This is a genomic window from Rhizobium sp. P1_E6 (assembly GCF_056405875.1).
On record NZ_JBFUBG010000029.1, the window covers coordinates 1 to 54,147 of the forward strand.

61 protein-coding genes and 1 pseudogene (1 of these 62 only partly in view) are annotated in these 54,147 nt (G+C 61.6%); 33 read left to right on the forward strand and 29 right to left on the reverse strand.

From position 1 onward, the window contains the following. The first annotated feature begins 12 nt into the window (after positions 1-12). A complete protein-coding gene (locus tag AC1D35_RS16270) occupies positions 13-174 on the forward strand; it encodes a transposase (protein ID WP_477939117.1) in 162 nt (53 codons plus the stop codon). A 92-nt stretch (positions 175-266) separates the two neighbouring features. On the opposite strand, the gene AC1D35_RS16275 is transcribed toward AC1D35_RS16270, so the two are convergent. Both AC1D35_RS16275 and AC1D35_RS16280 read right to left on the reverse strand, forming a co-directional pair. Continuing rightward, positions 267-1,013 carry a class I SAM-dependent methyltransferase gene (locus AC1D35_RS16275; RefSeq protein WP_113310024.1) on the reverse strand — a complete coding sequence of 249 codons (747 nt, stop codon included), beginning with the start codon at positions 1,011-1,013 and terminating at the stop codon, positions 267-269. Next, entirely contained in the window at positions 1,010-1,549 is a 540-nt protein-coding gene (locus AC1D35_RS16280) for a GNAT family N-acetyltransferase (protein WP_113301655.1), read from the reverse strand. The genes AC1D35_RS16275 and AC1D35_RS16280 overlap by 4 nt, the downstream gene beginning before the upstream one ends. Positions 1,550-1,625: 76 nt before the next feature. Here AC1D35_RS16280 and AC1D35_RS16285 point away from each other — a divergent pair, with 76 nt between their 5' ends. Beyond that, positions 1,626-2,690 (forward strand): FAD-dependent oxidoreductase, encoded by a 1,065-nt coding sequence (locus AC1D35_RS16285; RefSeq protein WP_162748545.1) that lies wholly within the window; start codon positions 1,626-1,628, stop codon positions 2,688-2,690. A 37-nt stretch (positions 2,691-2,727) separates the two neighbouring features. Here the strand turns inward: AC1D35_RS16285 and msrB are convergent, their stop codons facing one another. Next, complete coding sequence (gene msrB / locus AC1D35_RS16290) at positions 2,728-3,141, reverse strand: peptide-methionine (R)-S-oxide reductase MsrB (protein ID WP_113310026.1); 414 nt, start codon at positions 3,139-3,141, stop codon at positions 2,728-2,730. Positions 3,142-3,357: 216 nt separating this feature from the next. Here msrB and AC1D35_RS16295 point away from each other — a divergent pair, with 216 nt between their 5' ends. From AC1D35_RS16295 to AC1D35_RS16340, 10 genes are all read left to right on the forward strand, one after another. After that, positions 3,358-3,561, forward strand: coding sequence for a hypothetical protein (locus tag AC1D35_RS16295; protein WP_113301590.1), 204 nt, complete (start codon positions 3,358-3,360; stop codon positions 3,559-3,561). A gap of 133 nt (positions 3,562-3,694) precedes the next feature. Next, entirely contained in the window at positions 3,695-6,055 is a 2,361-nt protein-coding gene (locus AC1D35_RS16300; RefSeq protein WP_113310027.1) for a putative monovalent cation/H+ antiporter subunit A, read from the forward strand. A 256-nt stretch (positions 6,056-6,311) separates the two neighbouring features. Next, complete coding sequence (locus tag AC1D35_RS16305) at positions 6,312-6,731, forward strand: Na+/H+ antiporter subunit B (RefSeq protein ID WP_113310028.1); 420 nt, start codon at positions 6,312-6,314, stop codon at positions 6,729-6,731. Further along, entirely contained in the window at positions 6,731-7,108 is a 378-nt protein-coding gene (locus tag AC1D35_RS16310) for a Na+/H+ antiporter subunit C (RefSeq protein ID WP_113301593.1), read from the forward strand. The genes AC1D35_RS16305 and AC1D35_RS16310 overlap by 1 nt, the downstream gene beginning before the upstream one ends. Positions 7,109-7,286: 178 nt before the next feature. Then, positions 7,287-8,834 (forward strand): Na+/H+ antiporter subunit D, encoded by a 1,548-nt coding sequence (locus AC1D35_RS16315; protein WP_113310029.1) that lies wholly within the window; start codon positions 7,287-7,289, stop codon positions 8,832-8,834. Further along, entirely contained in the window at positions 8,831-9,310 is a 480-nt protein-coding gene (locus AC1D35_RS16320) for a Na+/H+ antiporter subunit E (protein WP_113310030.1), read from the forward strand. Before AC1D35_RS16315 ends, AC1D35_RS16320 begins: the two co-directional genes overlap by 4 nt. Then, on the forward strand, positions 9,307-9,627 hold the full coding sequence (locus tag AC1D35_RS16325) for a cation:proton antiporter (RefSeq protein WP_113310031.1): 321 nt from the start codon (positions 9,307-9,309) through the stop codon (positions 9,625-9,627). The genes AC1D35_RS16320 and AC1D35_RS16325 overlap by 4 nt, the downstream gene beginning before the upstream one ends. Beyond that, positions 9,627-9,959, forward strand: coding sequence for a monovalent cation/H(+) antiporter subunit G (gene mnhG / locus AC1D35_RS16330; protein WP_113310076.1), 333 nt, complete (start codon positions 9,627-9,629; stop codon positions 9,957-9,959). Before AC1D35_RS16325 ends, mnhG begins: the two co-directional genes overlap by 1 nt. Before the next feature lie 438 nt (positions 9,960-10,397). Then, positions 10,398-10,829, forward strand: coding sequence for a Ros/MucR family transcriptional regulator (locus AC1D35_RS16335; RefSeq protein WP_007821525.1), 432 nt, complete (start codon positions 10,398-10,400; stop codon positions 10,827-10,829). Positions 10,830-11,126: 297 nt separating this feature from the next. Further along, positions 11,127-11,552 carry a YciI family protein gene (locus AC1D35_RS16340; protein ID WP_113310032.1) on the forward strand — a complete coding sequence of 142 codons (426 nt, stop codon included), beginning with the start codon at positions 11,127-11,129 and terminating at the stop codon, positions 11,550-11,552. 96 nt (positions 11,553-11,648) lie between these two features. Here AC1D35_RS16340 and AC1D35_RS16345 read toward each other — a convergent pair whose 3' ends face one another. Together AC1D35_RS16345 and AC1D35_RS16350 are read right to left on the reverse strand one after the other, a co-directional pair. Then, on the reverse strand, positions 11,649-12,071 hold the full coding sequence (locus AC1D35_RS16345; RefSeq protein WP_113310033.1) for a SufE family protein: 423 nt from the start codon (positions 12,069-12,071) through the stop codon (positions 11,649-11,651). 211 nt (positions 12,072-12,282) lie between these two features. Then, positions 12,283-12,822, reverse strand: coding sequence for a DUF5330 domain-containing protein (locus tag AC1D35_RS16350; protein WP_477939118.1), 540 nt, complete (start codon positions 12,820-12,822; stop codon positions 12,283-12,285). A 422-nt stretch (positions 12,823-13,244) separates the two neighbouring features. On the opposite strand from AC1D35_RS16350, the gene AC1D35_RS16355 reads away from it, so the two are divergent. Together AC1D35_RS16355 and AC1D35_RS16360 are read left to right on the forward strand one after the other, a co-directional pair. Next, complete coding sequence (locus AC1D35_RS16355; protein ID WP_477939089.1) at positions 13,245-14,810, forward strand: sensor histidine kinase; 1,566 nt, start codon at positions 13,245-13,247, stop codon at positions 14,808-14,810. After that, positions 14,782-15,732 carry a peptidoglycan-binding domain-containing protein gene (locus tag AC1D35_RS16360; RefSeq protein WP_477939091.1) on the forward strand — a complete coding sequence of 317 codons (951 nt, stop codon included), beginning with the start codon at positions 14,782-14,784 and terminating at the stop codon, positions 15,730-15,732. Before AC1D35_RS16355 ends, AC1D35_RS16360 begins: the two co-directional genes overlap by 29 nt. A gap of 173 nt (positions 15,733-15,905) precedes the next feature. Here the strand turns inward: AC1D35_RS16360 and AC1D35_RS16365 are convergent, their stop codons facing one another. Next, positions 15,906-16,973: an AraC family transcriptional regulator gene (locus AC1D35_RS16365; protein ID WP_113310035.1), complete on the reverse strand. Its 1,068-nt coding sequence runs from the start codon at positions 16,971-16,973 to the stop codon at positions 15,906-15,908. Positions 16,974-17,027: 54 nt separating this feature from the next. Between AC1D35_RS16365 and AC1D35_RS16370 the strand changes: the two genes are divergently transcribed. The 4 genes from AC1D35_RS16370 (at position 17,028) to AC1D35_RS16385 (ending at position 21,633) form a co-directional block, all read left to right on the forward strand. Then, the gene (locus AC1D35_RS16370; RefSeq protein ID WP_113310036.1) at positions 17,028-18,002 is read left to right on the forward strand and encodes an oxidoreductase; all 975 of its coding nucleotides are present in this window, start codon (positions 17,028-17,030) and stop codon (positions 18,000-18,002) included. A 94-nt stretch (positions 18,003-18,096) separates the two neighbouring features. Beyond that, a complete protein-coding gene (locus AC1D35_RS16375) occupies positions 18,097-19,545 on the forward strand; it encodes a methyl-accepting chemotaxis protein (protein ID WP_113310037.1) in 1,449 nt (482 codons plus the stop codon). Between the two features lie 37 nt (positions 19,546-19,582). After that, positions 19,583-19,921, forward strand: a complete 339-nt coding sequence (locus tag AC1D35_RS16380; protein WP_113301604.1) for a DUF1491 family protein — start codon at positions 19,583-19,585, stop codon at positions 19,919-19,921. 125 nt (positions 19,922-20,046) lie between these two features. Next, a complete protein-coding gene (locus AC1D35_RS16385) occupies positions 20,047-21,633 on the forward strand; it encodes an ABC-F family ATP-binding cassette domain-containing protein (RefSeq protein ID WP_477939094.1) in 1,587 nt (528 codons plus the stop codon). 62 nt (positions 21,634-21,695) lie between these two features. Here AC1D35_RS16385 and AC1D35_RS16390 read toward each other — a convergent pair whose 3' ends face one another. Next, the gene (locus AC1D35_RS16390; RefSeq protein WP_113310039.1) at positions 21,696-22,667 is read right to left on the reverse strand and encodes an oxidoreductase; all 972 of its coding nucleotides are present in this window, start codon (positions 22,665-22,667) and stop codon (positions 21,696-21,698) included. A gap of 119 nt (positions 22,668-22,786) precedes the next feature. Between AC1D35_RS16390 and AC1D35_RS16395 the strand changes: the two genes are divergently transcribed. Continuing rightward, positions 22,787-23,755 carry an AraC family transcriptional regulator gene (locus AC1D35_RS16395; RefSeq protein WP_113310040.1) on the forward strand — a complete coding sequence of 323 codons (969 nt, stop codon included), beginning with the start codon at positions 22,787-22,789 and terminating at the stop codon, positions 23,753-23,755. Positions 23,756-23,803: 48 nt separating this feature from the next. Here AC1D35_RS16395 and AC1D35_RS16400 read toward each other — a convergent pair whose 3' ends face one another. Both AC1D35_RS16400 and AC1D35_RS16405 read right to left on the reverse strand, forming a co-directional pair. Next, positions 23,804-24,859, reverse strand: a complete 1,056-nt coding sequence (locus AC1D35_RS16400; RefSeq protein ID WP_113301608.1) for a DUF2336 domain-containing protein — start codon at positions 24,857-24,859, stop codon at positions 23,804-23,806. 258 nt (positions 24,860-25,117) lie between these two features. Next, positions 25,118-25,324 carry a hypothetical protein gene (locus tag AC1D35_RS16405; RefSeq protein ID WP_113301609.1) on the reverse strand — a complete coding sequence of 69 codons (207 nt, stop codon included), beginning with the start codon at positions 25,322-25,324 and terminating at the stop codon, positions 25,118-25,120. A 541-nt stretch (positions 25,325-25,865) separates the two neighbouring features. On the opposite strand from AC1D35_RS16405, the gene AC1D35_RS16410 reads away from it, so the two are divergent. Further along, positions 25,866-26,036 (forward strand): hypothetical protein, encoded by a 171-nt coding sequence (locus AC1D35_RS16410; RefSeq protein ID WP_477833279.1) that lies wholly within the window; start codon positions 25,866-25,868, stop codon positions 26,034-26,036. 115 nt (positions 26,037-26,151) lie between these two features. On the opposite strand, the gene AC1D35_RS16415 is transcribed toward AC1D35_RS16410, so the two are convergent. The 3 genes from AC1D35_RS16415 to AC1D35_RS16425 form a co-directional block, all read right to left on the reverse strand. Further along, positions 26,152-26,700: a DUF1254 domain-containing protein gene (locus AC1D35_RS16415; RefSeq protein WP_113301610.1), complete on the reverse strand. Its 549-nt coding sequence runs from the start codon at positions 26,698-26,700 to the stop codon at positions 26,152-26,154. Continuing rightward, positions 26,693-27,280, reverse strand: coding sequence for a DUF1214 domain-containing protein (locus AC1D35_RS16420; RefSeq protein ID WP_113301611.1), 588 nt, complete (start codon positions 27,278-27,280; stop codon positions 26,693-26,695). The genes AC1D35_RS16415 and AC1D35_RS16420 overlap by 8 nt, the downstream gene beginning before the upstream one ends. 130 nt (positions 27,281-27,410) lie before the next feature. Further along, positions 27,411-29,594 carry a PBP1A family penicillin-binding protein gene (locus AC1D35_RS16425; protein ID WP_113310041.1) on the reverse strand — a complete coding sequence of 728 codons (2,184 nt, stop codon included), beginning with the start codon at positions 29,592-29,594 and terminating at the stop codon, positions 27,411-27,413. A gap of 185 nt (positions 29,595-29,779) precedes the next feature. Here AC1D35_RS16425 and AC1D35_RS16430 point away from each other — a divergent pair, with 185 nt between their 5' ends. Continuing rightward, positions 29,780-30,274, forward strand: coding sequence for a YcgN family cysteine cluster protein (locus tag AC1D35_RS16430; protein WP_113301613.1), 495 nt, complete (start codon positions 29,780-29,782; stop codon positions 30,272-30,274). 3 nt (positions 30,275-30,277) lie between these two features. On the opposite strand, the gene AC1D35_RS16435 is transcribed toward AC1D35_RS16430, so the two are convergent. The 3 genes from AC1D35_RS16435 to AC1D35_RS16445 form a co-directional block, all read right to left on the reverse strand. Next, complete coding sequence (locus tag AC1D35_RS16435; RefSeq protein ID WP_113310042.1) at positions 30,278-31,786, reverse strand: mechanosensitive ion channel family protein; 1,509 nt, start codon at positions 31,784-31,786, stop codon at positions 30,278-30,280. 129 nt (positions 31,787-31,915) lie between these two features. After that, positions 31,916-33,073 (reverse strand): class C beta-lactamase, encoded by a 1,158-nt coding sequence (ampC, locus tag AC1D35_RS16440; RefSeq protein ID WP_113310043.1) that lies wholly within the window; start codon positions 33,071-33,073, stop codon positions 31,916-31,918. Between the two features lie 96 nt (positions 33,074-33,169). Then, positions 33,170-33,739, reverse strand: a complete 570-nt coding sequence (locus tag AC1D35_RS16445) for a TetR family transcriptional regulator (protein ID WP_113310044.1) — start codon at positions 33,737-33,739, stop codon at positions 33,170-33,172. A gap of 103 nt (positions 33,740-33,842) precedes the next feature. On the opposite strand from AC1D35_RS16445, the gene AC1D35_RS16450 reads away from it, so the two are divergent. Beyond that, positions 33,843-34,757: an SDR family oxidoreductase gene (locus tag AC1D35_RS16450; RefSeq protein WP_113310045.1), complete on the forward strand. Its 915-nt coding sequence runs from the start codon at positions 33,843-33,845 to the stop codon at positions 34,755-34,757. A 70-nt stretch (positions 34,758-34,827) separates the two neighbouring features. After that, positions 34,828-35,637: an endonuclease/exonuclease/phosphatase family protein gene (locus AC1D35_RS16455; protein ID WP_477855262.1), complete on the forward strand. Its 810-nt coding sequence runs from the start codon at positions 34,828-34,830 to the stop codon at positions 35,635-35,637. Here AC1D35_RS16455 and otnC read toward each other — a convergent pair. The 3 genes from otnC to denD are packed head-to-tail and all read right to left on the reverse strand — an operon-like array spanning position 35,634 to position 38,512. Next, entirely contained in the window at positions 35,634-36,269 is a 636-nt protein-coding gene (otnC, locus tag AC1D35_RS16460; protein WP_113310046.1) for a 3-oxo-tetronate 4-phosphate decarboxylase, read from the reverse strand. The genes AC1D35_RS16455 and otnC overlap by 4 nt on opposite strands. Beyond that, the gene (gene otnK, locus AC1D35_RS16465; RefSeq protein ID WP_113301619.1) at positions 36,262-37,524 is read right to left on the reverse strand and encodes a 3-oxo-tetronate kinase; all 1,263 of its coding nucleotides are present in this window, start codon (positions 37,522-37,524) and stop codon (positions 36,262-36,264) included. The genes otnC and otnK overlap by 8 nt, the downstream gene beginning before the upstream one ends. A gap of 1 nt (position 37,525) precedes the next feature. Continuing rightward, positions 37,526-38,512: a D-erythronate dehydrogenase gene (gene denD / locus AC1D35_RS16470; RefSeq protein WP_477939100.1), complete on the reverse strand. Its 987-nt coding sequence runs from the start codon at positions 38,510-38,512 to the stop codon at positions 37,526-37,528. A 290-nt stretch (positions 38,513-38,802) separates the two neighbouring features. On the opposite strand from denD, the gene AC1D35_RS16475 reads away from it, so the two are divergent. Next, entirely contained in the window at positions 38,803-39,768 is a 966-nt protein-coding gene (locus AC1D35_RS16475; protein WP_477939102.1) for an acetylxylan esterase, read from the forward strand. Continuing rightward, positions 39,765-40,493: an esterase family protein gene (locus tag AC1D35_RS16480; protein WP_113310049.1), complete on the forward strand. Its 729-nt coding sequence runs from the start codon at positions 39,765-39,767 to the stop codon at positions 40,491-40,493. The genes AC1D35_RS16475 and AC1D35_RS16480 overlap by 4 nt, the downstream gene beginning before the upstream one ends. A gap of 46 nt (positions 40,494-40,539) precedes the next feature. Here the strand turns inward: AC1D35_RS16480 and AC1D35_RS16485 are convergent, their stop codons facing one another. Beyond that, positions 40,540-41,445: a S1C family serine protease gene (locus tag AC1D35_RS16485; protein ID WP_113310050.1), complete on the reverse strand. Its 906-nt coding sequence runs from the start codon at positions 41,443-41,445 to the stop codon at positions 40,540-40,542. A 130-nt stretch (positions 41,446-41,575) separates the two neighbouring features. Continuing rightward, the gene (locus AC1D35_RS16490; RefSeq protein WP_113310080.1) at positions 41,576-42,502 is read right to left on the reverse strand and encodes an AraC family transcriptional regulator; all 927 of its coding nucleotides are present in this window, start codon (positions 42,500-42,502) and stop codon (positions 41,576-41,578) included. A gap of 98 nt (positions 42,503-42,600) precedes the next feature. On the opposite strand from AC1D35_RS16490, the gene AC1D35_RS16495 reads away from it, so the two are divergent. Then, complete coding sequence (locus tag AC1D35_RS16495) at positions 42,601-43,554, forward strand: SDR family NAD(P)-dependent oxidoreductase (protein WP_113310051.1); 954 nt, start codon at positions 42,601-42,603, stop codon at positions 43,552-43,554. On the opposite strand, the gene AC1D35_RS16500 is transcribed toward AC1D35_RS16495, so the two are convergent. Next, positions 43,551-45,173 carry an ABC-F family ATP-binding cassette domain-containing protein gene (locus AC1D35_RS16500; protein WP_113310052.1) on the reverse strand — a complete coding sequence of 541 codons (1,623 nt, stop codon included), beginning with the start codon at positions 45,171-45,173 and terminating at the stop codon, positions 43,551-43,553. The genes AC1D35_RS16495 and AC1D35_RS16500 overlap by 4 nt on opposite strands. Before the next feature lie 165 nt (positions 45,174-45,338). On the opposite strand from AC1D35_RS16500, the gene AC1D35_RS16505 reads away from it, so the two are divergent. The 4 genes from AC1D35_RS16505 to AC1D35_RS16520 all read left to right on the forward strand — a co-directional run bounded on the left by AC1D35_RS16505 (position 45,339) and on the right by AC1D35_RS16520 (position 46,998). Continuing rightward, positions 45,339-45,779, forward strand: coding sequence for a DUF1801 domain-containing protein (locus AC1D35_RS16505; RefSeq protein WP_113310053.1), 441 nt, complete (start codon positions 45,339-45,341; stop codon positions 45,777-45,779). An 11-nt stretch (positions 45,780-45,790) separates the two neighbouring features. Beyond that, positions 45,791-46,225, forward strand: a complete 435-nt coding sequence (locus AC1D35_RS16510) for a DUF1801 domain-containing protein (RefSeq protein WP_113310054.1) — start codon at positions 45,791-45,793, stop codon at positions 46,223-46,225. 218 nt (positions 46,226-46,443) lie between these two features. After that, positions 46,444-46,620, forward strand: a complete 177-nt coding sequence (locus AC1D35_RS16515; protein ID WP_477833268.1) for a hypothetical protein — start codon at positions 46,444-46,446, stop codon at positions 46,618-46,620. A 6-nt stretch (positions 46,621-46,626) separates the two neighbouring features. Then, positions 46,627-46,998 carry a VOC family protein gene (locus tag AC1D35_RS16520; protein ID WP_113310056.1) on the forward strand — a complete coding sequence of 124 codons (372 nt, stop codon included), beginning with the start codon at positions 46,627-46,629 and terminating at the stop codon, positions 46,996-46,998. A 9-nt stretch (positions 46,999-47,007) separates the two neighbouring features. Here AC1D35_RS16520 and AC1D35_RS16525 read toward each other — a convergent pair whose 3' ends face one another. The 3 genes and pseudogenes from AC1D35_RS16525 to AC1D35_RS16535 form a co-directional block, all read right to left on the reverse strand. Continuing rightward, complete coding sequence (locus AC1D35_RS16525; RefSeq protein ID WP_477855258.1) at positions 47,008-47,172, reverse strand: hypothetical protein; 165 nt, start codon at positions 47,170-47,172, stop codon at positions 47,008-47,010. A 53-nt stretch (positions 47,173-47,225) separates the two neighbouring features. Continuing rightward, positions 47,226-48,065 (reverse strand): alpha/beta hydrolase, encoded by an 840-nt coding sequence (locus AC1D35_RS16530; RefSeq protein ID WP_113310081.1) that lies wholly within the window; start codon positions 48,063-48,065, stop codon positions 47,226-47,228. A gap of 102 nt (positions 48,066-48,167) precedes the next feature. After that, positions 48,168-48,293, reverse strand: a pseudogene (locus AC1D35_RS16535) (alpha/beta hydrolase); the annotation flags it as partial. Between the two features lie 158 nt (positions 48,294-48,451). Here AC1D35_RS16535 and AC1D35_RS16540 point away from each other — a divergent pair. Further along, complete coding sequence (locus AC1D35_RS16540; RefSeq protein ID WP_113310057.1) at positions 48,452-49,072, forward strand: ABATE domain-containing protein; 621 nt, start codon at positions 48,452-48,454, stop codon at positions 49,070-49,072. Here AC1D35_RS16540 and AC1D35_RS16545 read toward each other — a convergent pair. From AC1D35_RS16545 to AC1D35_RS16565, 5 genes are all read right to left on the reverse strand, one after another. Beyond that, positions 49,059-49,520: an SRPBCC domain-containing protein gene (locus AC1D35_RS16545; protein WP_113310058.1), complete on the reverse strand. Its 462-nt coding sequence runs from the start codon at positions 49,518-49,520 to the stop codon at positions 49,059-49,061. The genes AC1D35_RS16540 and AC1D35_RS16545 overlap by 14 nt on opposite strands. Beyond that, positions 49,520-49,864: a metalloregulator ArsR/SmtB family transcription factor gene (locus tag AC1D35_RS16550; RefSeq protein WP_113310059.1), complete on the reverse strand. Its 345-nt coding sequence runs from the start codon at positions 49,862-49,864 to the stop codon at positions 49,520-49,522. Before AC1D35_RS16550 ends, AC1D35_RS16545 begins: the two co-directional genes overlap by 1 nt. A gap of 8 nt (positions 49,865-49,872) precedes the next feature. After that, positions 49,873-50,562: a glutathione S-transferase family protein gene (locus AC1D35_RS16555; protein WP_113310060.1), complete on the reverse strand. Its 690-nt coding sequence runs from the start codon at positions 50,560-50,562 to the stop codon at positions 49,873-49,875. Between the two features lie 91 nt (positions 50,563-50,653). Then, the gene (locus AC1D35_RS16560) at positions 50,654-51,379 is read right to left on the reverse strand and encodes a class I SAM-dependent methyltransferase (protein WP_113310061.1); all 726 of its coding nucleotides are present in this window, start codon (positions 51,377-51,379) and stop codon (positions 50,654-50,656) included. A gap of 45 nt (positions 51,380-51,424) precedes the next feature. Then, positions 51,425-52,288: a DMT family transporter gene (locus AC1D35_RS16565; RefSeq protein WP_113301636.1), complete on the reverse strand. Its 864-nt coding sequence runs from the start codon at positions 52,286-52,288 to the stop codon at positions 51,425-51,427. A gap of 85 nt (positions 52,289-52,373) precedes the next feature. On the opposite strand from AC1D35_RS16565, the gene AC1D35_RS16570 reads away from it, so the two are divergent. Together AC1D35_RS16570 and AC1D35_RS16575 are read left to right on the forward strand one after the other, a co-directional pair. Then, on the forward strand, positions 52,374-53,804 hold the full coding sequence (locus tag AC1D35_RS16570) for an aminotransferase-like domain-containing protein (RefSeq protein WP_113310062.1): 1,431 nt from the start codon (positions 52,374-52,376) through the stop codon (positions 53,802-53,804). Positions 53,805-53,912: 108 nt separating this feature from the next. Beyond that, on the forward strand, positions 53,913-54,147 hold the start of the coding sequence (locus tag AC1D35_RS16575; protein WP_113310063.1) for an aminotransferase-like domain-containing protein. It continues 1,169 nt past the right edge of the window; the window shows 235 of its 1,404 coding nt (coding positions 1-235); its start codon is at positions 53,913-53,915; its stop codon lies beyond the right edge, outside the window.

The following is a 54,147-nucleotide window of genomic DNA, read 5'->3' on the forward strand; positions in this document are numbered from 1 at the left end:
ACCCGAAAGCAGATCAAACCGTTCGACCCCGTCGCCTACCGCCGGAGAAATATCATCGAACGTGCTTTCTGTCGCCTCAAGGACTGGAGGCGTGTCGCAACTCGATATGACAAGCTCATGCTCAACTTCGCGGCAACTTGCTACATCGCCGCCATCGTCATTTGGTGGGCCTGATTGAGTCTGGAGCCTAGAGCAATTGCAGCAAAAAATGCACTACGGTTTGCGTCCGGAATTGCGTGAAAACAAAGAGATAGAGCCTTTCGTGCTCAGGCGAGACGACCGACCGGAATGATCTCGCGCGCCTGCGCATGAAAGGGGCTCCCCTCCCAGTCGCCGTACCAGGCGTCGACGGTCAGCCCGGCATCGCGCATCAAGCCGGAGAGCTTGTCGCGCGACGTATAGAGGATTTTCGAGCGTCCGGAGAAGTGCTCGCCGGTCGAGAGCACGCGATAACCGTTCTCATAGGAAAGAATGCCGGTCGCCTCATCGTAATGCGACCTGTCGGAGGCCTCGATCGCACCGAGGTCTGCATGTTCGAGCTGGCGCACGCTGCCATGGCGTACATCGCGCTTCCCGCGGAAACCGGGATTACGCGTATCGAACACGAACCGGCCGGCCGGGCCGAGATGTGCGGCGATCGTCGCAAGGGCGGCGCGCTGGTCCTCTTCCGTCAGGAAGACCTGGAAGGCGTGCCCCGTCAGCACGATGAGATCATACCTCTTTCCGAGGCGAACGGTGCGAGCGTCACCCTCGACCCATTCCACCTTATCGCCACCCGCCCGCGACTTGCCGATATCGAGCATCGCTACAGCAGGATCGACGCCGGTGACGATACGCGTCGCGGCAAGGGCGGCCGTCAGTTCGCCGGTGCCGCAGCCGAGGTCAAGCGCAGACTGCGCGCCTTCCGCCAGCTTCATGCAGAAATCGAAATCCGGCCCCCAGCGATTGGCGGTATCGTAGAACTGTGCGAGCGCGGGGTCTCGATAGAGGGGATCATCGGAAATCTTGCTCATTCGCCTGAATTCTTCTCGCTGATGTAGAGATAGCGTTCCACTGTTTCGCCGGCCGCGTTCTGCTTGCTGAAGATCTCCCGTCGCTGATGCACCCGCCCGGCGACCTTCTGCGAGGGGAGATTTGCCAGGCTGACGATACTGACGAGGCGCAACAATCCCATGACTGAGAAGGCATGGTTGCGGCAGGCAGTCGCGGCCTCCGTGGCATAGCCCTTGCCCCAGTAATCCGGCCAGAGATGATAGCCTAGCTCCGGCTCCATTCCGCGCGATGTCTCCTGCAACGTGATCCCGCAGTCGCCGAGCAGATCGCCGCTCTTGCGATCGATCATCGCCCAGAGGCCAAAACCATTCTTCTCGTAGCTTTCAAAGGCGAGCCTGTTCAAGAAATCGCGCGTTGCCGCGGCATCTTTCACTGAAGGATAGTACCGCATGCACAGCGGGTCGCCGAAGATGCGTTCAAGCGCCGGCAGGTCCGCAACGGTGATTTCGCGCAACATCAGCCGATCGCTGCGCAGGATTTCCCGGATGATGGCCATTGTTTCATCCCTCTGTCATGGAGCGCGCCTAAGCCGCGCCCACTTCTTCAGTTCGCTTTATACGAGAGGTCCCGCCATGGCATCCGCAAAGATAAGCGTCATCGTCGTCGGCGCCGGCATTGTCGGCGCATCACTCGCCTTCCATTTCGCCCGCCGCGGGGCCGCCGTCCATGTGGTGGAAGAGGGCGCGCAGGCGGGCAGCGGCGTGACGGCGCGCGCCTTCGGCTGGGTGAATATCATCAATATCGCTCCGGGAGCGGTCAATTACCGCCTGGTGCAGGAGGCGCTCGCCGACTATGCCCGCCTGCAGGCCGATCTGCCGGATGCTTTTGTCGCCGCACGTCCCGGCTCGCTGTTCTGGCTTGGAGGTGCTGCCGAGACTGAGGCCTTCGCCGCAGCCCATCGCGCTGAAGGGACCGATGTCGAACTGGTAAATGCCGCGACCATCACCGCATGGGAGCCCAATCTACGCCAGCCTCCAGCCTGCGCCATGTTCTCGCCTCGCGATCTCGCGCTCGATCCTGCAAGGCTGGCGCGGGACCTGATCGATACCTCCGGTGCGACTGCCACGTTCGGCCGCAAGGTCGAAAACCTCATCCTTTCGGGTGACAGAGTGAGCGGTGTACGCTTCGCCGATGGCGGCATGGTCGAAGCCGATCTTGTGATCCTGGCAGGTGGAACCGCCGTTGACAAACTGGCAGAAAGCGTCGGCTTCCGCAGCGCCGTCGAAGCCTCGCCCTCGATCATCCTGCGCTATAGTTGCACCGCGCCCGTCGTAAACCGTATCCTCCGCGGCCCCGGCCTGGAAATCCGCCAGTCGGGGGATAACATACTGCATGTCGCCAAGGGCTATATCGACGATACGGCAGAGAATGCGCCGAAGAGGATTGGCGAACGGATACTCAAAGTGATGCACGAGCGCCTGCACCTGCCGGATGGCGTGGCGCTCGTCGAGGCTGCCGCAGGCTATAGGCCCTTCTTTTCCGACGGAATGCCGCGGCTTGGTTTCCTGCCCGGCATTGAGGGCGCCTATGTCGCCGTCGGCCATCCGGGCGTCATCCTGGCGCCGCTACTCGGGCGGCTCGCCGCAGAGCATGTGCTGGACGGGCAGCGTTCGCCGCTCGTACCGCTGCCGGCCTGATATGAAAAAAGCGGACCCGATGGGGTCCGTTTTTCCCTTATTTGCCGGGTTCGAAAACCATCGAATGCCCGTTGATGCAGTAGCGCAGGCCGGTCGGCGGCGGCCCGTCCGGGAAGACGTGGCCGAGATGGGCCTCGCAGGTGCCGCAGCGGATTTCCGTGCGCACCATGCCATAGGTGCTGTCGCGATGCTCGGTCACCGAGTCAGGGGAAACCGGCTCGAAATAGCTCGGCCAGCCGCATCCGGCATCGAACTTGGTGTCCGAGCGGAAGAGCGGCGCATTGCAGCTGACGCAGCGGTAGAGGCCGGTCTCGAAGGAATCCCAGTAGGGACCGGTAAAGGCGCGTTCGGTGCCGTGCTCGCGGGTGATACGGTACTGCTCGGGGGTCAGCAGTTCCTTCCATTCGGCATCGGTCTTGTGAACTTTCGGTGTAGCGGTCGTTTCGGCCATGGAGTGCTCCTTTCGCCGATGGGGGCAATCTCTTTCGTGCGCAAATGTGGTGCGCTGAGCGCGATTGATCAAGTCTGGGATCGGGCCTCGGGATCAAACCTTGCCGTCTCACCGCCCAATTCGCCATCTACTCAATTTGGGGCAAGACGACGAATCACCCGTGCTTTATCTTTAATGTGCCATTAAGCTTAATACTGCGTGTTTCGGGGACAAACGGTGTTTCACACTCTGATTATTGTTCTATACGGCGCAGTCGCCGCGATCGCCTTGGGCATGAGCCTGCTGGAAGGCTGGGTCAATCATGATCGCTGGACGGTGCACCGCATTGCCGGGCTGATCGCCTGCCTTTTCTGGCCGCTGCCGCTTGTTTTCTTCGTCCTGCACGGTTCCGTTTCCCGTCTCGCCACGCGTTTTTCCTGAACGTCAAACCTGCGAACACAGCCGCCTGCATCCATTGCGGGTTGCCGAAATCGCTTGAGGCTATCAGCCGATTCACCTAAGCCTTGGAAAAAGCCGGTTTTGCCGGCCTTCATCCGTGCTGCAGGGAGGGGACATGGCCGATGTCACGGCTCTGACATTTTTGGCCCTGTGTCTGCCGCTGATCGGTGCTCTCGCCGCTCCCGTCATCATCCGCCTCTTGGGCGCAGGCGGCGCCTGGGCGCTCGCTGTCGCCCCTTTGCTCGCCTTCCTGCATTTCCTGCGTCTCGTGCCGCAGATCGCGCGCGGCGAAATCGTAACCGGCGGTTATGACTGGGTGCCGGGCCTGGGCGTCCGCTTTTCCTGGTTCCTCGACGGATTGTCGCTCACCTTTGCTCTGTTGATTACCGGCATCGGCACGCTGATCGTGCTCTATGCCGGCGGATATCTCAAAGGCCATCCGGATCAGGGCCGGTTCTTCTCCTTCATCTTTCTCTTCATGGGCGCGATGCTGGGCGTCGTGATCTCCGACAGCTTCCTGATGTTCTTCATTTTCTGGGAGCTCACCTCGATCACCTCCTTCCTGCTGATTGGTTTCGATCATGAACGGGAAGCGGCACGACGCGCAGCACTCCAGGCGCTGGTCGTGACAGGCGGGGGAGGGCTGCTGCTGCTCGCCGGCTTGCTCATCCTCTGGGACATGACCGGCGTCGCGCAGCTATCCGACCTGCTGCAGTTCGGCGACGTCGTCAGGGGCAGCCCGCTCTACTTGGCGGCGCTGCTGCTGGTGCTCGGCGGCGCTTTCACCAAGTCGGCACAGTTTCCCTTCCATTTCTGGCTGCCGAACGCCATGGAAGCGCCGACTCCCGTTTCCGCCTATCTGCATTCCGCCACGATGGTGAAGGCCGGCGTCTATCTGCTGATGCGGCTGAACCCGGTCATGGGCGCGACGCCAGCATGGGAGGTCTTGCTGCCCGTCTTCGGTGGCCTGACGCTCGTTGTGGGCTCCGTGCTCGCCATACGCCAGACGGATCTGAAGCTGAAGCTTGCCTATACGACCGTTTCGTCCCTTGGCCTGCTGGTGATGCTGACCGGCTTCGGCTCGGCCTATGCCGTCGAAGCGGCGGTGCTTTATCTGGTGGCGCATTCGCTCTTCAAGGGAGCGCTCTTCATGGTCGCGGGTATCATTGACCATGAGACCGGCACGCGGAACATCACACGACTTCGGGGCCTGAGAAAGGCCATGCCGCTCACCTTTGCGATCGCCATAACCGCCGGAATGTCCATGGCCGGCCTGCCACCTTTCTTCGGCTTCCTGGCCAAGGAGGAAATCTATGCGGCACTTGCCGGTGGCGATCCCTATTCCATCCTCGCCACCGCAGTCGCCATTTTCGGCAATGCGTTGATGTTCGCGATCGCCTTTGCCGTGGCGCTGAGACCCTTCTTCGGCCCGCCGGTAGAGACACCGAAACATCCGCACGAGGCGCCGATCCTGCTCTGGTTCGGCCCGGCCGTTCTTGCTCTGGCAGGTCCGCTTGCCGCATTCTTTTCCGGCGTCACGAATCGCATGATTTCCTCGCCAATGGCTTCCGCCGTGGCGGGCCGGCCCATGGCAGTCTCCATTTCGCTTGTCCCTCATGTCGGCGTGCCGCTTGCCCTGTCCCTGCTGACGATAGTGCTCGGCATCGCCGTCTATTGGCAGCTCGATCGCGCCCGTGCGCTCGTGGCCTATATGCTGCGTTCCGCCCACGGCCCTGATCGTGGTTTCGATCACGCCATCGCCGGGCTTGTCCGTTTCGCCCATCGCGTCATCGGTATCGTCCAGCCGGGACGTCTGGATATCTACGTCGCCTGTACCTTCCTCTGCGTCGCGGCAATTCTGCTCGTGCCGCTCGTCACCCACGGCGAACTTCCGGCGACTTTTGTTTGGCCCAACGACCTGCGCCTGCATGAAGCCGGCATCATGCTCATCGCTGTGCTCGGCCTTCTTGCCGTCTTGATCGCCCGCGACCGGCTGACGGCGATCGTCTCGCTCGGCATTCAGGGTTTCGCTGTTGCGCTGATCTTCCTGCTCTTCGGCGCCCCCGACCTCGCTTTTACCCAGTTCATGGTCGAAACGCTCGCGGTCGTCATCCTCGCCCTCGTGATGACCCGGCTGCGCCTTTCACCGACCGATCCGCGCCACGGCGCCCGCCGTCTCTTCGATATCGCCCTTTCGCTCGCCTGCGGCCTGGGCTTGGCACTACTCCTGATGCGGGCCACGGAGGCGCCGTTCAACACGGCGCTCAGCGATTTTTTCAATGCCCATTCAAAGCTGATCGCCCACGGCGCCAATGTCGTGAACGTCATCATCGTCGATTTCCGCGGCACGGACACGCTCGGCGAAATCGCCGTCGTCGCGGTGACGGGACTGGCGATCCTCGCGCTCATCCGCATTCGCGGCAATACGGAGCGGCGGCTGGCAACGAACGATCCGGACGCGGAGGGCGCAGAATGATGTTTGCCAGCCCGCCGCGCTTTCCCAAGCTCCTTCATTCCTGTGCTTGTCACAGGAATCCAGTGTGTTCAGGTCCTTGGACACAGAAGACCCTTTCCCTTGTAGCGTATGAGTTGTTCACGGCGTGGACGCGCAGTGGCTGGATACCTGTGGCAAGCACAGGAAAGAGGGACAGAGGGTTGCCCCGGACAGACCACTTGAACGTTTGCAGTCGGTCTTCGGCCTATCCAGTTACGCCTCTTCATGGAGGCACGCCATGAACACCCTCATCTTCCGCACCATCGCCCCCTTCATCACCGCGCTGATGCTGCTTTTCTCCGTCTTCATCCTGCTGCGCGGCCACAACGAGCCCGGCGGCGGCTTCATCGGCGGGCTGATCGCAGCCTCGGCGCTCGCGATCTACGGCATTGCCTTCGGTGTGGAAGCAGTACGCCGGGCGATCCGCTTCCACCCGCTGGCGATTGCCGGCTTCGGGCTGCTGCTCTCCTGCCTCGCCGGCCTGATCTCCGTCCTCTTTGCCGTGCCCTTCATGACCGGCCTCTGGGTCTATCCCGTCCTCTTCGGTGTGGAAGTGCCGCTCTCGACGGTCATGCTGTTCGATCTCGGCGTCTATTTCGTCGTCCTCGGCGCAGTCGCCTCGATTGCGCTGGCACTGGAAGAAAGGGAGGTCGACTGATGGAAGCGCTTTTCGCCATCCTCGTCGGCCTGTTCTTTTCGGCCGCGGTCTATCTGATGCTGTCACGGTTCTCGATCCGCATCATGCTCGGCATTGCCATTCTCGGCAATGCCGTGAACCTTCTGATCTTCACGGCAGGAAGGCTGACCCGGGAAGTTCCGCCGATCATCCCCGCTGGCGCTGACATACTGCCATCGGGTGCCGCAAATCCGCTGCCGCAGGCGCTGATCCTGACCGCGATCGTCATCTCATTTTCCTTCCTCGCTTTCCTGCTGGTGTTGACCTATCGCGCCTATCAGGAGCTCGGCACTGACGATACGACCCGCATGCATGATGCCGAACCTGAAGACCGGCCGCTACCGCCGTTGGGGTATTGAGGATGGCTGTGCGGATGCTCACCCCCCTCTGCCCTGCCGGGCATCTCCCCCACAAGGGGGGAGATCGACCCGTGGCCCGACCTTCGCACATCGCTGACGTACTGCAGTTTGGGACGCTTCTTGTTTGGGGAAGCCCGCGCTTCCAGCCGATCTTCCCCCTCATGGGAGGCACCGCCTAATGGCCGCCCCCGTCTCCGATCTTTCTGCCGCCATGGTCACCGCTCCGATCCCGCTGGTCCATTGGCTGGCGATCCTGCCGGTCGCGCTTTGCATCAGCCTCGGCGCGCTGCTCTTGATGCTGCGCAGCTTTCCCCGCCTGCAGGCATGGATCGCCATTACCGGCCTCGCCGTTCTCGTGCTTCTCGACGCCGCTCTGCTGCGGCAGGTCGTCCAACACGGCCCGCTCACCATGGTCATGGGCCGCTGGCTGCCGCCCTTCGGCATCGCTTTCACAGTGGATATTCTGAGCGCGCTGATGGCGCTCGCTGCCGCTGTGGCGACCCTGGCCACCGGCATCTATGCTCTGTCGGATACGACCGAAAGCGGCCGGAGATACGGTTTCTTCCCGCTGCTGATGCTGCTGATATCAGGTGTCACTGGCGCCTTCCTGACCGGCGATATCTTCAACCTCTATGTCTGGTTCGAGGTGCTGCTCATATCCTCCTTCGGCCTGCTGATTCTTGGCTCCGAACGGGCGCAGATCGATGGCGCGCTGAAATATGCGGTGCTGAACCTCATCGCCACCACGCTGTTCCTGATATCGGTCGGCATCCTCTATGCGAGCTTCGGCACGCTCAACATGGCCGATATCGCCGAGCGGTCAGCGGGCCTTGCCGGCACCGCGCCCTTGATGACGCTTGCCTGCCTCTTTCTGCTCGCCTTCGCCATGAAGGCCGCGGCCTTTCCGGTCAATTTCTGGCTGCCGGCCTCCTATCACACGCCGCGCATTGCCGTTTCCGCGCTCTTTGCCGGCCTGCTGACCAAGGTGGGTGTCTATGCACTGCTGCGCGTCCTCGTCATGCTGCTGCCGGCCGAACGGGATGAACTCAGCCTGCTGATAGCCATAGTCGGTGCCCTGACCGTCCTCGTCGGCGCATTGGGCGCTCTCGCCGAAACCGACCTGCGCCGGCTGCTCGGCTATGTGGTGATCTCGGGCATCGGCAACATGCTGATCGGCGCTGCTCTTGGCACGGCGGACGGCCTGGGTGGCGCGGTCTTTTACGCATTGCATTCGGTCGTACTGATGACGGCGCTCTATCTTCTCGTCGGCGAGGCGGGAAGGCGGGGTGGCTCCTTCTCGCTTGCCGCGCTCGGTGGTCTCTATCGCCAGAACGGCTGGTTCGCGGCGATTTCGTTCATGCTGCTCTTCGCCGCCTGCGGCCTGCCGCCCTTTTCCGGCTTCTGGCCGAAAGTGCTGCTGGTCAAGGCCTCGCTCGATCTTGGTGCCTGGTGGCTGGCCGGCGCGATCCTGCTCGGCGGCTTCCTGCTGACGATCACCATCGGTCGTGTCTTCCTGCTCGCTTACTGGCGTCCATCCCCGCTGCTCCTGCCGCCGATGCGGACCGGCTGGACGGCCGGTTTGCCGCTTGCGGCATTGACGATCCTCGTCATCGGTTTCGGCATCCTGCCGGAGCAATTGCTGCAGCTCGTCCGGTCGGCAGCCGATGGGCTGGCGGATCCCTCCGCCTACATCTTCTCCGTCTTTCCGGAAGGGGCTCTGCAATGATCGTCCTGTTCCTCAGCCTGCCACTTGCCATCGCCTGGGTTGCCGTGACAGGCAGCGCTTCGCCGCATAATTTCGTTCTCGGCCTGGCCCTGTCGCTGCTGTCGCTTGCTGTCGTGCGTGAGGCCTTTGCCCGCCGTTCGCTGCCGCGCCGTATCCGTCCGCTGCGCGTCCTCCTGCTGGCCGGCCTTTTCCTGAAGGAGTTGGCGCTTTCCGCCTGGCGGGTGGCGCTGACGGTGCTGTCGCCGCGCATGCAGCTCGCACCCGGCATTCTTGCATTCCCACTGAGCGTGACGAGCGATTTCCAGATCGCCCTGCTTGCCAATCTCATCACGCTGACGCCGGGAACACTCTCCGTCGATGTCTCCGAGGATCGGCGCACGCTCTATGTCCATGCACTGGATTGCGCCGATCCGGAGACGGTCAGGCGCGGCATTGCTGATGGTTTCGAACGCCGCATCATGGAGGCCTTCGGATGATAACGCCCGCCGCCATCGTTTCCGCCGCGGCCATAACAGCGCTTGGCATCCTCTGCCTTGCCTTGCTTGTCACCGTCTGGCGGGTCATCGTCGGCCCCAGCCTGCCGGATCGAATCCTGGCGCTCGACATGCTGACGGGTATCGCGATCGGCTTCATCGCCGTCGTCGCTGTGCGTACCGGCTTCTCGCTTTACATCGATATCGCCATTGCGCTCGGCCTCGTCGGCTTCCTGGCAACGGTCGCCTTCGCCCGTTTCGTGCTCTCGCGCGGAAAGGCGGGAGAAGCTGGGCCTGTGACGCGAAGGAGGAGCGAATGATGATGGACTACGCGCTGGCGATAATCACCGCGGTCCTGCTGGTGGCTGGCGCCTTGTTCGCGCTGGTGGCTGCGATCGGTATCGTGCGCTTGCCGGATCTCTACACGCGCATGCACGCCGCCTCCAAGGCCGGCACGGTCGGTTCCGGCCTGTTGTTGCTTGCCGCCGGTCTTTACTCAGGTGAACTTGCCGTGCTTGTGAGGGCGCTCGCCGGTTTCCTCTTTTTCATCTTGACGGCGCCGGTTTCTGCACACCTTCTTGCGAGAGCTTCGCATAAAACTGGACATTTCCCGGTCCTTACCTCAGTACGTGACGATATGCGAATACGCTAGGATGAGGGCTATTCAGAATTTTAAGCAATTTTACGCAAACTTATGCACTGGAAGCACGAGTAAAGCTTGCTGAACTGCTGACCAATTCTTTKTGATGGATTTTTTTTCTAGGAAAATCACAATTAATAATTGGCCTTTTTGGAAAACGATGCTATTTGAAAAACTAAGTAGAGTTCTGATTGTGAATTAGAATCGTACTGCTTCCAAGTCCCTTAGCCTTGATTGCCAATGTCTAACTGGGTGATGGCCTGGAAGAATACGTAGTAGCTCACTTTCAGGCAGTATTAGCGCAGAAATACGGTCTTCGGAATCTAGGGGTGGATTTCCGGTTTTTCGAAACAAAGGCTGCTGCCTGCTCTTTTGCTGTTTGGCTCTGCGACGAGGGTTCTTTGTCTTTTGGGAGAAGGACCATTTGAGCATGCTAACAGGAGAAAGAATATGACGGATATGGCGACCGGCAATGCGCCGGAGCTGCTTGTGGAACTGACGGCCGATATCGTCGCGGCCTATGTCAGCAACCACGTTGTCCCGGTCAGCGACCTGGCCAATCTGATTTCCGACGTACATTCGGCATTGAGCAACACATCCGTACCGCAGCCGGTGGCAGCGGTCGTCGAAAAGCAGAAGCCCGCAGTCTCTGTCCGCAAGTCCGTACAGGACGAGCAGATTACGTGCCTGGAATGTGGCGGCAACTTCAAGTCCTTGAAGCGTCACCTGATGACGCATCACAATCTCGCGCCGGAAGAATATCGCGAGAAGTGGGATCTGCCTGCCGATTACCCGATGGTGGCCCCAGCCTATGCCGAAGCGCGCTCGCGCCTCGCAAAGGAAATGGGCCTGGGACAGCGCCGCAAGCGCGGTCGCGGCTGAATATTATACAGCTGGACGATAAAAAGCCGGGCCTGTTGCCCGGCTTTTTTGTATTTGCCGGTCGTCCCATCGAATGACTTTCGGCCCTCGTCATTTATCTTCAAAAAAAGCACGGCAAAAAATGTCGGCCCCGCGATTGCTCATCCGTCTCTAGAGCATGTCGCGCAAAAGTGCGCAGCGGTTTTGCGTTCGGAATTGCGTGAAAGCAAAGAGATCGGGCATCTCCGTGTTTCGAAGAAAGCGGAGATCTCAGACAGGCAGGCACTCATGCCGCCGTAAACAAGAGGAGAAGAGACAATGCGCGTAATGGTCATCGTCAAGGCGACAGCAGACAGTGAAGCAGGCGTCATGCCCTCGACTGAACTTCTGGAGGCCATGGGCAAATATAACGAGGATCTGGTCAATGCCGGCATCATGCTGGCTGGCGAAGGCCTGCATCCGTCGTCCAAGGGAAAGCGCGTCGCTTTCGATGGCCCGAAACGCCTCGTCATCGACGGCCCCTTCGCCGAAACCAAGGAACTGATCGCCGGTTACTGGCTGTGGCAGGTCAAGGACATGGACGAGGTGTTGGAATGGATCAAGCGTTGCCCCAATCCGATGCCAGGCCCGAGCGAAATCGAGATACGCCAGGTCTTCGAAGCCGCTGATTTCGGCGAAGCCTTCACGCCGGAGCTTGCCGAACAGGAAGAGCGCCTGCGCGAAAAGATGGCTGACGGCAAATAGTCCCATCAGGGGACATTATACACGGGCGTCCGGTGGATTTCCTCCGGGCGCTCAGCCGTGTGTCTTGCAGCTCTGTATTATACCGATCACGCGCCCTCAGGCGGCAGCGCGTACACGCGCTTCCTCGCGGATGCGGTTTACCATGGAGCGCAGCCCGTTGGAGCGCTGCGAGGAGAGGTTTTCGGTGAGCCCGATCTTGGAGAAGATTTCGAAGGCATCAAGCGAAGCGATTTCGGACGCCGTTTTGCCGGAATAGGTGGCGAGCACGATGGCGACGAGGCCACGCACGATATGCGCATCGGAATCGCCCTCGAAACTCATCAGCGGATTGTCCGGATTGCCGGACGTATGCGTTACCAGCCACACCTGGCTGGCGCAGCCCATGACCTTGTTCTCGGAGGTCTTCTTCTCGTCGGCCAGGTCCGGCAGCGCCTTGCCGAGTTCGATGACGTATCGGTAGCGGTCTTCCCAGTCGTCCAGGAAGGAGAAATCGTCGATGATCTGGTCGAGGGTCGCCATGCTGTCAGGCCTTTCAGTGTTATCCGTTCATATAGGCGAAGCGACCGCAGATTTGAACCGTTAAAAAGAAAAGCCGCGAGGGATGGGCATCCTCGCGGCGCAGCAAAATGCTGAAATAAACAGGGCAGGCACGTCAGGCATGGGGCATCTCCGCGTCATGCGGACCACCGATGCAAGCTTGGATACGGGCGGCGTCGCCCGCAAAAATTTGTCAGATCGCCGGCTTCGGTGTCGGCAGCGGGATCRCGCCGGCCGGAATGGTGCCAGCCGAGATAGTGCCGGTCACGACCCGTTCGGCCGAAACACCCTCGTCTACCGGCGGGCGGTAGGGCTGCGGCAGGTGCGGCATCGGCTGGCTCAGCGCAGCCTGTGCCTCACGCACGGTATTGGTCACGGCGTCCGGCAGGGAAGGAGCGGCGAGCGCCACGGGCGCTTGCGGCACGGCCGACTTTGCGGAAGCCATTTTGGATGCATCGTCCGTGAACTGGCTGTCGAGCAGTTCATAGGCGACACGGGCGCCCTCGCGGGCCCGGTAGCCGAGAGCCGTCAAGGTCTCAGCACCCTTGCTGCAGACCTCGGGTTTTTCGGAGCACATGCCGGTCATATAGTCATAGGCGCCGCTTGCCGCCGTGAAGGCGTCGGAAAGCTGCAATTGCGTGTGGCCGGTATTGTCGCGGCTCTCCGAGCTGAAAACCGAGAGAGCGACGAGTACAAGGCCAAACCAGAATGATCCTTTGATCAGAAACCACATTGTCTTGCCCATCCTGTTTCCCCGTTCGGTCTTGTTGCCGAATCGGGCCGGTTGTCCGGTGTGTTTTCACCCTACCGCCAAGTTGCGAATGCCGCTTTTCGAAACTCGCTGGCATTTGCGGCAAATTTGTCTCGAATTTTAATGATCGGCATTTTCGGGGCATTTCAGTCGAATTCTAACGATCGCCGTTAAGCATGGTGGCAGTCGCTGCCTGCAATTGCTGGGCTTTTGGTCCGCCGTCTTGCCACAAGAGTTAACGCAATGCTGAAATATGAGGAAAATCCGTCGCTTACCTGCTATTAACCACAAAATTCAAAGAGCATTGCGGATGGCCCAAAACGGGACTTTTGGCGTTTTTGGGCTGTGGAGGGCGACTTTGCCTTATCCTTTCTTTAAGCCGCGAGGGCCTATTGTCCGGGTCAATGAAAGGCCTTTTTGGCAGGTATTGCGTGCGTGTATTGAGTGACATTGGCGGCCGGGCGACAGCCCTCGTGGACCGGGCAGCGGCAGGCTGGCTTTCCCGGACGAGCGGCGGCGAAGCTGTGCGCCAGAGCGAGCTCGCCATTCTGCGCCGCCTCGTCTTCCTCTCCTCTGCCGCTCTTATTGCCGCTCCGGTCGGCCTCTCCATCGTCACCAGCCCCGCTGTTGCGCTACCGGCCGGTGTCGCCACGGTCTGCGCCGCCTTCCTGTTTTCTGCCGTCGGCAGCATCGCGCTTTCCCGCCAGGCTATCCCCCCGAACACAGCAGCAGCGAGCGCCGACGATCTCTTCCTTGAAATGAGCCCGGGTCTCGTGCTCTTCCTCGACCCTCATGGCGCTGTGACGACGGCGGGTGGCCGCGACAAGCGCGACTATCTCACCTGGATGCGCGATCTGAAGGGCAGGGGTTTCTTCGAACAGGTCCATGTCTCCGACCGCATCCTCTTCCTGCAGGCGCTGGATGCCATGCGCCAGGGCGAGGAAAAGGCAACCGTCGATCTCAGGCTGGAACGTCCCTCCGTCTCGCGCGATAACCGCCAGTTCGCCTATCTGCGCATGGACATGACCGCGCGACGGGATATGGACGGCGTGCTTTCGGCCGTCATTGCCCAGTTGCATGACGTGTCGGTGGAGCAACGGCTTCGCGCCGAGGCGCAGACGCGTGCGGCCGACGCGGAATCGGCCAATGACGCCAAGTCCCGTTTCCTCGCCGCCGTCAGCCACGAGCTGCGCACACCGCTGAACGCCATCCTTGGCTTCTCGGATATCCTGATCGGCGAATATTTCGGCAAGTTCGAAAACGACCGCCAGCGCGAATATGTCGGCCTGGTCCGTGAATCCGGCGCGCACCTGCTCTCCGTCGTCAACACGATGCTGGACATGAGCAAGATCGAGGCCGGCCGTTATGACCTGCTGCTCGAGCCTTTCGATATCGGTGCGTCGATCCGATCCTGTGAATCGATGCTGGCGCTGCAGGCCAAGAGCAAGGGTGTCACTCTGACGAACCGCGTCCAGCGCGGCATCGGCGAAGTGATGGCCGATCAGCGCGCATTGCAGCAGATCCTCATCAATCTCGTCGGCAATGCCGTGAAGTTCACCGAAGCCGGTGGCGTGGTCACCGTCGATGCGGCCATGCGCGACGGCATTCTCAAGCTGACAGTCAGCGATACCGGCATCGGCATTCCCGCCGACAGGCTCGCCACACTCGGCCAACCTTTCGTCCAGATTCAGAATGATTATACCCGCCGTTTCGAGGGCACGGGTCTTGGCCTCTCGCTGGTCAAGGGACTTGTCGCCCTGCATGGCGGCCATTTTGCCATCGCCAGCCAGCCGGGCGAAGGCACCATCATCACCATCGAGATCGCGGCGGATGGTTCCGGCGCCTGCACCGGTGAGGATGCCGGCCATGCGGGGGCGGTCGAGTTTCCGCCACGGCTGAAGGGTGCGGTTGTCGCCGCAGAAGTGGAGGAGGGGCTCTTCGATGGCCGCGCGCAAGCGAAAATCGCCTAAGGGCAAGAAGGCGCGGCAGCAGCCGGGCCTTTTGATGACCGGTGTGGCGGCGCTTGGTGGCGTCGGCCTGCAGGGCGCGAGTGCGCTGGGCGGCCTCGGCCTTCAGGGCGCAGGTGTGCTTGGCGGCGTCATCGGCCGCAATCCCTCCGTTGCCGGTGGCACGATCGCCTTCGTCGTCATCTTCTCTTTCGTCGCCGCCAATGCGCTCTGGTATCAGYCGGGCTCGCACCCGCATCCGATCTTCCGCACCCGCGATCCGGGCGCGCCGAACGCCATCGGCTTCCGTCCGCAGACCGAGCCGCAGGGCGATGTCACCACTTTCCGCATCGAGCGGCCGGACGATGCCGGCGCAACGACAGATACGACACCGCCTGCTGCAGCCGCCCAGCAGCCGAACCAGCTCGTCATGGATATCCAGAAGGAGCTGATCCGCCGCGGCCTTTATAACGGCAATGCCGACGGCGTCATCGGCCCGCGCACCAGTGCGGCCATCCTCTTCTTCGAGGAAACGGTCGGTATGGCGCAGAGCGGGGATGCGACGCCTGATGTGCTCGCAGCGCTCAGAACCGATGCTGTCGGCCCCTCGACCATTCCCGCCGAAAAACCGCGGGAGGATGTGACGTCGAAGGCGACGGAGGAAGATCCGGTGGCAGCCGCCATCCGCAGCGCCGAAAAGACCGTCAAGACGGCGCCGTCCTCGCCGAAGCAGGTTCCGCTGTCAGGAATTTCCAATGTCGATCTGGTGCTGAAGATCCAGAAGGGCCTCACCAACATGGCCTACGCAAATGTCGGCGTCGATGGAGTGGCAGGCGAACAGACCCGCGCTGCCATCAAACATTTCCAGAAGCACTACAACTTGCCGGAAAATGGCGAGCCAAGTGAAGCCGTGCTGAAGAAGCTCAAGGAAATCGGCGCGCTCTAGGTCAGATCAAAGCCGTGCTGCGCATCACGGCGCCTATTGCCTGATCAACTCCCTTATCCGCTCCACTGGCGAATTGCCGGACCGGGGGCCGAAGCACCTTGGCCTCATCGCCGATATCGACCAGTCGGCCCATTTCCAAACCGGATGAACCTTCGGCCCTTCATTCCCTGTCGTCAAACTTGCCGCGCCAGGGCTGGCGGCCTGTTCGACAGCCGCAGGAGACGGTAGTCGACGGTCGGCACCCGTCCTTCGACATCGACCACCTCTTCGATCGGGCCGATATTGACGGCCGCCGATGTCCGGTAGCGTTTCGGCGCAATGCCGGTTACGCGCTTGAAGGCGTTGCTGAAGGCGCTTTCGGAAGTATAGCCGAGCGAAAGCGCCAGCGAGGAAACGGGCGTCGAGCCCTCGCGCAACGCCCGTTCGGCAAGACGCATGCGCCAGGCGGTGAGATAGGTGAGCGGAGCGACGCCCGCGACCGTCTTGAAGCGCAGCGCAAAGCTGGTGCGCGACATGCCGGCCGATTTCGCCAATTCCGAAAGTTGCCAATCGTGCGCCGGGTCCGCATGCATGAGGCGCAGCGCCGGCGCAATCTTTTCGTCGCCGAACGCGCGCAGCCAGCCGACGGTCAGCGGCTCCGATGTCATGATATGGGCGCGCAGCACCTGCACGAAGATGAGCTGCGAAAGCTGGGTGGAGGCAAGCAGCGCGCCCGGCTGGCCTGCCGCCATTTCCCGCACCAGCTGGTCGAGCAGCCAGCGCAGCACGCCGGCTTCCGCAACGGTCGCCCGCACATGGATGACCGGCGGCAGCACGTCGAGCAGCAGCGCCGTACCGGTCGGACCAAGCGCGATATGGCCGCCGATATAGAGGAAGTCCTCGCCGGTGCCGTGCCGCGCCATGCCATTGACCTTCTTGTCCTTGAAGGTTGTGACGGCATCGGCCGGCGTCACCGCAAGATCGGTTGCCAGCACGAAGGAATGCTTGCCGTTGAGCAGGACTACGTCGCCGGCTTCGAGCAGGATCGGCGCGCTGCCATTGTCCAGCACCAGCCAGCACCGGCCCTTGGCCACCGCGCTGATCTTGATGCGGTTCGGCTGCGGAAAGGCGAGTGCCCAGGGGCCGCCGGCAATCAGCCCGCCGGCCATCAGGCAGCGGGCATCGAGCAGACTGAGCATTTCGGAGAGAGGATCACTGGTCATCTTTGTACGATGGCGCAAGAAATCGGGATTTACAAGCATTCAGAATCCCGCTTGCCGGACGTAGATGTTGTCCGACTAGAAAGGAAACACTCGATGTCCACTCCACAAGCTCCCATCGGCTCCGGCTTCGGCGCAGCGTCTACGGCGGAAGAAGTGATTGCCGGCCACGATCTCTCGGGCAAGGTGGCGATCGTCACGGGCGGTTATGCCGGCCTTGGCCTCGAAACTGCCCGCGTGCTGGCAGCGGCCGGCGCCAAGGTTATCGTGCCCGCCCGCAATATCGAGAAGGCCAGGGCCGCGGCCGAAATCGTTCCCGGCCTGCAGCTCGGTTACATGGACTTGATGGATCCCAACTCCATCGACGATTTCGCCGATCGTTTCCTGGAAGACGGTGAGCCGCTGCATTTCCTCATCAACAACGCCGCCGTCATGGCCAACCCACTGACGCGCGACAGCCGCGGCTACGAATCGCAGTTTTCCACCAACCATCTCGGCCACTTCCAGCTCGCCGCCCGCCTCTGGCCGGCGCTGGTGAAGGCCGAAGGCGCCCGCGTCGTTGCCGTCTCCTCACGCGGTCATGTCCGCTCCGGCGTCGATTTCGACGATCCGATGTTCGACAGCCGCGAATACCAGCCCTATGTCGCCTACGGCCAGTCGAAAACGGCCAATGCGCTTTTTGCCGTCTCTCTGGATGCTTTAGGCGCAAGAGACGACGTGCGCGCCTTCTCGCTGCATCCGGGCGGCATCGTCACGACCGATCTCATCCGTCACCAGTCGCGTGAATATCTGCTCGCGAGCGGCTATATGGATGCCGACGGCAACCCGGTCATCGACCCCGAGAACAACAAGAAGACCATCGCCCAGGGTGCGGCAACCACCATCTGGTGCGCCGTCAGCGACAAGCTCGATGGCATGGGCGGCGTCTATTGCGAAAACTGCGATATCGCCAAGGCCGTGCCCGGTGACTCCGAGGAGTTGCTCGGTGTGCGTCCCTGGGCGACCGACCCGGAACTTGCCGAACGACTCTGGCAGATGAGCGAAAGGCTGACCGGCCTCACACAGAGCTGAAGCCTTGCGACCTAAGTCTAATCCCCGATATTCTTAGTCAATTGTTAACCATGTTGCTTGAAGCTTCTCTAATATAGCTTGGGGGAGCTCGATCATGCAGGCGCTGAAGGCGGTGGAGGAGAATGCCGCAAGTCCAGTCTATGAACCGGATGGGCCGGATCGCGCCGCGCTGCGCCATATCCTCTCGCGCCTTGCCGAAGAGGCCTCTACGCTCGGCGTCGATCTCGTTGATATTGCCGGCGCCATCCAGGACATGGCGGCAATGTCCGCCCGCCATGTCGCCGCCTTCGATGATGTCACCCGCACGGCCCTGTCGATTGCCGAGACCAACCGCTCCGTCGCCGTTTCCCTTCGTGAGACCGATAGTACCGCCTCCGAAGCCCGCCATATGCTGAAGGAATCGGCCGATCGCCTGTCCGGCTCGGTCGAGGAAATCCGCCACATGGTTCAGTCCTCCGAAGAGATCAGTACGGAAATCTCCGACTTCTCCCGCTCGCTGACCGATGTGGATGAGGTGGCCGCCGAGATCAGCACCATCGCCCGCCAGACCAATCTTCTGGCGCTCAATGCGGCGATCGAGGCCGCCCGCGCCGGCGAGACGGGCAAGGGCTTTGCCGTCGTCGCCTCTGAGATCCGCGCTTTGTCGCTGCAGACCTCCAAGGCGACGGGCGCCATTCAGGAAACGCTGGAGCGGCTTCGCGTCAAGATCGACCGTCTCTCGACTGTCGGCGGCGGCGCGCGCAAGAGTGCTGCTGGCGTCAGCGAAAAATCCGAGACGATGCGCGGCGCCTTCGAAAGCATGGAGCATGTGATTACCCGCATCCTCGATAGCTCCGCCGTCATGGCCAATACGACCGAGGCCGTGGACCGCGATTGCGCCGGCTTCGTCGCCAAGCTCGGCGAAATGTCGGCCGAAGTGCTCGATTCCAACTGCCGGCTGCAGCAGGCGGCAAAACGCGTCGACAGTGTCGTCGGCCTGTCGGAAACGCTGATCCAACTGACCGCGAGCGCCGGTGTCGAGACAGCCGACCGCCACTGGATCGAACAGGCGCAATCCGTCGCCGCCCGGATATCCCATGCCCTGGAGCGTGTGGTCGCAGAGGGTGGGATCGGCATGGAGAGTCTGTTCAGCCGCCACTATCATCCCATTCCCGGAACCGATCCGGTGCAGATGATGACGCCTTTCACCGAGCTCGCCGACCGCCTGCTGCCGCCGATCCAGGAGCCGGCGGCGGCTTCCGACGAGTGCATCGCCTTCTGTGCCGCTGTCGATGGAAACGGCTACCTGCCGACCCATAACAAGAAGTTCTCGCAGCCGCAGAAGCCGGGCGACACCATCTGGAATACGGCCAACTGCCGCAACCGCCGCATCTTCAACGATCGCGTCGGCCTGGCCGCCGGCAGAAGCACCGCTCCCTTCCTCGTCCAGACTTACCGTCGGGACATGGGCGGCGGCAATTTCGTCATGATGAAGGATATTTCCGCCCCGATCACTGTCCGCGGCAGGCATTGGGGCGGCTTGCGGCTGGCGGTAAAGGTATAGCGTTGCCGCCACTTGCCGCGCGGTCTATACCGCGCTCATGAGATTACGCGCCGACATCTATGTTTCCGCTCTCGTCCGCCGGGTTTTCTCTGCGGGCGATTTTGCTGCCGTAGAGAAGAAGGGTGCCGAGGAAGCCGGCGCGATCTTCATTCGCCAGCGCTTCCGCGACGGTCTCGAGACCCTTTATGCGCCCGCTCCACAGAGCTTCTTCGATGAGGAGAGCAGCGGCGACCGCCTCTTCGAAATCCGGCTCGAACGCGCCGAGCCGGACAAGGTGCGGGAGATGCTGGACCGCGAGCGCAAGTTCGACCCAGATCTCTGGATCGTCGAGCTGGAGACAGACAAGGTCTCGGAACTTATCCCGATGGCCGGCTGACGGCCTGCCTTGAATTTACGCCAATTCCCGCCTAGTTTACTGCCATCCGCAATACCAACAGGATGTGTGCTCAATGGATATGAACCTGATCGCAACGCCAATTCGCCTTGCCATCGGGGATTTCCATGCCTGCATCCATGACGCTTTCCAATCTCTCGTGGTCCACGCCTGACGGCCGGCCGCTTTTCTCCAATATCGATCTGAGCTTCGGCGCCGAGCGCACCGGCCTTGTCGGCCGCAATGGCGTCGGCAAAACCACGCTTTTGAAGCTGGTCGCCGGCGAGCTGCAGCTGCAGACCGGTTCTATCTCGGTTTCCGGCACGATCGGCATCCTGCGCCAGAGTGTGCAGGTCGGGCCGGATGAGACGGTCGCCGATCTCTTCGGGGCGACGGAGCCTCTCGCCATTCTTCGCCGTGCCGAAAGCGGCGAGGCGAGCGCCGACGAGCTTGCTGTTGCAGACTGGACGCTCGAAGCGCGCATCGATGCCGCACTGGAACGATCAGGCCTTGCCGCCAGCCCGCAGACGCTGCTTTCAGCACTGTCTGGCGGTCAGCGCACCCGCGCAGCACTCGCGGCCCTGATCTTCGAGGAGCCGGATTTTCTTGTCCTCGACGAGCCGACCAACAATCTGGATCGCGACGGCCGTGAAGCGGTGATCTCGCTTCTCGGTAGCTGGCGGCACGGCGCTCTCATCGTCAGCCATGACCGCGAATTGCTGGAGACGATGGATGCCATCGTCGAGCTCACGACGCTCGGCGCCACGCGCTATGGCGGAAACTGGAGCGATTACCGCGCTCGCAAGGCTCTGGAACTGGCTGCCGCCGAGCACGATCTTGCGGATGCCAGGAAACGCGTGGCGGAGGTTTCCCGCAGCGCGCAGGAAACGGCCGAGCGCAAGGCGCGCAAGGACAGCGCCGGCAAGAAGAAGGCAGCCAAGGGGGACATGCCGCGTATCATCGCCGGCGGTCTGAAGCGCCAGGCGGAGAGTACCAGCGGTGACAATGCCCGCCTTGCCGAGCGCCGCCACGCCCAGGCGCTTGAGGATGCCGAGGAGGCGCGCAAACGCATCGAGATACTCCAGCCGCTTTCCGTCAAGCTGCCCTCGACCGGCCTGCCGCCAAGCAGATCGGTGCTGAGGATCGACGCGGTCACGGCCGGTTACGAGGCGGGCGAACTGATCATCCGCAAGCTGTCCTTCGATATGACAGGTCCTGAACGCATCGCCGTCACCGGCCCGAATGGCTCGGGCAAGACGACGCTGCTGGCGCTGATCTCGGGCGATCTCCAGCCGTGGGAAGGCGCGGTTCGTGTGCTGACCTCATTCTCCATGCTCGATCAGCGCGTCAGTCTGCTCGATCCCAAGGCCTCGATCCGCGACAACTTCCGGCGGTTGAACCCACAGTCGGATGAAAACGCCTGCCGTGCCGCACTCGCCCGGTTCATGTTCCGGGCGGATGCGGCGCTGCAGATCGTCTCGACGCTGTCAGGCGGCCAGCTTCTGCGCGCCGGCCTTGCCTGCGTTCTCGGCGGCGYGGCACCGCCGGCGCTGCTCATCCTCGATGAACCGACCAACCATCTCGACATCGATTCCATCGCTGCCGTCGAAGCCGGCCTGAGAGCCTATGACGGCGCGCTGCTGGTCGTCAGTCATGACGAGGTGTTTCTGGAGATGGTCGGCATAACCCGCCGGCTGGAGTTGCCGGTGCGCTGAAGCATGTCGCGCAAAAGTGCGCAGAGGTTCTGCGATGACGGCACGCGGAGGCGAGGGCTTGTCTATTCGAAGGAAATGCCGAGCAATTTTTCGCTGAGAGCCCAGAGCCGCTCGGCAGCGTCCGTGTCCATCGCCCAGGGCATCACGCCGCGCAGCTCCTTCGTATCGGCGGGCAGTGCCTCGGCGATATCGCAATCCTCGCAATAGACGCCGCCCATGCCGTCGAGCTGGTGGCTCGTCGCGCACCAGATGGTGGTCGCCGCACCCTGTTCGATCGTCTTGAAGAGCGCGGCAATATGCGCGGGGATATTGCCGTCGGCATCCCGGAAGCCGATTGCTTCCATATCCGCATCCGAGACATAGCGGGTCAACTCGGTCTTGATCGAGCCGGGGTGAACCGAAAAGGCACGCACGCCATGCTCTGCCCCGCGCCGGTCGAGTTCAAGGGCAAACAGCGCATTGGCCGTCTTCGACTGACCATAGGCTTTCCAGGCATCATAGGTGCGACGCTGATAGTTCGGATCGTCGAAATCGATGGGGGAGAAACGGTGTCCGCCGGAGGAAAGTGCCACGACGCGGGCATTGCCGGAGCGCTTCAGCGCCGGCCAGAGCCATGCGGCAAGCTGGAAGTGGCCGAGATGGTTCGTCGCAAACTGCCGCTCGAAACCTCTGTCGTCATGCGCAAACGGTGTCGCCATGACGCCGGCATTGCCAATGAAAAGATCAAGCGGCCGGCCGCTGGCCGCAAATTCCCGCCCGAAGGCATCGATGGAGGCAGGCGCCGAAAGGTCGAGCGGATAAATCTCGATACGTGGCAGATCTTTGAGTGCCACCTTGGCCTTATCGACGTCACGCACCGGCACGATGATGGCAGCACCGGCGTTGGAAAGCACCCGCACCGTCTCCAGGCCGAGGCCGGCATAACCGCCGGTGACGACCGCAAGCTTGCCGGTCAGATCTGCATTGCCGAGTGCTTCTTCCGAAGTCGTCGAGCGGCCGAGACCGGAGGGAAGGGGATATTGGGAAGTAGGCATGACATCCTCGCATCTGTTTCGTGAGCGGTTCGTCCGCTCCTGAGGTGGGCTAGACGTAATGCATCGGATGTAGGATTATCCATGCGCTGAAGTCCAATCTATCTGCGTGATCATCCTAAATGCTTGCTGTCGACCCTCTTTCCGATGTCCTGTCGCTGCTCTCTGCCAGAAGCCTGCTCTCCGCCAGCCTCAGGGCCAAGGGTGGCTGGTCGATCCGTTTCGCTTCTGAGGGCGTGAAGTTCAACGCCGTGCTGGAAGGCGGCTGTTATCTGGTTTCCAACGGTGCCGAGCCACGCTGGCTGGAGGCTGGCGATTGCTTCCTGCTCGTCAATTGCAGCACGTATGTTCTCTGCAGCGATCCGGTGCTGACGCCGGTGGCGCCGTCCGAGATCTTTGGCCCTGATCATACCGCCTCCATCAACGCCGACCTGCCGTGCGAAAGCCTGTTTGCCGTCGGCGGACGTGTTACTTTCGACGATGCCGATGCCGGCCTGCTCCTCGATGCACTGCCGCCGATCCTTTTCGTCAGCGGCAAGTCGCGGGAGGCGACGGCAATCCGCTGGTTGCTGTCGCGGCTGGGGGAGGAGTGGGATGAGAAGCGTCCGGGCGGGTCGGCTGCCGCCGACCATCTGGCCCAGCTTCTCTTCGTAGAGTTGATCCGCGTCTGGTTGCATCAGGCCGATGCGACGACACCAGGATGGCCGCAGGCGCTGAGTGACAGGCGCGTCGGCGCGGCGATCCGTCTCCTGCACGGTGATCCCGCACGGAACTGGCGGCTGCAGGATCTGGCCGAAGCCGCTGGCATGTCACGCTCCAATTTCGCCCTGCGTTTCCGTAAACTCGCGGGCATGGCACCGCTGGATTATCTGCTGCGCTGGCGCATGCGGCTTGGCGCCAAGGCGCTGCGATCAGGCTCGCAGCCGATCTCGGCGATTTCCTATTCGCTGGGTTATCAGTCGGAAAGCGCCTTCAGCAATGCGTTCAAGCGCATCACCGGTGTCGCGCCGCAGCAGTATCGTCGCGATCACTTGAAGGCTGGAGCAGTTTCAGCAAAGGCGTACAGCGGTTTTGCGTCCGGAATTGCGTGAAAACAAAGAGCTGGAACATTGTCGTTATCAGAGGAAAGCGGAAATGTTCTAGCGCGCCCGGCTGACGCTCTTGAGATCGCGCACCGGCGCCTGCCGGATGAAGCGGTAGGCGGGGGTCTGCGCCTGTGCGACGGGAGCCGGCTGGTCTGCTGCGGTTGGCGCTTCCGGATTGTAGGTGTAGCTATCGGCGCGCCGCCATGCGTCCACGCGGGCATGACATTCTTCCGGGTCCAGCGCGTCGAGAACGAGGAAGGCGCGGCTGACATTGTGCGGCACTTCGGCAAGGTGCGGATAGAGCTTCTCCAGCACGAAGACGGAATCGAGGAAGCCCATGCCAAGGCTCGTCAGCGTCGTGGCGAGCTGCTGGCCGGACAGGTCGAGCATGATGCGCTCCGCAAGCCAGCGGCTGGCCGACAGCGCATCGGCTAGCGCAGTGGCGAAATGCACGGCTTCCCGCGAGCGCGCAAAGCGCACCAGTAGCGCCTCCTGAATATCTGACAGCGAGCGAAGGCCAAGGCGGTCCTCATCATTGCGGCCGAGATGGCCGGCAAGGCTGCGGATGCGCTCGCGTAGCGCCTCTTCATTGGCGATGCGTTGTGCTTCCTGCTGGTCCATTTCGGGCGCGACAGGCATCGGCGAAAGCGGTATGGCGTGTTGCTCTGCGGGAGCAGTGGCAGCGGATGGACGCGGCTCGGCCTGGCGCAGCGCCACCAGCGCGTCGATGACATCAGGCGACAGCGAATCGCGGCTGACGATCGCCTTTACATGCGCAGCACCCTGGGTGCGCGCAATCGTGATCAGCGTGTCGTCATTGATCGCCTTGGAGGAGGTGAGAAAAGGTGCGGCGACCTCTATCGGCTGATTGCCGATGAAGAGCGCAACGGCTGCCGGCATGTTCTCGCATTGGGAAAGGGCTGCCACGGCTTGGCGCCTTGCCTCTTCGGAAGAGGCCTGGAAGAGCGGCATGAAGAGTTCGGCAAACTGGCGCAGTTCGGAGCGTGTCGGATGTGACAGGTTCTCGAAACTGCTGACAGTCGCCATTAACACCACGTCCTTCTTCCTGATGGCCATGGGGCCCTCTAGGTCTCGAAACCGGTCACGCACAAGAACACCCTGAAAACGCAGAACAAGCGGGAAACCATGGGGCCGACAAGCGCTGGCGGGACGCGCGTCAGACCATACGGTTATGAACAAATCCTACACCGGTACAGTTAATGCATGCTGAAGATTCTATTAAAATGCAACAGAAATACACACGTTTCGCGTGTTGCGGCTTGATGAGCCGGCAAAATAAAATCGATCGCCCGGGCGCGGGGGCGATTTTCAGTTTTTAAGGATGTGGATAAATAGCCGGCAAATAATCTAAAGACCCTTGCGGCCTCTGAGTGCCGACAGCAGTTTGTCGTGATCGTCATGGCCCGACTGGTAAAGGTCGAGCGCAGTCGAAGCAGCGAACTGCGCTTCGACACTTCTGATGTCGAGATGCTTCTCCGCGCACCACGCATCCAGCGCGCCGCGCAACACATCCAAATCTTCTGAGGTGAATGCGGAACTATACAGAAAGGGCATGGGTTGCTCTCCGTATGACAGCAAGAGCACGTATAATCTCCCAAGCGGCCATCGCTTTAAACTTTTGGCCGATAAGATCACGATACACCCATCGTCTCTTGCCGCAATTAGTATTTTCGTGACGCATTTTTGCAACACCCACCGCGCGGCCGCCGCTTCAGTAAATAAGATCTGTTAACTATATGAATTATTTCTAATTTTATTGGGTGACTTTCAGCCTGACTTTTCTTTTCCGCGGCTGAAACCAAACAACCATTCTGCGCGTTATATCGGCGTCGGGCAGACTGTCCAAAGCAGTGGCTGAATATTAGTAATCTGTTAACGGTCGTGTGTCTCAATTCGGACAGGAACGACGCGATTTGGGAATATGGATCGTGGAAGCTCCGCAGCATCACGGTATTTCAATCAGGTGCCGTGAGAAAGGCGCGAATGCCCTCGGTCCGGTTCATCCGGCGCTTGAGGACGCGCTGGCCCGCAGCATGGCGGGCAGGGTGAAATCCATCGCAAGTTCATCCGTCTCGGGCAGTGCATGGAGACGAGAATGGCAATTGTAGTCGCATTGGCGGACCGGTTGCGTGAGGAGCCGCGCCGCACGGGCAAGGAGCCCCGCGAAGCAAAAATCCTCTGGTTCACCGGCGTCCGTTACGAACGGATCGTCGAAACCCCGAAGAAAAATCCGGCGCATTCTGCGCCGCGTGTCAAGAACAAGTAAATCGGAAAACAACTTAAAGTTTGTCGCGATCTTCGAGATCGGCTACCGCCCTTTAAGTCCTTGTTTGACGCATGTCGTTATCGTAAAACCGATGTACACTTTTGCGCGACATGCTTTAGCGGGCCTCGAGTTCGTCGCAGCCCGCTTCCGTCAGAAAGGCTCGCGCGGCCTCGTCAAAGCTTGCCTGCGGCGCCAGCGTGCGCAGGACCGCATAGCCCTCGGAATGCGCCATCTCCACCAGGATCGTCTGCTGCAGTTCCTGCGGCAGGTTCTTGCGCAGGTCGGTCAGCTGGATCGGGCTTGCTGCGAGAACGTCGAGCGCGCCACCGACGGAGGTGCGATCGTTCATGCTGAAGACCTCGTTAGAGGCGCTGTCATAAATCGCGATGGACCAGAAGGGCACATTGCCCTTGGCGATGAAATGCACCGGCGCTTCGCCCACATCGAAGGAACAGACGGCAGTGCGCACGAAAGGATCGCCATTGGCGAGCCCCGCCTCGTCATAGCGGCTGGTCAGAAGATAAAAATTGTTGGGATCGCCTTCGGCCTCCACCCGCGTTGCGGCATCGCGCCCGGTGAAATGCGGCAGTGCGAGAATGATGACGAGGTGCAGAAGGGCTGCGCCGAAAAGCCCCGTTATGACGGCGAAGAACACTCTAAGCATTGCCGCACCCGATCTTGGTGAGCTTTGGCATGGAGAGGTCGATCACCCCGGAGCTGCCCGCCGTTGGCGTGTCGAACAGCGTCAGCACCAGCCGGAACGTGCCAGCCCTCGGCAGCGCCAGCCAGTTGCCGGGCTGGGCATGTGGCGAGATGTCGATGGTGAAGCCGCTGTCTGGCTGGCGCAGCACCGTCCATGAATTCAAAGCGGCCGGCAGGGTCTGCTGCAGCGAGGCGGGGTTGCCGGCGTTGTCGGCAGTAAACAGCGTCCACAGCCGCGCCGGCGGCGTCTGGCCGGTGATGCGGTAGTGGCAGGCGGCATTCAGCCGCTCGCCGCTGTCGTCCACGCTTGCCGTAAAGGTCAGGCCTTCGGCGCTGCCATAGAGCAGCTTGCCGGCGCGCGCACGGTGCGACTTCGCATAGGGGTCCGCGTCGACGGTCTGGAGCTCCGGAAAGGCTTCCCAGGCGCCGAGCTTGATCGCCCCGAACCCCTGCGTCGCATCCAGCGCATAAAGCGAAATCATGATGCCGCCGCCGAAGGCGACGATCAGCGTGACCAGGATGAAAAGGGGAAACCGAAACACCTTGCGCCCTTGAAGATCAAATCAGTTGAAAGGGTTACCACTGATTCTGGCAGGGTGGAATGCCATCGGACGCTGTGTCCCCCATGTCTTGGCGAACCAGTCATGCCGGTTTGCCAAAAAAGGGGAAGTATCAATCCGCGCTTGCCACCTTCTGTACCTCGAGCGGCGCGGCATCCTTCAGCTTTTCGCCGATGCCCTTGAGAATGTCGGTCGATTGCACCGAGAGCATCCGCGGGCGGACGAGGGTCGGCGTGCCGTCTTTCGGCTTGTTGGCCTGCGCCTTGGCGACATCCTTTTCGGATGGCAGCGGGTTTTCGATGCCGGGAATCGGGCGCAGCGTAACGCCCTGATGGGCATAGTCCATGGCGCGCTTGAAGGTCATGGCGGGCAGCGAGCCGCCGGTCATCTCGTTGGTCGACGTGTAGTCGTCGTTCCCGAACCAGACGGCGCAGGTGTAGTTGCCGGTGAAGCCTACGAACCAGGCATCGCGATAGGCCTGCGTCGTGCCCGTCTTGCCCGCGGTGACGACGCCGTTGTCCAGCGCCGCTTTGCGCGCCGTACCCACATAGGGCACCCGCGACAGCATCTGGTTCATGTAGCTGTCGGCCTGTTCGGAAAGCACCCGTTGGGCGGGCGGTTCGTCATGATCGAAATCGTAGAGAACGTCGCCATCGTAATCGAGGATCTGCGTGATCCCGTGGCGGCGCGACTGGTAGCCGCCGGTTGGGAAAACGGCATAGGCCGTTGCCTGGTCGAGCACTGTCACTTCGGACGTGCCGATCGGGATCGTCACGTCGTCGCGGATCGGCGTTTCGACGCCCATGGCCTTGGCCATGGCGCGGATCGGTTGAATGCCGAGCTTTTCCTTGGCGAGACGCACCGGAATGGTATTGATCGACTGGGCGACCGCGGTTTCCAGCGTGATACGCCCGGCATAACGGTTTGCGTAATTGTGCGGGCTCCAGTTGCCCCAGGAGATGGGCGCGTCGATGATCGTCGTCTTCGGCGTCATCCCGCTCTCCATGGCCACCGAATAGGTATAGACCTTGAAGGAGGAGCCCGGCTGGCGCAGCGCCCTGGTGGCGCGGTTGAACTGGCTCTCGCCATAATCGCGTCCGCCGACCATGGCGCGCACGGCCCCGCCGTTTTCGATCATCACCATCGCGCCCTGCTTGGCGTGATAGGCCTCGCCATATTCGCGCAGCGATGTCTCGACGGAATCATCCGCCGCCTGCTGGATGCCCATGTCGATCGTGGTGCGCACGATCAGCGAGCGCTGGTGGAAGCGGGGCGAAAGGCGCTGCACCTCGTCGAAGGCCCAGTCGAGGAAGAAGTCGGGCGATTCCACCTCGTTGCGGTCGACGACAGTGGCGGGATTGCGCCGGGCGGCGATCACCTGCCCCTCGGTCATCAGCCCGCTCTGGACGAGATTGGTCAGCACCTCGTTGGCGCGGGCACGCGCGGCAGGCAGGTTCACATGCGGGGCATATTTGGCCGGCGCCTTGAAGAGACCGGCGAGCATGGCGGATTCGGCAAGGTTCACGTCGGTGATGTTCTTGCCGAAATAGAATTGCGCCGCAGCAGCAGCACCGAATGTGCCGCCGCCCATATAGGCGCGGTCGAGATAGGTCGCGAGGATCTCTTTCTTGGAGAGGTTGGCCTCCAGCCATAGTGCTAGAAATGCCTCGGTGATCTTGCGGTCGATCGAGCGCTCGTTGGAGAGGAACAGGTTCTTGGCGAGCTGTTGCGTCAGTGTCGAGCCGCCCTGGACGACTTCGCCGGCCTGGGCATTGGTGACCATGGCGCGGAACAGGCCGATAGCGTCGATGCCGAAATGGTCGAAGAAGCGCCGGTCCTCGGTGGCGATGACGGATTTGATCAGCGAATCCGGTAATTCGTCGATCGGCACGGAATTCTGGTGGATGACGCCGCGATGGCCGATGACGTTGCCGTAGCGGTCGAGGAAGGTCACGGCGAAATCGCCGCGGTTGCGCCAGTCTTCCTTGGTGGATTCGAAAGCCGGCTGGGCAAGCGCCAGCATCAGCACGAAGCCGACGGCGCCGAGCGTCAGCCCTTCGCCGGCGAGTTCGAATACGGCACGTTTCCAGCCGCGGACACGGAAGCGGCGGAAGAAAATGGTGGTGTCTTCCCAGATCTCGGCGGCGCGGAAGCCGGCGTTCCAGACGGTCGAGTCGATCCATGAATCGATGCGCAGCAACAGGTGTCGGTTTTTCGACTGCTGCTTCTGTGGCTTCTTGCCTTGCCCGTTTTCGGGCTCGTCTGGCCCAACATTTGGGTTGTCCGGATCCTGCACGTCCTATATTCCCGCCTGAGCACGCTCGGCGGCCGTGAACCGGACGCAGGAGCGGGGCCTGAAAGGGGCCGCGACTCTCCGGATAGCCGGAGCATGTTGAATAATTGGTTGATTTCGCGGACAAGAACAAGAGAGTTGAACGGTCGTCACGCGAATTTGCGGGCGGCTGTTGCAAGAAACGAGTGATGAACGATCTGCCCTTCTGGAAGCGCAAGACGCTCGCCGAAATGAATGCCGAGGAGTGGGAAAGCCTCTGCGACGGTTGCGGCCTCTGTTGTCTCAACAAGATCGAGGAATGGGATAGCGGCGACGTCTATTTTACCTCGGTCCGTTGCAAGCTGCTCGACAGCGACAGCTGTCGCTGCTCCAGCTATCCGAACCGCTGGGATTTCGTGCCGGATTGCGTCCAGCTCACCAAGGAGAACGTCTCCGAGATCGCATGGCTGCCGCCGACCTGCGGCTATCGCCTCGTCAATGAGGGCCGAGATCTCTATTGGTGGCACCCATTGGTATCTGGCGATCCGGAAACCGTCCACGCTGCCGGCATTTCAGCCCGCGGCCGAACCATCAGCGAAAACGATGTCGATGTCGAGGATTTCGAGGATTATGTCGTTGACTGGCCGCTGACGGTCGGAGAGGACGCCGAAAGAACCCGGGAAGCCGAGGAGAAGGCCGGCTGACCGCTATGGCCAGGTGCCATGGGGGATCTGGAACAGATGCCTTATGCGCGTCGTCAGCGTCGTCGGATGGCTGCCTTCCGCCGATACGCCGGCACTGAAGTGATGTTTCTCGGATTCGATACGGCGCGATAGCAGCAGTCCGAGTTCTTCGGCAAGCGCCGGACGCTGCTGCATGATCGCGGCGAGGTGGTCCTTGGCGATCTCGTAGACGATGACGGATGTCAGGGCGCGGATATTGGCCGGCTCGAGCGCACCCATCAGCACGCCGCGTTCCCCGAAGAGGTCGCCGGGCGCAATTCTGGCGAGTTCGATGATCTCGTTGCCCTCGATCCGTTCCACGACGGCAACGCCGCGCCGCACGATCATCAGGGAGGTCAGCGAGGTGTCCTGCGTCGCGATCAGCGCATCCTTGCGGAAGTTCAGCCGTTTCATGTCGGTCGCAAGCGACTCCTTTTCGTCTTCCGTCAGCGTTGAAAAGAGCGCGATGGCGTTCAGCAGCCGCCAGGCCGAATTCGGGTGCTTTCCGGCCGCTTCCAGCGGATCGGCAACCGGGGGAACCGGCGAGCCGGCCGGTGGCGCAAGCTGCAGGCCTGCCGCCTTGGCATGACGATAGACCAGATCGTAGACTTCGTTGCGGGCGGCGGTCGCTTCGCCCAATCCGGAGACGCGGAAGGAGAGTTCGAACTCGACGGCATTGCTGTCCAGCCCCGTGATGCTGACAACAGGGGTAGGGGATTTCAGAATGGCGTTGCTGCTCAAAAGCACCGTGCGCATCGTCTCTTCGATGGTCGCCGGCGAGATCGAGGGAGCAAGCCGGATCTTCAGCGAGACGCCATGGGCTTCTTCGGGGCTCGTCAGGTTCGTCAGCCGTGCCTTGGCGAGCGCGCTGTTCGGAACGATGACGAGGTCGTTGGTGCCGTTCAGGAGATGGGTGGAGCGCCAGTTCGTCTCCACCACGCGGCCCTGCACGCCGTCGTCGAGGACGATCCAATCGCCGACGCTGTAATGCCGGCCGAGATTGAGCGCGATGCCCGAGAAGACGTCGTTCAGCGTGCTCTGCAACGCCAGGCCGAGCACGATGGCGAAGACACCCGATGTAGCAATCAGCGTGCCGATCGGTACGCCGAAGACGTAAGCTACGACCGAAAGCCCGGCGCCGAGATAGACGATGGCGACGACGAGATCCTGCAGCAGGCGTCCCTCGCGCGGTTTGCGCTCGAAAATCAGGAAGAGCCGCACCGAACTCGCCAGCACCATCGCGCCGCCGATCCACCAGACGGCCTTGGCGACCCCGACGAAAACGCGCCGGAAAAGATCCGTGGCATCGCCCATGTCAGACGTATAGGGCGCAATCTCGTGCTCTACGAGCAGCAGCGTCAGCAGCGCGAAGAAGATGATATTGGCAATTAGTCGGAAAGTCGGATTTCGTCCGAAGATGACCCGTGCCACGGTACTGAGCAGAACGAGGACAACAAACTGAAACAGCGGATCTGCCAGCATATGCGATGACATGCATTCCATCCTGATTGGGGATGTTCGACCCTATATCACGGATGAAGAAGACCTGTCCTCCAGCACGAATGGATAGGGAGTGACCGCTGGCGCCTGTCACTCCCTCTGCTGCGACCGGACACCTGGCGGTTATTTCGCTGTGTATGCCTCCAGCGCCTGGATGAGCTTCAGCCCTGCTTCGGCGCGGGCGCTATTTGGATAGTTCCTGTTTGCCAACACCGTGAGGCCGATATGCGCCTTCGGCACCAGCACGACATAGGCGCCGAAGCCGTTCGTCGATCCGGTCTTGTTCATCAGTACCGCCTTCTGCGGCGCAAGCGGCTTCGCCCGCTTTTTGACCGGCTGGCTTTCCAGGCTCATCTTGGAGGAGTTGCCGTCGAGAAGCTGCTTGAGCGCGACGGGCCAGGCATATTGCTCCCAGATCATGTCCTGCGTGTAGGAAGCCGTATCGAAATAACCCGTATGCGTCTTCTCGATCGTGGCCGCCAATTCGGGCGCCAGGGTATCCGGCTTCAAGTTGAGTTCCATCAGATGCACCATGTCGCGGGCCGTGGTCTTGATGCCGTAGGCCTCGTCGCCGAGGACGCCGGGTCCGACGCGGATCGGCTTGTTGGCCTTGGCATAGCCGAAAGCGTAGCGGTCCATGGCATCAGGCGGAACCGCGATGAAGGTGCTTTTCAGGCCGAGGGCGGGGAACAGCTGCCCTTCGACCGCCTGCTTGTAAGTACCGCCGAGGCGCTCTCCGGCGATACGCCCGAGAAGGCCGATGCTGACATTGGAGTAGGAGCGCATGGTGCCCGCCTCGTAGGCCGGCTTCCAGCTCTTAAGGTAGGCCATCAACTCGGCATCATCAGTCACGCTATCAGGCACCTGCAACGGCAGACCGCCTGACGTATGCGTGGCGAGATTGACGAGCGTGATCTTGTCGAAGGCGCTCCCCTTCAGTTCCGGCAGGTAGGTCGAGACCGGCTGGTCAAGGGACAGCAGACCACGTTGCTCGGCAAGTGCGGCAAGCGTGACATTAAAAATTTTGCTGACCGAGCCGAGCTCGAAGATAGTGTCGCTGGTGACGGGCGCTTTCGTCTCGCGCGAGGCTTCGCCGTAAGTGTAATAGAATTCGGAGCCGTTGATCGTGACACCGACTGCCAGTCCCGGAATGTCGTATTCCTTGATCACGGGCTGAAAAATGCGACCTGCTATCTCCCGGAACGCCGTATCCGTCATGCCCGCTGCATGAAGCGGGCTAGCCGACAAGGCGAGAGCGATAAGGCAGTGTCTGATCTTCATGGGTATTTCCCCTTTGTGCGTCCGGAAAATTTCCGGTGCACGGTCGATAGCCCGCCTTTTTGCCCCTTCACAAACGATAAGAACTCGCAGGAGACCCTAGTTTTTTTGGGGCTCGAGGGCGGCAAGAAAGAGCCGCAGCTCCCGCTCCACATAGTCGGCGACGGCGCCTTCGGCGGAAAAGCCCCACCAGAGGAGCGATCCCTGCCATTGCGATAGCATCAGCCGGGCAATGGTTTCAGCGTCCTTCCGTTGACTGAAACGCTCGGCAAGCGCTGCCGTCAACGTCGCACCCCAGGCCGCACCGCGGGCACGCAGCACCGGATCGCGGAAATCCTCCTGCAGAAGCATCAGCCCTTCGGCGTAAGAGGCGGGATTGTCTCCATAATCCTGCGAAAGGCCGGTCAGTAGTGCGATGCCACCCTCCGGCGTCTTCGCCACATGATTTGCAAGCCGTGCCGTTTCCGCATCCAGCCGGTCCCAGGCATGAAGCAGGGCGGCACGCAGCATTCCGGCCTTTGTGGTGAAACGCTGCACCAGCGTCGAGCCAGAGAGACCGCTTGCTTTCGAGACCGCGGCAAAGGTCGCCGCCTCCGGCCCCTCGGACTGGATCACCTCCAGAACCATCGAAAGCAGTTGTTCATCAGAAAGGGTGCGCGGACGCGGCATGAAATTTTCCTCTTGCATTCGCCATATTTATGAACGAACGTTCGTTTATATGCAAGCAAGCCGGTTAAACCGATCAGATGTTTCTAGCGGGGAGGACAGTGAAGTGACAGCGGATGTGAAGGAAAAGGTGGCACTCGTTGCGGGCGGAACGCGCGGCGCCGGCCGCGGCATCGCAGTAGAACTGGGCGCTGCAGGCGCGACGGTCTATGTGACCGGCCGCACGACCCGCGCGCAGCAATCCGAATATGGTCGGCCCGAAACCATCGAGGAAACTGCCGAGCTCGTGAGTGCGGCCGGCGGGCGCGGCATTGCCGTGCAGGTGGACCACCTGGTCCCCGAACAGGTCGAAGCGCTGGTTGCCCGCATCCGTGCGGAGGAGGGCAGGCTGGACATCCTCGTCAACGATATCTGGGGCGGCGAGCATCTGACGGAATGGGACAAGCCCGTCTGGGAACATTCGCTCGACAAGGGCCTGCGCATGCTGCGGCTTGCGATCGACACGCATTTCATCACCGCCCATTACGCTCTGGCGCTGATGATCGAAAAGCCGGGCGGCCTGCTGGTGGAAATGACCGACGGCACGGCAGACTACAACGCCACCCATTACCGGCTCTGCCCTTATTACGACCTCGTCAAGACGGGCACCAACCGCATGGCCTGGGCGCACGCCAATGATCTCGCACCCCATGGCGCCACATCAGTCTCGCTTTCGCCCGGCTGGATGCGCTCGGAAATGATGCTGGAAATCTATGGAGTTAAGGAAGAAAACTGGCGTGACGGTACAAAAGTCCAGCCGCATTTCGTCATCTCGGAAACGCCGCGTTTCACCGGCCGGGCAGTTGCCGCACTCGCCGCCGATCCCGACCGCAGCAGATGGAACGGCCAGTCGCTTTCAAGCTTCCAGCTGGCCGAAGATTACGGTTTCAACGATCTCGATGGCACGCGGCCGGATTGCTGGCGTTACCTCGCCGAGGTGCAGGAACCCGGCAAGCCGGCGGATGACACCGGCTATCGGTGATCTGGCGCGCTGCCGTTGAGGATTGATCCCTAGGCGAATCTGCTAGTCTCCTGGCGAACAGGGAGCTCGGATGGCTTTGCGTATCATTTCATTGAATGCCTGGGGCGGCAGCATCCACGCGCCGCTGATCGACTATCTCGCCCACGCGGACGCCGACATCTTCTGCCTGCAGGAGGTGGTGCGTTCAGCGCCCGGTACGCCGGAATGGCTGGAATATCGCGACGGCGGTGTAGTGCTGCCGCAGCGCGCCCATCTCTATGACGAGATTGCCGCCGTTCTCCCTGGTCATGATGGCTTCTTCTGCCCCTTTGCGCGGGGCGATCTCTTCCACGCCGAGGCGGTCTTCCCGACCGAATTCGGCATCGCCACCTTCGTGCGCAAGTCGCATGCAGTCATCGGCCAGGCGGCGGACTTCATCCATGGCGGTTTCTCGTCCAATGGCTGGGGTGAGCATCCGCGTTCCCGCAATGCCCATTGCATTCGCCTGTTCGATTATACCGGCGGCTTTTCCATCACCATCGCCCAGCTCCACGGCCTGCGTGATCCCGCGGGCAAGGGCGATATTCCAGCTCGCCATGCGCAGGCGGATGCGCTTCTCGAGCTGATCGAACGCGTCTGGCCGGGCAATGAACGACTTGTCGTCTGCGGCGATTTCAACGTGCTGCCTGATAGCACCACCTTCGAGAAGCTCGGCCGCCTCGGCCTCAACGATCTCGTCACCGGCAGGGGGTTTAACGATACCCGCACCTCGCTCTATCCGAAGGAAGGGCGCTTTGCCGATTACTTGCTGGTGACGCCGGAGGTCGTGGTGGAACGCTTCGAAGTGGTGGAAGCGCCCGAAGTTTCCGATCACCGGGCTCTTCTGATTGATCTGGCCTAACGCAGCTTGAAGTATTTCTCCAGGTCGGCGATCTGCTCGGCATTGAGCTGTCGCACCTTCATGCCGCGCGTAATGATCGAAAGCTTCGCTGCCTCTTCCAGCTCTTCGATCGCGAAGACAGCGGAATCGAGAGTGGCAGCCGAAACGATCGGCCCATGGTTTTCCAGCAGCACCGCGCTATGTTCGCCGGCGATTTCAGCAATCAGCGGCTTCACATCAGTCGAGCCCGGCCGCGTATAGGGCACGACCGGCACCTTGCCGACGCGCATCACCACATAGGGCGTCAGCGGCGGAATGGCATCGTTGGGATCGGTATCGGCAAGGCAGGAAAGGGCGGTCGCATAGGTGGAATGCAGGTGCACCACGGCGCCCGTCTGCGGCCGTTTCTCATAGAAGGAAAAATGCAGCGGCAGTTCCTTGGTCGGCGCATCGCCCGAGAGGTGCTTGCCGTCGCTGTCGAGCTTCGAAAGCCGCTCGGCATCGAGAAAGCCGAGGCAGGAATTGGTCGGCGTCGCAAGATAGCCGTCGGCGGTGCGAACCGAAATATTGCCGGATGAACCGGCCGTCAGGCCCCGCTCGAAGAGCGATTTTCCCCAGCGGACGATGGCTTCCCGCAGCGCCGTTTCATGCATGGCCGGCAATCCTGTCCAGCGCCTTGGCGAAGAAATCGGGCGAGCCGAAATTGCCGCTCTTTAGCGCCAGCCCGATCGGCCGCATCGGCCGGCCACGCTCGGATACCAGAACCGGTACGCCGGGATCGATCTCCCCACCGATGATCATATGCTTGAGGCCGAGCGCTTCCACGACGGCACCGGAGGTTTCGCCGCCGCCGACGACGATCTGGCGCGTACCGGAATCGGCGAGCCGCTTGGCGAGACCGCCGAAGAAATCCTCAAGTATCTTCGCCGATTCCTCGCGGCCGAAGCGCTGCTGTACGAAGCTCACGACATCGGGCGAGGTGGTGGAATAGACGATCGGATTGTCAGCTGCGTTGGAGGCCACCCAGCGGGCGGCCTGCTCTACCGACATGGTGCCGCGCACGATGGCTGCGGGATCGATGGAAAGGCCCGGATGGTTCTGCAGGTGGCAGGCAACCTGGTTCTGCGAGGCGAGCGAGCAGGAGCCGCACAGGATGACGCCCGGTCCGCTGACCACAGGCACCTCGGCGGGAACGCCTGATAGTTTGCCGCGCTTGGCGAAATTGCGCACCAGCCCCTGGGCCAGCCCCGACCCGCCGGTGACCAACTCATGGTCGATCACGGCCTCGCCGATCGTCAGCAGGTCGGCATCCTCGATAGCATCGACGACGACGAGGCGGTTGCCATCGGTCAGTTCGTCGCGCAGGCGGCTGCGGATTGCGACCGAGCCTTCGCGCACCGTATCGAGCGTGATGCTGCCGACGCCACCGCGCGTCTGCAGCCGCAGCCAGCGGCGGATGTCAGGATCGGTCATCGGCGTCAGCGGATGGTTCTCCATGCCGGATTCGCTGAGCAGCTTGTCCTTGACGAAGAGGTGGCCCATGAAAACCCGCCGGCCGGTCGCCGGAAAGGCCGGGCAGACGACCGTGACATTGGCGCCCGTCAGCCGCTGCAACGCTTCCGCCACCGGGCCGATATTCCCCTCCGGCGTGGAATCGAAGGTCGAGCAATATTTGAAGAAGATCTGCTCGCAGCCCTGATCCAGCAGCCAGCGCGCCGCGTCCATCGATTGCCATACTGCGTCGTCGACCGATGCCGAGCGCGTCTTCAGCGCCACGACCCCGGCTTCGCAATTCACCTTGCCGCGGCCGGGCCCGACGAACTGCATCGTTGACATGCCGCCTCGGGCAAGGGTGTTGGCAAGATCGCTGGCGCCGGTGAAATCGTCGGCAATGGCTCCAAGCAGCATGTCAGGCGGGCTCCGGCGGTCTGTTGTTCAATTCGTCCTCGATATGGACGCGGATGATGTCGTCAAAGGATGTCTCGGCTGTGAAGCCGAGCGAAAGGGCGCGGCTGGCATCGAAACTCTGCGGCCAGCCGGCAACGATTCTGGCGATATCAGCATCCGGTTCGCGGCGGATCAGCTTGACCGCGTTTTCGCCAGCGACGCGCCGGAGCGCTTCGATCTCCTCGCCGACGGTGGCGGCCAATCCCGGCATGGTCAGCGTGCGGATCTGGCCGAGTGGGGCGGTGTCGAGTTCGGCAGCCGTGAGAAGGAAGCGGATTGCCGCGCGTGGGCTCGCAAACCAGTGGCGCACGCTTTCATCGACCGGCAGCACGGCCTCCTGGCCGATCAGCGGCTCGCGCAGGATGCTGGAGAAGAAGCCGGAGGCAGCCCGGTTCGGCTTGCCGGGGCGGACGGTGATGGTCGGCAGGCGAATGCCGACGCCGTCGAGGAAGCCGCGCCGCGAATAATCGGCAAGCAGCAGTTCGCCGATCGCCTTCTGCGTGCCGTAGCTGGTGAGCGGCGTCAGATGATGCGTGTCACCGATGACCTGCGGCAGCGGCTCGCCGAAGACGGCGATKGAAGAGGTGAAGACGAGCTTCGGGCAATAGGGCTGTTCGGCAAGCCGGATTGCTTCGAGCAGGTAGCGCGTGCCGTCGAGATTGACGCGGTAGCCCTTCTCGAAATCCGCTTCCGCCTCGCCGGAGACGATGGCCGCAAGATGGAAGATCAGGTCCGGCCGGTGCGCGACAAGCTGTTTGGCCGTTCCCGGCAGCGACAGGTCCGCTGCAAGGGTCTCAACCGTGCCGGCGAATTCAGGTTTTTCGGGTACAAAGACATCCGCCAGCACCAGCGAGCCGATGGATTTACCGTTTAAAGTCCCGCGCTCGCACAAAGCACGGACGAGCTTGCGGCCGATCATCCCGGCCGCGCCGATAACAAGGATTTTCATTTGAAGCGGTCCCTCCGACCGAAGACGTGAACGCCAACCGAAAACGCGCCGCCGCCTGAGTCGGCATGGACGGCACGTTTACAGTTAAGACCAGCCGGGCAGGGCTGTCACGCAATTTCAGGCGGAGGAGCCTGTTTGATTGTGGGGTGGAAAGCTCAATCGACCGGCAGCTGGCGCCCGGGCCTTTCGCTCCTATTCGGTTCCCGCAGGGTCCCCAAGGCGGCGTCGGGCATGGATGCTTTTCCACGATGGCGCTTGCTCCACGGCCGGTTTCACGGCAACAAACGGACATGAGCATCCCGACAGAATACCCCTTCGACTTCGACCCCACCTACGGCATGACGCTCGCCGACCTGCGGGCGATCCGCCCGCCGGAGGCGCCGCCGGGCTTCGATGCCTTCTGGCAGAAGCGCTACGCCAGGGCGCTGGCGGTGAAGCCGCAGCCGGTATTGAGCGGAAGCAAGGATACGCATCCGGATTGGCAGGTGCGGGATATCGTCTACACCTCCACCGATAACTTCAGCATTGGCGGCTGGCTGCTCACGCCGCGCAAGGGCGCGGTCAAGCGCGGCCTCGTCGTCGGCCATGGTTATGGTGGCCGCGACCAGCCGGAATTCGATCTTCCGGTCGAAGAGACCGCGATCCTCTTTCCCTGTTTCCGTGGGATGTCGCGCAGCGCCCATCCACCGATCTCGCCGGAAGCGCCCTGGCACGTGCTGCACGATATTGACGATCCCGATCATTACGTGATCGGCGGCTGCGTCGAGGATCTCTGGGTTGCCGTGTCCGCATTGCTGTCGCTTTATCCGGCTCTGTCAGGCCATATTGGCTATAGCGGCATCAGTTTCGGCGGCGGCATCGGTGCGCTCGGCATTCCCTTTGATATCAGGATCATACGCGGTCATCTGACTGTGCCGACCTTCGGAAACCGCAAGCTCTGGCTGACATTGCCGACAGTTGGTAGCGCCCATTCGGTGCAGGACTATGCGAAGACCCATCCCGAGATCTTTGAAAAGCTGCGCCTTTTCGACGCCGCAACGGCCGCGACCCGCATTACCGTGCCGATGCTTGCGGCTGTCGCGCTCTTCGATCCGGCTGTCGCGCCGCCCTGTCAGTTCACGGTGGCGAACGCTCTGCCGAAATCAAAATTTAATGAAATCTTCATCCTGGATACCGGGCATTTCGACTATCTTGATAGTGCAGCGCAGCAAACTGCGCTGCGCGAGCGAGTCGGGCGGTTTTTCAGGGGTCTATGAACCGAGAATATCTGCGCTGGTACAGCGATCGGCTCCATCGTGACATGGAGCTCCTGGTGTTCGGTCATGCCGGCGCCAAAGTACTGATGTTCCCAACGCGGGAGGGGCGCTTTTGGGAATATGAACATCTCGGCATCGTCTCCAGCCTCGCCGACAAGCTTGAGGCCGGCCAACTGCAGCTTTTCTGCATCGAGGGCCTAGCAAATGAGACCTTCTACAACTTCGGCCGTCATCCGGCCGATCGTATCCGCCGCCATATCGCTTTCGAAGAATATGTGCTGAACGAAGTTTTGCCGCTCATGGAGAGCCGCAATAGCCACGAATGCACCATCGTTCACGGCTGCAGCCTCGGCGCCTTCCAGGCCGCCAGCCTCGTCTTCCGCCACCCGCATCTCTTCCGCAAGCTGGTCGCCTTTTCCGGCCGCTACGACCTGACGATGCGCGTCGAATCCTTCTCCGATCTCTTCGACGGCTATTACGACGACACGGTCTATTTCCACATGCCGACGCATTTCCTGCCGGGCCTTTCCAGCGACTGGCGGCTGGAGAAACTGCGGCAGGTCGATATCGTGCTGACCATCGGCAACGAGGATCCCTTCCTCGACAACAACCGCCACCTCAGCCGCTTGCTCGCCGAAAAAGGCGTCGGTCACCACCTGCATTTCTGGGATGGCAGGGCGCACCGCGCGGGTGCCTGGCGCCGGATGGCGCCACTCTATATCTAAGCCGCCGGATGGCGCCGCTCTATATCTAGCTTCTGGCAGTTGCGCCTTACTGCATCAGCGGTTTCTTGAGGAAGCTGTTGCGGTCAGCCGATTTGATGCGCAGCCAGGCTTCGCGGCCGTTCCTCAGCACACGGATGGGGATTTCCGCACCCGCCGGGCCGCTCTTCCAGACCTTGCGGTAGAAATCGGCAAGTCCGTCCACTTCACCGTCGCGGATTTCCGAGATGACGTCGCCCTGCTGCAGGCCCGCCTGCGCGGCAGGGCTGCCATTGGCAACGCTCATGACGATCACCTCGCCGTTGCTCTCGGCCGAAAAGGCTCCGAGCCAGGGGCGCGGCGGCTTGTCGATCTGGCCACGATGCAGCAAATCGTCGAGGATCGGCGGAAGAAGGTTGATCGGCACGATCATGTTGATGTCGGCGACCTCGTCACCCTGGACCATCTGCAGGCGCAGCGAACCGATGCCGAGCAGCTTGTCCTCGTCGCTGACGAGCGCCGCACCGCCCCAGGAGGGGTGAGCCGGCGCGATGAAGATCGCCTCGTCGAGCAGATATTCCCAGTAGCCCGCAAATTCCTGCTTGGCGACGATGTTGGCCTGCACGAATTCGCCGAGGCCATCGGCAAAGATCACTGCATCGCCGACCTTCGTCTTGACCTTGTCGCCGATTTCGAGCGCCGGCAGGTCCAGAGGCGCCAGCGACTGGATGAGGCCGAAGCCGGTTTCCTGGTCATAGGCCAGCGCATGGCCGGGCACGACCTTGCCGTCGTGGCGGGTCAGCCAGATTTCGTCTGCTTCGGTGATAAGATAGCCGATGGTGAGCACCAGCCCGTTTTCCCTGATGACGACGCCACTTCCTTCCCGGCGGGTGCCCAGCGTATTCGCGGTGAAGGCATCTTCGGGGATGGAGGCGCGAACGGCCACAACTGACCGCAGGATCCTGTCGATATTCATGGTTTCATCCTCGTAAGGCGGGCACAAAGGCTCGGAATGCTGCGAGGGCCGGCAAGGGCCGGACGCATACCATTCCTTGTATAGGTATGAAAGGAAACGCAGTTCTGCAAGACCTGCGGCCTGAGGTCTTTTACCCGTTCTGTCCAGCCGAATCCGCAGCCTCCCGGCCATACTGCCGCGGCGAGCGCTCCATTACCCGCTTGAAGGCGGTGCTGAAGGCGCTTTCGGACTCGTAGCCGAGCGAAAGCGCAATCGTGCTGATCGGCTCACGGCTATTTGCGAGCCGATCGCCGGCCAGCGTCATGCGCCAGCGCGTCAGGTAGTCCATCGGCGCGGCTCCGACCTTTTCCTTGAAGCGCTCGGCGAAGGAGGAGCGCGACATGCCGGTCATGGCAGCAAGCTGCTGCAGCGTCCAGCGCCGCGCCGGCTCGGCATGCATCGCGCCGATCGCCGTGCCGATCTGCCTGTCGGCGAGCGCAAAGAGCCAGCCTGTGCCTTCGGTATCGGGTGCTGAGAGATAGAGCCGCAGGATCTGCATCAGCATGATATGCGCCAGATGTTCGGTCATCAGGAAACCACCCGGCCGCCGGCCGCGCAGCTCCCGCGCCATCTGGTCGATGGCAAAGCGCAGCACCGAGGCTTGATCCGAATGCTCGCTGACATGGACGACCGGCGGCAATATGCCGACGAGCAGATCCGCGCCTGCGCCGGAAAAGCCGAAGCGGCTGCCGACAAGGAAGAAGGCGCCGCCGCCATTGCAGGTCGCGACACCATCCGCCGCATGCGCATAGATGTCATCGGCCGGGATTGTCGGCAGGCTGCGGTCGCTCATCATCCGGAAGGGCCGACTCTGTGTCAGCAGGAAACAATCGCCTTCTTCGAGCAGGAACGGCTCGACACCCTCTACCTCCAGCCAGCAGCCGCCCGAAAGCACGGCATTGAACTTGATGCCCTGCGGCGGCGGAAAATCGATCGCCCAGTCACGTCCGGCATCGAGCCCCAGCGAGACATAGCTGCGCGGCTTCAGCAGCGCCAGCACATCGGAAAGGGGATCCATGGAGAGAGAGGTCATGACGAAATCCGGACGATCGCAAAGATATCGTGGATTTTAACGCATAGATCGTACTCTCCGACCGAAAGCAGAAGGAGATTTTCATGGAACACACTCAACATCCGATCGGCTCCGGTTTCGGCACTCGCTCGACGGCCGATGACGTACTCTCGGGCATTGATCTCTCCGGCAAACTGGCAATCGTCACCGGCGGCCATTCCGGCCTCGGACTGGAGACGACGAAGGCGCTGTCGCGGGCAGGCGCGCATGTGCTCGTCGGCGCCCGCCAGCCGGAAGCGGCGGCCAAGGCGCTCTTGGGCATCGCCAATGTCGAAGTCGACAGGCTCGATCTCTCCGACCTCGAAAGCGTACGTCACTTCGCCCAACGCTTCGTCGCCTCCGGCCGCAAGGCCGATATCATCATCAACAGCGCCGGCATCATGGCCTGCCCGGAAACGCTGATAGGGCCGGGATGGGAGGCGCAGTTTGCCACCAACCATCTCGGCCATTTCGCACTCGTCAATCGCCTCTGGCCGTCGATAGCGAGGGGAGCCCGTGTGGTTGCCGTCTCCTCCGGTGCCCACGGCATCACGCCCATCCGCTGGGACGATGTCCAGTTCTCCAAGGGCTACGACCGGTGGCAGGCCTATGGACAGGCGAAGACCGCAAACGCGCTCTTTGCGGTGCAACTCGACAGGCTGGGCAGGGATGCCGGCGTGCGTGCCTTCTCGCTGCATCCCGGCAAAATTCTGACGCCGCTGCAACGGCACCTGGAGAAGGAAGACATGGTCGCCGCCGGCTGGATTGACGCTGACGGCAATGCGGCCGACCCAACGTTCAAGACACCCGAGCAGGGTGCCGCGACGCAGGTCTGGGCCGCCACCTCGCCGCAGCTTGCAGGCCTCGGCGGCCTTTATTGCGCCGACTGCGACGTCGCATCCATCTCGGATGACGGAGCGGAAACCAGCGTGCGCGCTTATGCCGTCGATCCCGACGAGGCGGCCCGTCTCTGGGCGCTCTCGGCGGAACTGACCGGTGTAGACGCGTTCAGCCGTTAAGCGTGGATGCCGGGCGCCTCGTAGCCGGTGCGCTCGACATACTCCGTATAGCCACCGCCATACTGCTGGATGCCATCCGGCGTCAGCTCCAGCACGCGATTGGACAGCGCTGCAAGGAAATGGCGATCGTGCGAGACGAAGAGCATCGTGCCCTCGAAATCGGCGAGCGCCTTGATGAGCATTTCCTTTGTGTCGAGGTCGAGGTGGTTGGTCGGCTCGTCGAGCACGAGGAAGTTCGGCGGGTCGAACAGCATGTGGGCCATGACGAGGCGGGCCTTCTCGCCGCCCGAAAGCACGCGGCAGCGCTTGTCCACGTCATCGCCTGAAAAGCCGAAGCAGCCGGCGAGCGCGCGCAACGGCGCCTGGCCGGCAAGCGGGAAGGAATCCTCCAGCCATTCGAGAACCGTGCGCTCGCCGTCGAGCAGGTCCATGGCATGCTGGGCGAAATAGCCGAGCTTGACGCTGGCCCCCAGTTTCACACTGCCGGCATCTGGATCGGCAGTGCCGGTTACCAGCTTCAGCAGCGTGGATTTGCCCGCACCGTTGATGCCCATGATGCACCAGCGCTCCTTGCGGCGGACCATGAAATCCAGCCCTTCATAGATGGTGCGGCTGCCGTATTTCTTGTGCACGTTCTTGAGGTTGACCACGTCTTCGCCCGAACGCGGCGCTTGCTGGAACTCGAACGCCACCGTCTGGCGGCGCTTCGGCGGCTCGACGCGATCGATCTTTTCCAGCTTCTTCACGCGGCTCTGGACCTGCGAGGCATGGCTCGCGCGCGCCTTGAAGCGCTCGATGAACTTGATTTCCTTGGCAAGCATCGCCTGCTGGCGCTCGAACTGCGCCTGCTGCTGTTTCTCGTTCTGCGCTCGCTGCTCCTCATAGAAGCCATAGTCGCCGGAATAGCTGGTCAGTGAGCCGGAATCGATTTCGATGATCTTGGTGACGATGCGGTTCATGAACTCGCGGTCATGCGAGGTCATCAGCAGCGCGCCTTCGTAGGTCTTGAGGAATTCCTCGAGCCAGATCAGGCTTTCGAGATCCAGATGGTTGCTCGGTTCGTCGAGCAGCATCACGTCGGGGCGCATCAGTAGGATACGGCCGAGCGCCACGCGCATCTTCCAGCCGCCCGAGAGCGCGCCGACATCGCCGTCCATCATTTCCTGGCTGAAGCTGAGGCCGTCCAGAACTTCGCGGGCGCGGCCTTCCAGCGCATAGCCGTCCAGCTCTTCATAGCGAGCCTGCACTTCGCCATAGCGCTCGATGATCTCATCCATCTCGTCCATGCGGTCAGGATCGGACATGGCCGCTTCCAGCTCGCGCAGTTCTGCGGCGACGACGCTGACGGGGCCAGCACCTTCCATCACTTCGGCAACCGCGCTGCGGCCGGACATTTCGCCGACATCCTGGTTGAAATAGCCGATGGAGACGTGCTTCTCGACCGAGACCTGGCCTTCATCCGGCTGCTCTTCGCCGTTGATCATGCGGAAAAGCGTCGTCTTGCCGGCGCCGTTCGGGCCGACGAGGCCGATCTTCTCGCCCTTGTTGAGGGCTGCGGTGGCTTCGATGAAGAGGATGCGGTGGCTGTTCTGCTTGCTGATATTTTCGATACGGATCATGTCTTACGCGGTGCCTGGGGAGAATTTTGGCGCCCTTATGCCACGGGTTTTCGCCCGTGTCGCAGGTTTTTCGCGTCATGAAGCTGTGATCTTTGCAGCCTGTGTCCATTCCGCGCGACTGGAAATCGAGGCGTCCTTCCTTATTATCCCCCAGGGGAGGAGCCCATGACCAACAAAACATCCGGCAAACCGGCAAAGCCGACGGAACCGAAGCTGCTGTCCGGTGGCAATCCGCAGATCGCCAAAGGTGAGGGCGATGGCCCGGTGCAGGCCTATATCACCGCCATGCCCGGCTGGAAAAGCGATGTCGGCCGCCACCTAGACGCATTGATCATGCGCACCGTTGCCGATGCCCACAAGGCCGTCAAATGGAACTCGCCGCTCTATGGCATGAGGGGAGACGGCTGGTTCCTCGCCATCCACTGCTTCAACAAATACATTAAGCTGGCCTTCTTCCGCGGCGCTGCCTTGCAGCCCGTGCCGCCGGGAGAATCCAAGACAGCGCAAACGCGCTACTTCCACATCCATGAAAACGACCCGATCGATGACGCGCAGCTCGCTGACTGGATCACGCAGGCAAGCCTGTTGCCGGGCGAGAAGATGTAAGGAGAGAGACCATGAAGAAAGCGGCGACGACGAAAAAGGAAACGGAACTGAAGGAAGCCTCTCCCTCCGAACGCATCGATGCCAAGATCAGGGAATTGGGCGACTGGCGCGGCGAAACGCTTTCCCGCGTCCGAGCGATCATTCGTGAGGCCGACCCGCAAGTGGAGGAGACGTGGAAGTGGAGGGGCGTCCCGGTGTGGGAACACGCCGGCATCATCTGCACCGGCGAAACCTACAAGGCCGTCGTCAAGCTGACCTTTGCCAAGGGCGCTTCCGTGGAGGATCCCTCCAAGCTCTTCAACTCCAGCCTTGAGGGCAATACGCGCCGGGCGATCGATATTCACGAAGGAGAGAAAATCGACGAGGCAGCCCTGACGGCGCTGATACAGGCTGCGGTGGCGCTGAACACGGCGCGCAAACCGGCATCGAAGAAAGCGAGCGCCTAGAGCAATTCCAGCAAAAGTGCGCAGCGGTTTCGCGCCCGAATTTGCGTGAAAACAAAGAGATAGAGCATTTTCGTGACTCGAAGAAAAATGGAAATGCTCTAGTTCGGCGGGCGAAAGGCATCCCGGGGCAACAGCCGGTCATTGCCGATACCGCAGAGCGTCCTATGTGGAGCCTTGCGAATTCATTTCGATTGAAAACCGATAAGACGGAGGCTCTTTTGAAGGGTTACCTTCCCTATCTGGTCGGCGCGCTGGCAGGAATGCTCGGCGCCATTCTCCTGTCCAGCCTGTTGACGCTGACAGGAACGCCACAGCTCATCCTTTTCGCCCTGCTGCCCGTAGTCGGCGGTGCCGTCGTCGAACGTGTCGTCCAGAGCCGCTCCGGCAATTCGTGAGAGCCCATGGGACGGCTGAAGGAAATTGTCATTGATTGCGATGTGCCCTCCCGCGTCGCCCGCTTCTGGGCCGAAGCGCTTGATGGCTATGCGGTCTTGCCCTACGACGATGAGGAAGTCGCCCGCCTTGCCGCGTCAGGCCTGACGCCCGAGACCGACCCGGTGGTGATAGTCGAAGGGCCGGGAACGCGGCTCTGCTTCCATCTTCGCCAGGGAGAGCGTCCGCTCCGTAATCGCGTCCATCTCGATATCGCCAGCCCTGACCGCGGAAAGGAGGTCGCGCGCCTGATATCTCTGGGCGCGACCTTCGTGCGTGAAACGGCCGAATACACCGTGCTGAACGATCCCGAGGGCAACAATTTCTGCGTGACCTCCTGATAGTCTGCGTCAGACAGACTTCACCTCGCCGCCATCCATTCCGGTCATCCAGTGCGCGGCCGGCGAGACAATGAAAGCCATCAGTTCAGCGATCTCTTCCGGCTCGCCGAAACGGGCAATGCCGGCTTCCTTCGGAAATCTGGCCGTCGCCTCTTCCACCGTCATGTCGTGCAATGGCGCTCAATGATGGCTGCTTTGTCGGACATGGTGTTTCTCCTGTTCGCGGGTCAGCCGAGGAAATCGCGGATCGCGGCGGCAATCTCGTCCGCATGCGTTTCGAGCGCGAAGTGGCCGGTATCGAAGAATTTGATCACGGCATCAGGAATATCGCGGGCAAAGGCTTCGGCACCCGGCGGCAGGAAGAAGGGGTCGTTCTTGCCCCAGACGGCGAGGAAGCGCGGCTTGTGGGTCCGGAAGTAATTCTGGAAGGTCGGGTAGAGCGCCACATTGCTTTTGTAGTCGCCCATGAGATCGAGCTGCACAGTCTCGGCACCGGGACGCGCGAGGTAGAAATTGTCGAGCGAATAACCGTCAGGCGAAATCCTGGCCGTATCGGTAACGCCATGCGTATACTGCCAGATGGTCGTTTCCGGCCCGAGGAACGCCTTCAGTGCCGCGCGGTTTTCTTGCGTTCCATCCTGCCAATAGGCCTGCACCGGGTTCCATGCATCGCTGAGGCCATCGACGTATGCATTGCCATTCTGCGAGATGATGCCCGTGATCCGCTCGGGATGCTTGACCGCCAGGCGGAAGCCCGTCGGCGCGCCATAATCGAAGACATAGACGGCATAGCGATCGAAGCCGACGATCTCGGTAAAGCGGTCGATCGTGTCTGCAATGCTGTCGAAGCTGTTGACGGCGGGATCGTCCGACTGGCCGAAGCCCGGAAGATCAGGGGCGATGATGTGGTAGCGATCGGCTAGCAGCGGGATCAGATCGCGGAACATGTGGCCGGAGGTCGGGAAGCCATGCAGCAGCAGGAGCTTCGGAGCGCCCTGGGTACCGGCCTCGCGATAGGCGATCTTGATGCCATCGACGGTGGTGTTGCGGTAGCTGATCTTGGTCATGGTCATGTTTCCTTCAGTTGAGATGAATGTCGATGCAGTGGGAGATATGTCGGTCATTCAGGCTGCGGCCACCGTTGTCACCGCTTCATGGATGACCTGCAGTGCGGTTACCGAAAAGCCCTCGGCGGCAAGCGGTTCGATGACCTTGGCCCAGCCGGAGCCGTCAGCCCAGGCGCCATGGACGAGCACGATATGCATGGTCTGCTGATCAACCGACTGCGGCGACATCTGCTCTCTCCTTCTTCGTTCGTAACCTTTTAAGATGACATAGAATGGTTACTTCCCATGAAGGTAACTTGTCAACCGCCTTTTGACAGGTTACATATGAATCACGTTTTTAAGCGGGCTGCCCTGCAGCTCTGGTCCGCAGCGGAATAGGACTTGCAATGGATAACCACTCTCCCGCCCTGTTCCTGGGTGACGCGTTGGCGCTGGATTTCCTGAATTCGGTGGCAACGCCCGTCGATATGCCTGTCGAATGGATCGATGACGGGGAAGGGCTGCTGCGCTGGCTCGATCAGGCAAAGCTGGTTCCGAGGGAAGCGCTTGAAAGCATGCGCATCCAGGCACTTCCGGGCGAGCTGGACAAGGTCGCCGATCAGGCGAGGAACCTGCGCGAGTGGTTCCGCGCTTTTGTCCGCGAGCATAAGGGAAAGCAGTTGAAGCCCGATACGCTGGCGGAGCTGGAACCGCTGAACCGCCTGCTTGAACGCGACGAAGGTTTCAGCCGCGTCGTGGCGCGTCAGGCCGACGAAGGCGCGGTTTTCGAATTCCAGCCTATGCGCAAGTGGCGCTCGCCGGAGGCATTGCTGCTACCGGTCGGCGAGGCGCTCGGCCGCTTTGTCTGCACCGAAGATTTTTCGAATGTGAAGGCCTGCGAAGGCCCATCCTGCACCCTGCTGTTTGCCGACCATACCCGTGGTCACCGCAGGCGCTGGTGCAGCATGGCGCTCTGCGGCAACCGCGCCAAGCAGGCCGCGCATCGGCACCGGATCAGGCAGGCCTAGCCGCCATCTCTTCGATGAGCCGGTCGAAGCCGATGCCGGTGCCACTCTCTCTGATATCGCCATCTTCGACATCGCCGAAAACGGCCTGCTCGGTGAAGGTCATCAGCGTCGTGCCGCCGCGCCCGGTAAACTCGACGGTCACCAGGGAGGAGGAGATGCTCCTGCCCGCCGTCAGCATCGTATAGGCATAGATGATGCGCTCGCGGGGGTGGATTTCGAGATAGTAGGCGTGCATTGCCTGCTCCGTTCCGTCGGGCATGCGCCATGTCATGCGCTCGCGCCCGCCGATCTCGAAGGCGAAATGATCTTCCATCACCTGCCAGTCGGGATGACAGGCCGTCCAGCGCCGCTTCAGCTGATGATCCGACCAGAAGCGGAAGGCATGCGCCACGCTGCCGGGCAGGTCGCGCTCGATGACGAAGGTGCGGTGATTGACGCTGACACCCATCAGTGATCCTTTTCCTCAGGAGTTTCCGCCATCAGGAGGGCGAGGCGATCGAAGGCTGCATGCATTTCCGCCTGACGTTGCTCGATCCACTGGTTGATGGCGCCGAATGCCTGCTGCTGCATGCGATAGGTGCGCACCCGCCCCACCTTTTCCGAAATGACGATGCCGCTTTCTTCCAGAATCCGCAAATGCTTCAGCACGGCCGGCAGGCCGACATCGGCGGGCTCCGCCAGTTCCGTGACGGAGGACGGCCCCTTCGAAAGCTGCTCCACGAAGCCACGGCGATAGGGATCGGCGAGAGCCTGAAACATCCGGTCGAATTCGGCTGGCGCCAGTTCTGCCATCACATGCCTCAAGATGTCGCGGCCTCAAGATAACGCGCCGGCATCGCCTCCCGATACGGAAACATCGAGAAGTAGGGTTGCGCTTCGGCCAACACGCGTTTGACGGAAGCACGTTGTAACAGACGCTCCAGATAAGTGGAAAGCGCCTGCTGCTCAGCCGTGAACGGATGCACGATGGAGGCAAAGAACAGCCCCGGCAGAGCCGCGCAATCGGCCATGGTGAAATCATCACCCGTTGCCCAGAGCCTTCCCTGCATATGCGCCTCGATCATCTTATAGGCCTGATCGAGCATTGCCCGTGCTTCGGCAACGCCGTGCCGATCATGGGCGTCTGCAGACCGGATTCGGTCGGTGACGATCTTCTGCATCGGCACGCTGACATAGAGATCGTAGAACCGGTCCCAGAGCCGCACCTGCAGCAGTTCTTCCGGGTCATCGGGCAGCATCCGCATCGGCCCCGGATAATGGGCCTGCAGGTATTCGATGATGATGCTCGTCTCCGGTATCGTACGCCCGGTCGCCTCATCATGCAGGATCGGGATCTTGCCGACCGGCCATTTGTCGAGCAGGGCCGCAGCCGAGTCCGCATCGGCAAAATTGACGATCCGGCTGTCGAACGCGGTCTCGTTTTCATAAAGCGCGATCAGCACCTTGTGGCAGAAGGAGGCAAGCGGATGCAGGTAAAGGGTCAGCGTCATATGGCACCAATAGTTTCCAATTTTGGAAACTATATCTCGGCCGCAATCGTCACGCAAGATGCTTTCCAAAATTGGAAAGTTTTCGATAGGCCTATGCGTATGCCACCCATCCCCTGAAGCTGAAAGCAGCGTAGAACAGACTGACATCTGAAAAGCCTGCCGCGCGCAGCATGGCCTCTTCATCCCCAGGGGCAAGGATATGCAGTCTCTCGCGCATGGCCTTGCGTGCATTGTTCAGCCGGGCAGGGTCCGTTCCATCGGGTGCCCCATAGGCGATATGCCGATCGATCCACATCGATCGCTCCGGCTCCGTTTGCGGGAAGCTCACATGCGCGAGAACAAAGGGCGCGTCCGCTCTCAGGCGACGGCGAATTTTTCGAAGTATCTCAAGCCGTTGTTCGACGGGAATATGATGGAAGGTCAGCAGGCACGCGGCAGCGTCGAACGGACCTTCGGGCGCGATGTCGATGCTGCCTTCGTGAAAACCTATCCGCCCGCCGTGCTCTCCGGTGACCTGCCTTGCCAGTTGCAGCATGTCGGCGGAGGGATCGACACCGTCAAAAGCCCAGCCCTCATGCGCCTCGGCAAATGCCTTGAGTTCCAGTCCGCCGCCCGCGCCAAGCACGAGCACCCGGCCGTTCTCGGGCACACGCTCGGCCATCAACATGGCCGCCATGCGATGCAGGCTGGAAAAGCCTGGAACCTGTCGTGGCGGGCCTTCAATATAGGATTTGACGGCATCTCCGGTGAAGGGCGATGCGGCCGTGCTGGCCACGGATATGTTCGGGATGCGGGGCAGGCGATCATCTTCTATCATGTAACTTTAATTATTTCATGATAGCCGCAGTGTCAATTTCCGCGCCTATTTCGCGAACTTGCGTGCCCCGGCCACGCAGAGAATGACGGCGACCGTCACCGCAAGCATGCTCCAGCTCACCGTCTCGCGCAGCAGCGTTGCGGCAAGCGCCAGCCCGAAGAAGGGTTGCAAGAGCTGTAACTGACCGACGGCGGCGATGCCGCCCTGTGCAAGGCCGCGATACCAGAAGATGAAACCGATCAGCATGCTGAAGAGCGAAACATAGGCGAGACCCAGCATGGCAGGCGTCTGGATATCCGCGAAGCTCGGTGGCCGATAGACGATGGCGGCGACGATCATGACAGGCAGCGACAGCACCAGCGCCCAGGAGATCACCTGCCAGCCGCCGAGCCGGCGCGAAAGCCTGGCGCCTTCGGCATAACCAAGCCCGCAGACGATGACGGCACCGAGCATCAATGCATCGCCGACGGGCGAGGCGGTCAGCCCCTGCGTCAGCGCAAAGCCCGCCACCAGCGCGCTGCCGAGCAGCGAGAAGATCCAGAAAGCCGGCTTCGGCCGCTCGCCACCCCTGATGACGCCGAAGATCGCCGTCGCCAATGGCAGAAGACCGATGAAGACGATGGAATGCGCCGAGGTCACGTGCTGCAACGCCAGCGCCGTCAGCAGCGGAAAGCCGACGACGACACCGAGCGCGATGACAACAAGTGAGATGAGGTCCTGCCGCGAAGGCCGCTTCTCCCGGAAGATGATCAGCAGGCAGAGCGCCAGGATACCGGCAATCGCCGCTCGCGCGACCGTCAGGAAAACCGGATCAAGCTGCATGACGGCCACACGCGTCGCCGGCAGCGATCCGCTGAAGATCAGCACGCCAATGAAACCATTGATCCATCCGGTCGCTGTGCGATCCATGCGGCACTCCTCTGTTCGTCCGCTCTTATCGATCTTCCTCACTGGCGCTGCCAGTCACAGTTCGGTACAGTTTGCCGAAACTGTAATGGTGGAAGGACCAGTACGGATGGACGAGCAGAGGCAGGCAAACACACGGGTCGGCATGGTCATGGCGACGATCCGGCAAAGGATTGCCGGGCGCAGCCTGACACCCGGCGCAAAGCTACCCTCGATCCGCGGCCTCTCGGAAACCTTGAAAGTCTCGGCCTCGACGGTCGTCGATGCCTATGAGCGTCTGGTGGCCGAGGGCACGATCCTCTCTCGTCCCGGTTCCGGCTTCTATGTCGCCAGCCAGACGGCGCCCTTGTCGCTTTCGGATATCGGCCCGAAGCTTGACCGCGCCATTGATCCCTTTTGGATATCGCGGCAATCGCTGGAGGCGCGCGACAGCGACTTGAAGCCGGGCTGCGGCTGGCTGCCGCCCTCGTGGTTTCCCGAAGATGCCATCCGCCGGACGCTGCGATCGCTCTCCCGCACTGAGGCCGCAAGTCTTTTCGACTACGGCTCGCCGCTCGGCCTCAAGCCGCTGCGCCAGCTCATTACCAGGCGCATGGCAGAGCGCGGCATCGAGGCGGCGCCGGATCAGATCATGCTCACCGAATCCGGAACCCAGGCGATCGATTTCCTCTGCCGCTTCCTGATGGAACCCGGCGATACCGTTCTGGTGGATGATCCCTGTTATTTCAATTTCCATGCGCTGCTCAGAGCCCACCGCGCCAAGGTGGTGAGCGTTCCCTACACGCCCTCGGGCCCGGATATCGAACTCTTCGCCAAGGTGCTCGCCGAGGACAAGCCGCGGCTCTACATCACCAATTCAGCCATCCACAACCCGACCGGCGCAACGCTGTCGCCCGTTACGGCTCATCGGCTGCTGAAGCTCGCCGAACAACACGGCCTCACCATCATCGAGGACGATATCTTCGCCGATTTCGAACAGATGCCGGCACCGCGCCTTGCTGCCTTCGACGGCCTCGATCGCGTCATCCATATCGGCAGTTTCTCCAAGACGCTCTCGGCCTCGGCGCGCTGCGGCTTCATCGCCGCGAGGCCGGAATGGATCGAAGGCCTGACCGATCTCAAGATTGCAACCTCCTTCGGCGGTGCCCGGCTGAATGCCGAACTGGTGCTGAGCGTGTTGAGCGACGGTGGCTATCGCAAACATACGGAGAGCCTGCGCAGCCGCCTGTCGAAGGCGATGTTCGATGTCACGACCCGGCTGAAAGCCCTTGATATCCGCCCCTGGCTGGAGCCGCAGGCCGGTATGTTCCTCTGGTGTCGCCTGCCTGATGGTCTGGATGCGGCCGTCGTGGCGCGCGCGGCGCTCGCCAACAACGTTGTCCTTGCCCCTGGCAATGCCTTCAGCCTGACGCAATCGGCAACCGGCTTCATGCGATTCAATGTCTCTCAGACGCTTGATCACCGGGTTTTCGAAGTGCTGCGTGACGCGCTCAAACGGGCGGAACGGTTCGCTGAGTGATACGCCGCCGCATGCCCATGTTTTAGGATGACAGGATCGCTGCGCAACAATATACAGTCAATCTAGACCGGATCCCGCCGGCCTTGATCATGGATTCTTGGATCACGCATGAAAGACTGGCATCCCGATCTCAGCCGCTCCTCGAGCCCCCGTTATATGGCAATTGCCGATCTGATCGAAATGGATCTGAAAGGCGGGGTACTGGCAGTAGGAGACCGGCTGCCACCGCAGCGGGAGCTCGCAAAACGCCTCAATATCGATTTCACGACAGTGGCGCGCGGTTATGTGGAAGCGCAGAAGCGCGGGCTGGTGGATTCACATGTCGGCCGCGGCACCTTCGTGA

Bases quoted from the DNA above. Each gene is read 5' to 3' on its own strand.
- AC1D35_RS16275 (WP_113310024.1), bottom strand. From the start codon at position 1,013: ATGAGCAAGATTTCCGATGATCCCCTCTATCGAGACCCCGCGCTCGCA.
- AC1D35_RS16280 (WP_113301655.1), bottom strand. From the start codon at position 1,549: ATGGCCATCATCCGGGAAATCCTGCGCAGCGATCGGCTGATGTTGCGC.
- AC1D35_RS16285 (WP_162748545.1), top strand. From the start codon at position 1,626: ATGGCATCCGCAAAGATAAGCGTCATCGTCGTCGGCGCCGGCATTGTC.
- msrB (WP_113310026.1), bottom strand. From the start codon at position 3,141: ATGGCCGAAACGACCGCTACACCGAAAGTTCACAAGACCGATGCCGAA.
- AC1D35_RS16300 (WP_113310027.1), top strand. From the start codon at position 3,695: ATGGCCGATGTCACGGCTCTGACATTTTTGGCCCTGTGTCTGCCGCTG.
- AC1D35_RS16305 (WP_113310028.1), top strand. From the start codon at position 6,312: ATGAACACCCTCATCTTCCGCACCATCGCCCCCTTCATCACCGCGCTG.
- AC1D35_RS16310 (WP_113301593.1), top strand. From the start codon at position 6,731: ATGGAAGCGCTTTTCGCCATCCTCGTCGGCCTGTTCTTTTCGGCCGCG.
- AC1D35_RS16315 (WP_113310029.1), top strand. From the start codon at position 7,287: ATGGCCGCCCCCGTCTCCGATCTTTCTGCCGCCATGGTCACCGCTCCG.
- AC1D35_RS16320 (WP_113310030.1), top strand. From the start codon at position 8,831: ATGATCGTCCTGTTCCTCAGCCTGCCACTTGCCATCGCCTGGGTTGCC.
- AC1D35_RS16325 (WP_113310031.1), top strand. From the start codon at position 9,307: ATGATAACGCCCGCCGCCATCGTTTCCGCCGCGGCCATAACAGCGCTT.
- mnhG (WP_113310076.1), top strand. From the start codon at position 9,627: ATGATGGACTACGCGCTGGCGATAATCACCGCGGTCCTGCTGGTGGCT.
- AC1D35_RS16335 (WP_007821525.1), top strand. From the start codon at position 10,398: ATGACGGATATGGCGACCGGCAATGCGCCGGAGCTGCTTGTGGAACTG.
- AC1D35_RS16340 (WP_113310032.1), top strand. From the start codon at position 11,127: ATGCGCGTAATGGTCATCGTCAAGGCGACAGCAGACAGTGAAGCAGGC.
- AC1D35_RS16345 (WP_113310033.1), bottom strand. From the start codon at position 12,071: ATGGCGACCCTCGACCAGATCATCGACGATTTCTCCTTCCTGGACGAC.
- AC1D35_RS16355 (WP_477939089.1), top strand. From the start codon at position 13,245: ATGAAAGGCCTTTTTGGCAGGTATTGCGTGCGTGTATTGAGTGACATT.
- AC1D35_RS16365 (WP_113310035.1), bottom strand. From the start codon at position 16,973: ATGCTTGTAAATCCCGATTTCTTGCGCCATCGTACAAAGATGACCAGT.
- AC1D35_RS16370 (WP_113310036.1), top strand. From the start codon at position 17,028: ATGTCCACTCCACAAGCTCCCATCGGCTCCGGCTTCGGCGCAGCGTCT.
- AC1D35_RS16375 (WP_113310037.1), top strand. From the start codon at position 18,097: ATGCAGGCGCTGAAGGCGGTGGAGGAGAATGCCGCAAGTCCAGTCTAT.
- AC1D35_RS16380 (WP_113301604.1), top strand. From the start codon at position 19,583: ATGAGATTACGCGCCGACATCTATGTTTCCGCTCTCGTCCGCCGGGTT.
- AC1D35_RS16390 (WP_113310039.1), bottom strand. From the start codon at position 22,667: ATGCCTACTTCCCAATATCCCCTTCCCTCCGGTCTCGGCCGCTCGACG.
- AC1D35_RS16395 (WP_113310040.1), top strand. From the start codon at position 22,787: ATGCTTGCTGTCGACCCTCTTTCCGATGTCCTGTCGCTGCTCTCTGCC.
- AC1D35_RS16405 (WP_113301609.1), bottom strand. From the start codon at position 25,324: ATGCCCTTTCTGTATAGTTCCGCATTCACCTCAGAAGATTTGGATGTG.
- AC1D35_RS16410 (WP_477833279.1), top strand. From the start codon at position 25,866: ATGGCAATTGTAGTCGCATTGGCGGACCGGTTGCGTGAGGAGCCGCGC.
- AC1D35_RS16415 (WP_113301610.1), bottom strand. From the start codon at position 26,700: ATGCTTAGAGTGTTCTTCGCCGTCATAACGGGGCTTTTCGGCGCAGCC.
- AC1D35_RS16430 (WP_113301613.1), top strand. From the start codon at position 29,780: ATGAACGATCTGCCCTTCTGGAAGCGCAAGACGCTCGCCGAAATGAAT.
- AC1D35_RS16435 (WP_113310042.1), bottom strand. From the start codon at position 31,786: ATGTCATCGCATATGCTGGCAGATCCGCTGTTTCAGTTTGTTGTCCTC.
- ampC (WP_113310043.1), bottom strand. From the start codon at position 33,073: ATGAAGATCAGACACTGCCTTATCGCTCTCGCCTTGTCGGCTAGCCCG.
- AC1D35_RS16445 (WP_113310044.1), bottom strand. From the start codon at position 33,739: ATGCCGCGTCCGCGCACCCTTTCTGATGAACAACTGCTTTCGATGGTT.
- AC1D35_RS16455 (WP_477855262.1), top strand. From the start codon at position 34,828: ATGGCTTTGCGTATCATTTCATTGAATGCCTGGGGCGGCAGCATCCAC.
- otnC (WP_113310046.1), bottom strand. From the start codon at position 36,269: ATGCATGAAACGGCGCTGCGGGAAGCCATCGTCCGCTGGGGAAAATCG.
- otnK (WP_113301619.1), bottom strand. From the start codon at position 37,524: ATGCTGCTTGGAGCCATTGCCGACGATTTCACCGGCGCCAGCGATCTT.
- AC1D35_RS16475 (WP_477939102.1), top strand. From the start codon at position 38,803: ATGAGCATCCCGACAGAATACCCCTTCGACTTCGACCCCACCTACGGC.
- AC1D35_RS16480 (WP_113310049.1), top strand. From the start codon at position 39,765: ATGAACCGAGAATATCTGCGCTGGTACAGCGATCGGCTCCATCGTGAC.
- AC1D35_RS16485 (WP_113310050.1), bottom strand. From the start codon at position 41,445: ATGAATATCGACAGGATCCTGCGGTCAGTTGTGGCCGTTCGCGCCTCC.
- AC1D35_RS16490 (WP_113310080.1), bottom strand. From the start codon at position 42,502: ATGGATCCCCTTTCCGATGTGCTGGCGCTGCTGAAGCCGCGCAGCTAT.
- AC1D35_RS16495 (WP_113310051.1), top strand. From the start codon at position 42,601: ATGGAACACACTCAACATCCGATCGGCTCCGGTTTCGGCACTCGCTCG.
- AC1D35_RS16500 (WP_113310052.1), bottom strand. From the start codon at position 45,173: ATGATCCGTATCGAAAATATCAGCAAGCAGAACAGCCACCGCATCCTC.
- AC1D35_RS16505 (WP_113310053.1), top strand. From the start codon at position 45,339: ATGACCAACAAAACATCCGGCAAACCGGCAAAGCCGACGGAACCGAAG.
- AC1D35_RS16510 (WP_113310054.1), top strand. From the start codon at position 45,791: ATGAAGAAAGCGGCGACGACGAAAAAGGAAACGGAACTGAAGGAAGCC.
- AC1D35_RS16520 (WP_113310056.1), top strand. From the start codon at position 46,627: ATGGGACGGCTGAAGGAAATTGTCATTGATTGCGATGTGCCCTCCCGC.
- AC1D35_RS16530 (WP_113310081.1), bottom strand. From the start codon at position 48,065: ATGACCAAGATCAGCTACCGCAACACCACCGTCGATGGCATCAAGATC.
- AC1D35_RS16540 (WP_113310057.1), top strand. From the start codon at position 48,452: ATGGATAACCACTCTCCCGCCCTGTTCCTGGGTGACGCGTTGGCGCTG.
- AC1D35_RS16545 (WP_113310058.1), bottom strand. From the start codon at position 49,520: ATGGGTGTCAGCGTCAATCACCGCACCTTCGTCATCGAGCGCGACCTG.
- AC1D35_RS16550 (WP_113310059.1), bottom strand. From the start codon at position 49,864: ATGGCAGAACTGGCGCCAGCCGAATTCGACCGGATGTTTCAGGCTCTC.
- AC1D35_RS16555 (WP_113310060.1), bottom strand. From the start codon at position 50,562: ATGACGCTGACCCTTTACCTGCATCCGCTTGCCTCCTTCTGCCACAAG.
- AC1D35_RS16560 (WP_113310061.1), bottom strand. From the start codon at position 51,379: ATGATAGAAGATGATCGCCTGCCCCGCATCCCGAACATATCCGTGGCC.
- AC1D35_RS16565 (WP_113301636.1), bottom strand. From the start codon at position 52,288: ATGGATCGCACAGCGACCGGATGGATCAATGGTTTCATTGGCGTGCTG.
- AC1D35_RS16570 (WP_113310062.1), top strand. From the start codon at position 52,374: ATGGTGGAAGGACCAGTACGGATGGACGAGCAGAGGCAGGCAAACACA.